The organism is Chachezhania antarctica (assembly GCF_003646465.1).
Classification (GTDB): Bacteria; Pseudomonadota; Alphaproteobacteria; order Rhodobacterales; family Rhodobacteraceae; genus Chachezhania; species Chachezhania antarctica.
Window position 1 is genome coordinate 1 of the sequence record NZ_QZEX01000014.1, and the last position, 57,671, is coordinate 57,671.

At 63.7% G+C, this 57,671-nt stretch carries 43 protein-coding genes and 5 pseudogenes (1 of these 48 running past the window's edge); 22 read left to right on the forward strand and 26 right to left on the reverse strand.

Annotation, left to right across the window (positions count from 1 at the left end):
• Positions 1–128: 128 nt before the first annotated feature.
• Positions 129–620: a GNAT family N-acetyltransferase gene (locus tag D4754_RS20415; RefSeq protein ID WP_121067397.1), complete on the reverse strand. Its 492-nt coding sequence runs from the start codon at positions 618–620 to the stop codon at positions 129–131.
• Between the two features lie 325 nt (positions 621–945).
• On the opposite strand from D4754_RS20415, the gene D4754_RS20420 reads away from it, so the two are divergent.
• Complete coding sequence (locus tag D4754_RS20420; protein WP_205589681.1) at positions 946–1,302, forward strand: Rid family hydrolase; 357 nt, start codon at positions 946–948, stop codon at positions 1,300–1,302.
• Between the two features lie 420 nt (positions 1,303–1,722).
• On the opposite strand, the gene D4754_RS20425 is transcribed toward D4754_RS20420, so the two are convergent.
• Together D4754_RS20425 and D4754_RS20430 are read right to left on the reverse strand one after the other, a co-directional pair.
• The gene (locus tag D4754_RS20425; RefSeq protein ID WP_121067403.1) at positions 1,723–2,373 is read right to left on the reverse strand and encodes a LysE family translocator; all 651 of its coding nucleotides are present in this window, start codon (positions 2,371–2,373) and stop codon (positions 1,723–1,725) included.
• Positions 2,374–2,489: 116 nt separating this feature from the next.
• Positions 2,490–3,584, reverse strand: a complete 1,095-nt coding sequence (locus D4754_RS20430; RefSeq protein WP_121067406.1) for an aldo/keto reductase — start codon at positions 3,582–3,584, stop codon at positions 2,490–2,492.
• 101 nt (positions 3,585–3,685) lie between these two features.
• On the opposite strand from D4754_RS20430, the gene D4754_RS20435 reads away from it, so the two are divergent.
• The 3 genes from D4754_RS20435 (at position 3,686) to D4754_RS20445 (ending at position 6,724) form a co-directional block, all read left to right on the forward strand.
• On the forward strand, positions 3,686–4,564 hold the full coding sequence (locus D4754_RS20435; protein ID WP_205589682.1) for a LysR family transcriptional regulator: 879 nt from the start codon (positions 3,686–3,688) through the stop codon (positions 4,562–4,564).
• 202 nt (positions 4,565–4,766) lie between these two features.
• Entirely contained in the window at positions 4,767–6,038 is a 1,272-nt protein-coding gene (locus tag D4754_RS20440) for a serine hydrolase domain-containing protein (protein WP_121067412.1), read from the forward strand.
• Positions 6,039–6,310: 272 nt separating this feature from the next.
• On the forward strand, positions 6,311–6,724 hold the full coding sequence (locus tag D4754_RS20445) for a hypothetical protein (protein WP_121067415.1): 414 nt from the start codon (positions 6,311–6,313) through the stop codon (positions 6,722–6,724).
• 236 nt (positions 6,725–6,960) lie between these two features.
• Here the strand turns inward: D4754_RS20445 and D4754_RS20450 are convergent, their stop codons facing one another.
• The 3 genes and pseudogenes from D4754_RS20450 to D4754_RS20460 all read right to left on the reverse strand — a co-directional run bounded on the left by D4754_RS20450 (position 6,961) and on the right by D4754_RS20460 (position 8,598).
• On the reverse strand, positions 6,961–7,284 hold the full coding sequence (locus D4754_RS20450; RefSeq protein WP_121067418.1) for an H-NS histone family protein: 324 nt from the start codon (positions 7,282–7,284) through the stop codon (positions 6,961–6,963).
• Between the two features lie 242 nt (positions 7,285–7,526).
• Positions 7,527–7,871 (reverse strand): zincin-like metallopeptidase domain-containing protein, encoded by a 345-nt coding sequence (locus D4754_RS20455; protein WP_121067421.1) that lies wholly within the window; start codon positions 7,869–7,871, stop codon positions 7,527–7,529.
• Positions 7,849–8,598 (reverse strand): annotated as a pseudogene (locus D4754_RS20460) (IS6 family transposase). The gene D4754_RS20455 and the pseudogene D4754_RS20460 overlap by 23 nt, the downstream one beginning before the upstream one ends.
• A 331-nt stretch (positions 8,599–8,929) precedes the next feature.
• On the opposite strand from D4754_RS20460, the gene D4754_RS20465 reads away from it, so the two are divergent.
• The gene (locus D4754_RS20465; RefSeq protein WP_121067424.1) at positions 8,930–9,292 is read left to right on the forward strand and encodes an iron chelate uptake ABC transporter family permease subunit; all 363 of its coding nucleotides are present in this window, start codon (positions 8,930–8,932) and stop codon (positions 9,290–9,292) included.
• Positions 9,285–10,091: an ABC transporter ATP-binding protein gene (locus D4754_RS20470; RefSeq protein ID WP_121067427.1), complete on the forward strand. Its 807-nt coding sequence runs from the start codon at positions 9,285–9,287 to the stop codon at positions 10,089–10,091. The genes D4754_RS20465 and D4754_RS20470 overlap by 8 nt, the downstream gene beginning before the upstream one ends.
• A gap of 11 nt (positions 10,092–10,102) precedes the next feature.
• Here D4754_RS20470 and D4754_RS24125 read toward each other — a convergent pair whose 3' ends face one another.
• The 8 genes and pseudogenes from D4754_RS24125 to D4754_RS24135 all read right to left on the reverse strand — a co-directional run bounded on the left by D4754_RS24125 (position 10,103) and on the right by D4754_RS24135 (position 21,779).
• Entirely contained in the window at positions 10,103–10,594 is a 492-nt protein-coding gene (locus D4754_RS24125) for a TonB-dependent receptor domain-containing protein (protein ID WP_163026002.1), read from the reverse strand.
• A 154-nt stretch (positions 10,595–10,748) separates the two neighbouring features.
• The gene (locus D4754_RS24130; protein ID WP_163026003.1) at positions 10,749–11,042 is read right to left on the reverse strand and encodes a hypothetical protein; all 294 of its coding nucleotides are present in this window, start codon (positions 11,040–11,042) and stop codon (positions 10,749–10,751) included.
• Positions 11,042–12,745, reverse strand: a complete 1,704-nt coding sequence (locus tag D4754_RS20480; protein WP_121067625.1) for a SulP family inorganic anion transporter — start codon at positions 12,743–12,745, stop codon at positions 11,042–11,044. The genes D4754_RS24130 and D4754_RS20480 overlap by 1 nt, the downstream gene beginning before the upstream one ends.
• Positions 12,746–12,816: 71 nt before the next feature.
• Positions 12,817–13,059, reverse strand: coding sequence for a helix-turn-helix domain-containing protein (locus D4754_RS20485; protein WP_240453956.1), 243 nt, complete (start codon positions 13,057–13,059; stop codon positions 12,817–12,819).
• 297 nt (positions 13,060–13,356) lie between these two features.
• Positions 13,357–13,665 carry a non-heme iron oxygenase ferredoxin subunit gene (locus D4754_RS20490; RefSeq protein ID WP_121067436.1) on the reverse strand — a complete coding sequence of 103 codons (309 nt, stop codon included), beginning with the start codon at positions 13,663–13,665 and terminating at the stop codon, positions 13,357–13,359.
• 1 nt (position 13,666) lies between these two features.
• Positions 13,667–13,930: pseudogene (locus tag D4754_RS20495) on the reverse strand (gamma-glutamyltransferase); the annotation flags it as partial.
• Positions 13,931–13,971: 41 nt separating this feature from the next.
• Positions 13,972–14,296 (reverse strand): annotated as a pseudogene (locus tag D4754_RS20500) (transposase); the annotation flags it as partial.
• A gap of 394 nt (positions 14,297–14,690) precedes the next feature.
• Positions 14,691–21,779, reverse strand: coding sequence for an autotransporter outer membrane beta-barrel domain-containing protein (locus tag D4754_RS24135; protein ID WP_163026004.1), 7,089 nt, complete (start codon positions 21,777–21,779; stop codon positions 14,691–14,693).
• A 607-nt stretch (positions 21,780–22,386) separates the two neighbouring features.
• Between D4754_RS24135 and D4754_RS20510 the strand changes: the two genes are divergently transcribed.
• The 4 genes from D4754_RS20510 to D4754_RS20525 are packed head-to-tail and all read left to right on the forward strand — an operon-like array spanning position 22,387 to position 27,248.
• Positions 22,387–23,640, forward strand: coding sequence for a sarcosine oxidase subunit beta family protein (locus tag D4754_RS20510; RefSeq protein WP_121067442.1), 1,254 nt, complete (start codon positions 22,387–22,389; stop codon positions 23,638–23,640).
• Positions 23,641–23,651: 11 nt separating this feature from the next.
• A complete protein-coding gene (locus D4754_RS20515; RefSeq protein ID WP_121067445.1) occupies positions 23,652–23,918 on the forward strand; it encodes a sarcosine oxidase subunit delta in 267 nt (88 codons plus the stop codon).
• A complete protein-coding gene (locus D4754_RS20520) occupies positions 23,915–26,710 on the forward strand; it encodes a 2Fe-2S iron-sulfur cluster-binding protein (RefSeq protein WP_121067449.1) in 2,796 nt (931 codons plus the stop codon). The genes D4754_RS20515 and D4754_RS20520 overlap by 4 nt, the downstream gene beginning before the upstream one ends.
• Positions 26,703–27,248 (forward strand): hypothetical protein, encoded by a 546-nt coding sequence (locus tag D4754_RS20525; protein ID WP_163026005.1) that lies wholly within the window; start codon positions 26,703–26,705, stop codon positions 27,246–27,248. Before D4754_RS20520 ends, D4754_RS20525 begins: the two co-directional genes overlap by 8 nt.
• Positions 27,249–27,553: 305 nt before the next feature.
• On the opposite strand, the gene D4754_RS20530 is transcribed toward D4754_RS20525, so the two are convergent.
• The 7 genes and pseudogenes from D4754_RS20530 to D4754_RS20560 form a co-directional block, all read right to left on the reverse strand.
• A complete protein-coding gene (locus D4754_RS20530; RefSeq protein WP_121067455.1) occupies positions 27,554–27,940 on the reverse strand; it encodes a Na+/H+ antiporter subunit G in 387 nt (128 codons plus the stop codon).
• A gap of 9 nt (positions 27,941–27,949) precedes the next feature.
• Positions 27,950–28,219: a K+/H+ antiporter subunit F gene (locus D4754_RS20535; protein ID WP_121067458.1), complete on the reverse strand. Its 270-nt coding sequence runs from the start codon at positions 28,217–28,219 to the stop codon at positions 27,950–27,952.
• Positions 28,216–28,707 (reverse strand): Na+/H+ antiporter subunit E, encoded by a 492-nt coding sequence (locus D4754_RS20540; protein ID WP_121067461.1) that lies wholly within the window; start codon positions 28,705–28,707, stop codon positions 28,216–28,218. The genes D4754_RS20535 and D4754_RS20540 overlap by 4 nt, the downstream gene beginning before the upstream one ends.
• 1 nt (position 28,708) lies before the next feature.
• The gene (locus D4754_RS20545) at positions 28,709–30,241 is read right to left on the reverse strand and encodes a monovalent cation/H+ antiporter subunit D (protein WP_121067464.1); all 1,533 of its coding nucleotides are present in this window, start codon (positions 30,239–30,241) and stop codon (positions 28,709–28,711) included.
• On the reverse strand, positions 30,238–30,597 hold the full coding sequence (locus D4754_RS20550) for a Na+/H+ antiporter subunit C (RefSeq protein ID WP_121067467.1): 360 nt from the start codon (positions 30,595–30,597) through the stop codon (positions 30,238–30,240). Before D4754_RS20550 ends, D4754_RS20545 begins: the two co-directional genes overlap by 4 nt.
• Before the next feature lies 1 nt (position 30,598).
• Entirely contained in the window at positions 30,599–33,460 is a 2,862-nt protein-coding gene (locus tag D4754_RS20555) for a monovalent cation/H+ antiporter subunit A (RefSeq protein ID WP_121067470.1), read from the reverse strand.
• 284 nt (positions 33,461–33,744) lie between these two features.
• Positions 33,745–33,906: pseudogene (locus D4754_RS20560) on the reverse strand (IS6 family transposase); the annotation flags it as partial.
• A gap of 157 nt (positions 33,907–34,063) precedes the next feature.
• Here D4754_RS20560 and D4754_RS20565 point away from each other — a divergent pair.
• The gene (locus tag D4754_RS20565; RefSeq protein WP_163026006.1) at positions 34,064–39,358 is read left to right on the forward strand and encodes a calcium-binding protein; all 5,295 of its coding nucleotides are present in this window, start codon (positions 34,064–34,066) and stop codon (positions 39,356–39,358) included.
• 341 nt (positions 39,359–39,699) lie between these two features.
• Here D4754_RS20565 and D4754_RS20570 read toward each other — a convergent pair whose 3' ends face one another.
• Positions 39,700–41,838: a calcium-binding protein gene (locus D4754_RS20570; protein WP_121067476.1), complete on the reverse strand. Its 2,139-nt coding sequence runs from the start codon at positions 41,836–41,838 to the stop codon at positions 39,700–39,702.
• A gap of 458 nt (positions 41,839–42,296) precedes the next feature.
• Between D4754_RS20570 and D4754_RS20575 the strand changes: the two genes are divergently transcribed.
• From D4754_RS20575 to D4754_RS20615, 9 genes are all read left to right on the forward strand, one after another.
• Positions 42,297–43,427, forward strand: coding sequence for a calcium:cation antiporter (locus D4754_RS20575; RefSeq protein ID WP_121067479.1), 1,131 nt, complete (start codon positions 42,297–42,299; stop codon positions 43,425–43,427).
• 103 nt (positions 43,428–43,530) lie between these two features.
• Entirely contained in the window at positions 43,531–44,601 is a 1,071-nt protein-coding gene (locus tag D4754_RS20580) for a transporter substrate-binding domain-containing protein (protein WP_121067481.1), read from the forward strand.
• A 23-nt stretch (positions 44,602–44,624) separates the two neighbouring features.
• Positions 44,625–45,644, forward strand: a complete 1,020-nt coding sequence (locus D4754_RS20585; protein ID WP_121067484.1) for a magnesium transporter — start codon at positions 44,625–44,627, stop codon at positions 45,642–45,644.
• 17 nt (positions 45,645–45,661) lie between these two features.
• Positions 45,662–45,898, forward strand: a complete 237-nt coding sequence (locus D4754_RS20590; RefSeq protein WP_121067487.1) for a YtcA family lipoprotein — start codon at positions 45,662–45,664, stop codon at positions 45,896–45,898.
• Between the two features lie 12 nt (positions 45,899–45,910).
• On the forward strand, positions 45,911–46,954 hold the full coding sequence (gene mdtN, locus D4754_RS20595) for a multidrug transporter subunit MdtN (protein ID WP_121067632.1): 1,044 nt from the start codon (positions 45,911–45,913) through the stop codon (positions 46,952–46,954).
• The gene (locus tag D4754_RS20600) at positions 46,944–48,719 is read left to right on the forward strand and encodes an FUSC family protein (protein WP_121067490.1); all 1,776 of its coding nucleotides are present in this window, start codon (positions 46,944–46,946) and stop codon (positions 48,717–48,719) included. The genes mdtN and D4754_RS20600 overlap by 11 nt, the downstream gene beginning before the upstream one ends.
• Before the next feature lie 145 nt (positions 48,720–48,864).
• A complete protein-coding gene (locus D4754_RS20605) occupies positions 48,865–49,980 on the forward strand; it encodes a linear amide C-N hydrolase (RefSeq protein WP_121067493.1) in 1,116 nt (371 codons plus the stop codon).
• Between the two features lie 77 nt (positions 49,981–50,057).
• The gene (gad, locus tag D4754_RS20610) at positions 50,058–51,437 is read left to right on the forward strand and encodes a glutamate decarboxylase (RefSeq protein WP_121067496.1); all 1,380 of its coding nucleotides are present in this window, start codon (positions 50,058–50,060) and stop codon (positions 51,435–51,437) included.
• A gap of 34 nt (positions 51,438–51,471) precedes the next feature.
• Positions 51,472–52,323, forward strand: a complete 852-nt coding sequence (locus D4754_RS20615) for a hypothetical protein (protein WP_121067499.1) — start codon at positions 51,472–51,474, stop codon at positions 52,321–52,323.
• A 52-nt stretch (positions 52,324–52,375) separates the two neighbouring features.
• On the opposite strand, the gene D4754_RS20620 is transcribed toward D4754_RS20615, so the two are convergent.
• The 3 genes and pseudogenes from D4754_RS20620 to D4754_RS24465 form a co-directional block, all read right to left on the reverse strand.
• Entirely contained in the window at positions 52,376–53,833 is a 1,458-nt protein-coding gene (locus D4754_RS20620; protein ID WP_121067502.1) for a metal-dependent hydrolase family protein, read from the reverse strand.
• Between the two features lie 66 nt (positions 53,834–53,899).
• Positions 53,900–55,312 carry a TolC family protein gene (locus tag D4754_RS20625; RefSeq protein WP_163026007.1) on the reverse strand — a complete coding sequence of 471 codons (1,413 nt, stop codon included), beginning with the start codon at positions 55,310–55,312 and terminating at the stop codon, positions 53,900–53,902.
• A gap of 240 nt (positions 55,313–55,552) precedes the next feature.
• Positions 55,553–55,681: pseudogene (locus D4754_RS24465) on the reverse strand (transposase); the annotation flags it as partial.
• A gap of 254 nt (positions 55,682–55,935) precedes the next feature.
• Between D4754_RS24465 and D4754_RS20630 the strand changes: the two are divergent.
• Positions 55,936–56,313, forward strand: coding sequence for a LysR family transcriptional regulator (locus tag D4754_RS20630; RefSeq protein WP_163026008.1), 378 nt, complete (start codon positions 55,936–55,938; stop codon positions 56,311–56,313).
• Between the two features lie 11 nt (positions 56,314–56,324).
• Positions 56,325–56,699: a LysR substrate-binding domain-containing protein gene (locus D4754_RS20635; RefSeq protein WP_205589684.1), complete on the forward strand. Its 375-nt coding sequence runs from the start codon at positions 56,325–56,327 to the stop codon at positions 56,697–56,699.
• Between the two features lie 210 nt (positions 56,700–56,909).
• On the opposite strand, the gene D4754_RS20640 is transcribed toward D4754_RS20635, so the two are convergent.
• Positions 56,910–57,671, reverse strand: the 3' portion of a protein-coding gene (locus D4754_RS20640; protein WP_240453957.1) for a mechanosensitive ion channel family protein. Its footprint extends 729 nt past the window's final position; 762 of the gene's 1,491 nt are visible here — the last part of the coding sequence; its start codon lies off the right edge, out of view; it ends in the stop codon at positions 56,910–56,912.

Here is a 57,671-nt window from a genome sequence, read left to right on the forward strand (position 1 = left end):
ACATGCGTGCAGCGATGCCCCACGTGGTATCAACCAGACTGCGAAGAGAAGCGTGACCCGGATGAGTGACAGAGATCCCAAACAACAAGGAAAACGAGCTTGACCAAAACGCCCAATTAGAGAAGCGGTCACTGAAGGTTTTTGAAATATCGTGCAACGGGCCAGCGTTGGTAACCGGATGCCTCATAAGCGGCACGTGCTGGCGCGTGTCCTGAGTCACCTACAGTCTCGACCATCACCATCGACATCCCCGCATCGCTAGCCTGCGCTTCGGCAAACTGCATCAAATGCCTGCCCAGACCCTGACCCTGCCGGTCCGGTGTAATCGCTATGATATTGATTGCGCCCATTTGATCTTCTGGGTGCAGCTGGAACCCCAAGAACCCAAGCAGATCCTGACCGTCCACCAGAAGCCAAAAGCTGACTTCGCTTTGATCCAGCAGAGCACCAACGTCTTCGATCTGACGTGCTTGCCATCCGTTGGGATAGAAGGCGTCGTACACAAAGCTAGGCACCTCTTGACGAGTCTTTGCAAAGATCGGCGACCAAGCTGCGATAGTTAGGCCAAGAACGGCGCTTCGATGTTCGGGGGTGTAGGGGATGATCTGAATGTTGCTCATAGTGGCGCAGGTAGCATAGCGGAGCCACAGCTGTCAGCTTGGTCTGCACAGATGACCTCGGACCGTCGCGGGGGTTTTGCAGCCGCGGCGTACGGCAGCTTCGACGGGCCGCGCCGCAAAATCCTGATCCGAGGCTGAAGGTCCGGACCGCGCCGTGAGGGACTTTCTACGGCTTTTCTGGGGCCACCGCCTCGTGCAATGCTAGGAACGGTATGGTGGAGCCTTAGTGATGTGCTTCCCGGATGCAGCTGGCGTCTGCACTACACGCGACCTTCTCCTTTGAAAGGGCTCATAATTGGTAAAGAAAGCGATCATCCCCAAAGCGATGACTGGACTCTATCAAAGCTGGAAAATGGCCCCCGGTTCTGAAGCCGATGGATTCGTTTTTCTGACAGGGTTTAACGGAGCGGGACTGGACGGTGTCACCTCACCGGACGCAGCAACACAAATCATCACTGCCTTTGATCAAGTTTTCAGTGTCTTAAAAGAAGGTGCGATGGATGGTAGTCACGTTGTAGAGGTGACGAGTTATCATGTTGGACTGAAAGACCATCTGGAAACATTCAAGACGATTTGGGCGGAGCGGATGTCCGAACCCTATCCAGCGTGGACCGCAATAGAGGTCGCGGGCTTTGCTTCAGAGGATGTTGTCGTCGAATTGCGGGTGGTAGCTCATAGATAAGCAGTCGTTGGTACAGAATACGCGGTTCAAACGTTGTCCCGCACTGCGGACCTCGGGGCTCTGGATGATGCTGCGCGGTGCCGTGAAGGTCCGGTATGGGAAAGCCGCGCTGCGGCAAAGGTGATCCTGGCCAACGTCGGGTTTGGGCCGCGAGCGATAGTCAGCCCGAGCGCCCAGGGCCTGCCGCGAGAGGGGCGACTAGGCGCTTGGCCCTTCGGCGCAGGGAAGGGCCGGAAGGAGCCCCCTTCCGACCGATGCTGCGTCAAATTTGAACGGCAGCTTCACCGGGTCATACCGTGGTCGCAGGGCGGACTTCGATATGGCTCCGAAGTCGAAACTCGACGGTCGGAAGGACCACTTATGGAACGGCCGGATGCTCCCCTCGATCCTTCGACAAACCCCAATGCGTCGCAGCACGCTTCAGTTCACCGACTGTCCCCGTGCGAAGGCCGAACGGATGAGCGCGAGCCAAGCGACGGAGAACAACAGCGCCACCGCCCCGTCGACCCACCGCCGCAGGCCGGCGTAGCCCCGCATCACGGCCGCAATCGAGAACGCCGCGGCGTAGCCCGCATAGATCGCGAACCCGATCACCACACAGCAACCCGTGGCAATCGCAACGCCCATCCAATCGCTCTCGGCTCCCAAGCCAACCGACAGCGCGGCCATCCACGCGACCACGGCCTTCGGGTTCGACAAGTTCAGGACGAGCCCGCGCAGGAACCATTGCCCTTCGCTGACGGGCGCGTTATCGGAAGCACTGTTGTGTGCCTCGCTCTTTCTCATGGCCGAACGGGCCGAACCGAAGGCTAGCCAGAGCAGGTAGAGCCCGCCAAAGACCTTCAGCGCGACCAAAAGAGGCGTGGTCATTTGCAGTATGGCACCAAGGCCGGTGGCGGCGACCAGACCCCAGAAACCAAGGCCCGCGCCGAGCCCGCATCCGAAGAGCATTGCGCTGCGCCGTCCCGATGCAGCCGACGCCGTGCTTACGGCGAGCGTGGCGGGTCCAGGGGAAACGGCGACGATAAAGAAGGCGGCGACGATCGCAGTCAGTCCCGTCCAATCGAGCATAGGAACATCGTAGTAAGGAAAGGGTCTGCGATCTGTTTAGCACGCGTTCCAGCGCTCGTCGCCAGAGATCTTACTACGAGGGGGCGGTCCCGCCCCCAAGTCATGTCGGCCACGGGTCACGCGGAGCGGGCCACCTCCATGCCGCCGTAGAGCATCTCGCTCGGCAGGTTGAAGATGAAGTACGGATTGAGCGACGGCAGCGCGCTGACGGCGTCGAGACGCGCACGCTGGTCGTCCGTCAATTCGAGCGTCAGGGCCGCAAGGTTGCCCTTCAACTGCTCCGGTCGGCTGGCCCCGAGAAGAAGCGAGATCATCCCGGGCTGGCCCAGTACCCATGCCAGCGCGACCTGCACCATCGGCACGTCGAGTTCGGCGGCGACATCGCGGACGGTCTCCACGATGTCGAAGTTCCGCTCGGTGAACAGCATCCCGCCATAAGGGTTGGCCCCATTCAGACGTTCGCGCGGCTGGTCCTGGGCCTCGTCCGCGGCATTGGGCACCGAGGAGGGTTCGGACGCGGCGGCGAGTTTGTCGCGGCCGTACTTCCCGGTCAGCAGGCCACCGCCCAGAGGGCTCCACGGCATCATGCCAAGCCCGAATTCACGCGCCATCGGCATCAGGTCCAGTTCCACCCCACGCTCGACCAGCGACCAGGCGTATTGCAGGCCGATTGGCCCCGGCAGACCGTGCGCTGCGGCCAGCGTGGCGATCCTTGCCACGTACCAGGACGGGGTGTTCGAGAAGCCGTAATACAGGATCTCGCCCCGCGCGACGGCATCGGAAAGGGTGCGCAGCACCTCCTCGGCCGGGGTCAGCTGGTCCCAGACATGGACCCAGAAAAGATCGATCCGGTCCACGCCCAACCGCTTCAGCGACGCCTCGATGCCCAGACGGATGTTGTAGGCGCCATTGCCCGCGTGCATCGGCGTGCCCTGGGATCGCGGGAAGCCTGCCTTGGTCGAGATCACCAGCCGGTCGCGCATCCCGCTGTCCTTCAGGAAGCCGCCCAGCATCCTTTCGCTTTCCCCGCCGCTGTAGACATCGGCGGTGTCGATCAGGTTGCCGCCTGCCTCGACATAGGTGTCAAGAATCGCACGGGCGGTGGGTTCGTCCGTGCCCCAGCGGCCGGCGCCGAAGGTCATGGTGCCAAGCGCCAGCGGGCTGACGATCAGGCCGGAACGGCCGAAGGGGCGATAGTCTGTCATCTGCATGGATGGTCTCCTTTGTCCCCACGAACATAGGAGGCTGCGCCGCCGGGGATTAGCTGCTACCTGTGCCATGAGCCTGTGAGGAAATTTCAGCAATGGCGCGGATGCCGCTCAATGATCTGGCCGCCTTCGCCGCGGTGGCCCGCACGCGCAGTTTCACGGCCGCGGCGGCAGAGCTGGGCGTTTCACCGTCCGCGCTCAGCCATGCGATGCGGAGCCTGGAGGAGCGGGTTGGCGTGCGTCTTCTGGCGCGCTCGACACGGTCCGTCGCCCCGACCGAGGCGGGCGTAGCCCTTCTGGACCGGCTGGGGCCAGCCCTGACCGAGATCGACGCCGGGCTGGCAGGCCTTGCCGCTTACCGCGACGACCCCGAGGGCATCGTTCGGATCACCACGTTCCACTGGATCGCGCAGACCCTTCTGGCCCGGGGGCTGCCGGCTTTCCTGGCGGCACATCCCGGCATCACCGTGCAGGTTACGGTCGACGACAAGCTGCATGACATCGTCGCAGACGGCTTCGACGCGGGGTTGCGCTTTGGGGAGCATGTCGAGAAGGACATGATCGCCGTCCGCGTCGGCCCGCCGCTGCGGCATCTCGTGGTGGCAACGCCGGAATACTGGGACCGTCATGGCCGGCCCACCCGCCCGCGCGACCTGCGCGATCATCCCTGTGTGGCCTACCACCGGCTGAGCAGCGGTCGCATTGCGCCCTGGGAGTTCGAGAAGGACGGGCGAGAGCTGCGCCAACCGGTCGAGGGGCCGCTGATCTGCAACTCGGCCGATCTTGCGCTGGCGTTGGTGCGGCAAGGCGGCTGCGTCAGTCTCCACATGGAGGAGGATGTGTCCGCCGACCTCGCTGCTGGCCGCCTCGAAGCCGTGTTGGAGGACTGGACGCCGCCCTTCGATGGCATTCATCTTTACCACCCAAGCCGCAGGCAGACGCCGCCCGCTCTGCGCGCGCTGGTCGACTTTCTGAAAGGGTAGCGACAGGCAATCACGGCCCCGATGGTGGCAACTTCAGCGACGGCACCGGCCGCACTGGCGCGGACCGTTTGGGAGTGGGCAGAGACGGGGAACTATACCGAGCCCGGAATGTCGTGGCGTAATTTCCACGTGAGATTGCAGAAACTCTATCGTGACCCTGCGGCTCGTCCGGGCCGCCACACCTTGGGGAGGAGGGGATACAATGACCATTCTAAGAACCTGTCTGGTCGCAGGTGCATTGGCGATTGCCACCGCGACAATATCCATTGCTCAGGAGCTGCCACGCGGTGACCCCGAGGCTTTGGGTTTTGATCGCGAACGGCTGGCCCGTATGGACGCGACATTTGGTGCGCTGGTCGAAAAGGGCATGGCACCGGGCGCGATCATCATGCTGGTCCGCGACGGACAGATTGCGCATGTGTCGACGATGGGCGCACGCACACCCGACGGCGAACCGATGACCGAAGACACGATCTTCCGCATCTATTCGATGACCAAGCCCATCACCACTGCCGCCGCAATGATGCTGGTGGAAGAAGGCCGCCTGCTTCTGGAAGCGCCGGTGGCCACCTATCTGCCCGCGTTCAAGGATCTGGTGGTCGTCACCGGAGAGACCGACGCAGACGGCAACGCTGTCACCCGCCCCGCCAAGGGCACCATGACCGTCCGCGACCTGATGCGACACACGTCGGGGCTGACATACGGGTTCTTCGGCGCGGGTCCTGCACGCGACGCGTATAATGCGGCAGAGGTCTTTTCGCCCGAGAACACCGCCATCGAACAGGCCAACTTGCTGGCCAGCCTGCCGCTGGAACATGATCCGGGCACCACTTGGGAATACTCCCGCTCTACCGATGTGCTGGGCGCGGTGATCGAAATCGTGTCGGGGCAAAGCCTTGAGGACTTCATGACCGCGCGCATTTTCGAGCCGCTGGGCATGACCGACACCGCCTTTTATGTGGATGACGAAGCCGACTTTCCCCGCATTGCCGAGGCCTTCCCCGAGCAGGCCCAGCTGGGCGCAGGCGACATCTTCGATCCCCGCGTGCGCAAGCCCAACCAGTCGGGCGGCGGCGGTCTGATGTCCACGGCGCACGACTATTCCAAGTTCGCGCAGATGATGCTGAACGGCGGCGAATTGAACGGCACCCGCCTGTTGTCGCCGAAAACCGTGCAGCTGATGACATCCAACCACATGGAGGGCATCATGCCGGGCAAATACTATCTGCCGGGTCCGGGCTATGGCTTTGGCCTGGGGTATGGTGTGCGTCTGGAAGACGGCAACGCACCATCGTTCGGCAGTGCTGGTGAATTCAACTGGGGCGGTGCGGCGGGCACGGCCTATCACACCGACCCCCAAGAAGAATTGATCGCGCTGCTGATGATCCAGTCGCCTGCCAACCGTGGCCCGTTGCGCCTGATCTTCAAGAACCTCGTCTACCAGAGCATTGCGGAAAGCCGTGCGGACGATTGATCCGAAGACTGCATATCCAAGAGAAAGGCCCCGATAACATCCTTCCACTGCAGAAGACCGAGGAGATCAGCGCGGCCTTGATCAAGGGCGCGCGGAGCGGTGCCCTGACCCATAAGCGCTCCGTCAACGTCCGCCCCAAGCCTCGCCCTCAGGATCATCTCTACCGCACTGTCTGAGGCTGGGGCGGGCTGGGTCTGCCGGACGCGGCCTACTGGCCCTTCGCCAACAAGTCCCAAATCGTCGACGGAGAGATCCAGCCCTCCAGCGCCACCTTGACGCCGCCGGAAATCCAGGAAGACCGCGGCGGCTTCTGGTTCGTCACGATCTACGACGCGGACGGCTGGCTGACCAGGGATGTCTCCGCCATCTCCGACACCCGAACCGAACCGAAGGAGGATCACGCAGGAAGCGCGACACCGCAGGAGATGAACGTCTATCAGTTGCTCAGTAAACTTGGATCCACATCGCAGAAGGATGGTGTTGGTGGTTTCATGCGGCACATCATCCGAACAGAGTTGGCATCGGATACCCCTGCCTTCTGCCCGCTAAACGGGCGCGGCCGCGTGGACGCAATAGCGCTTAGGGATTACGCTCTCGCCAAAGCGTCAACAACGAGCGATCAGAGAACCACGACAGCCCGCTCCGTGATCATCGGCTATCTGGTGAGAGAATATCCTTGCCGGTAAGATGGCATCGAAGCGTTGAGAGTAAGCCGCCAGCCAGCAATCGGCGCTCACGCTACCTCCAAGCGCTGCCAAGTGCGAAAAAGCCGACATGTCTGAGCACAACTCAAGCGTCGGTTTGTCCCGCAATGCGGACCTTCGGCATTCGTAAATGCGGATCGCTGGCCCGGGGGCAAGCACGTTCTCAGTCTGGCCGCCAATTTCAATCCTGGTGCCCAGACCAAGCATCCTGTGCCATCCTAAGACGCGGAGATCAGCATGTCCTCGGGCGACTTACCGGATTTCAGGGCTTCGTTGAACCACGCCGGTTTCCGGCCACGGCCGGACCAGGTCAATTCCGGGTTCTCTGGATGGCAATACTTGGGAGCGACCGGGGTCTTCGCTTTTGTCCCGCCACCCGTAAGTTCGGCAAGGCTGAACCCTTTATCACGCGCGGCGGCCTCTGCTGCTGCGAGGGCTTCCTTCTTCCGCCGGATTTCAAAGGACTTGATGGCCTTTGCCACATCCTTTTCCAGCTGCTTCAGGTCATCCAGGGACATTTCATCAAGATTGATAGCGGTCATTTCGTTCTCACAACTTCAAGACTTTCCGAGAGCATATCGGATCCACAAGATATCCGGAAGGGCAATGACAAATTACCGGATGCTGTACATCCAATAGGTGTCATTATGTTAAATAAATGATATTGGACCAGTCGGCAGTCGGTCCAAGGCGGTCCCATCCATTATTCAAGAACGCTCATGACGGAAAATCGCGGTTCCGTTTCTCGCACGCCGCCGCAAAATTTTGCGGTGCGACTGGCCAGCTAAGCGGCCCTCTCTTTCTGTCTTGCCCGGTCGATGATGAAATCCATCGCCTTCTGAGCTTCTGCCGCGGCGCGAAAGATCATCGTCTTGTCGTTCTTCAGGGCTCGCAGCCAGGTTTCGATATAGGCTGCGTTCTGGTCGAATTGCGGTGTGACGCCCAGATACACGCCCAGCATCGCCGCGCCGATCTCTGCGACCAACTCGTTGAACGCGTATTCTTTCCGGCTTTCGTGCGCCTTCTGGATTGCCAGACGCTTCTCTGCGCAGGCCCAGTGCGTCGTCTCGTGGGCCAGTGTCCCGTAGTACGAAGCCGCGCTCCGTTCAGGCAGCCATTTCAGCCGCATAGTTGTTCCACAGGCTGAACACTTCAGCCCGGGATTGGCGGTAGGGTGCTGCGAAAAGGCGATTGCGCTTTGGACGGAAGATGGTCGCGGCCTGATCGTGGACGGATAGAAACGCTGCGCCTGGCAGGGGGATTTGAAGCGACCCATGATCTTTTCTCTTCGTCGTGTGTGTCGATGCGACGCCTCTGATCGGTTGCGCAAACCCTTGTGCGAGCGATGATCGACACTTGGGCAAAGGTCACGGATGGCCACGCCATAGCCGCGCAACTTGTCCACTGCCCGGCAGTGCATTGCGAAGCAATGTCACGAGAGGGGGGCACCAGGACACGTGGCACACCCCATCGCTTCATCAACTTCATCAGGAAACGCTTCGCGGCATGGGCATTTCTGCGGCTTTGCAGCAGTATCTACAGCATGTCTCCGTTTGCGTCGATCGCTCGCTAATACCAATATTTTCGCCATTGAATTGAAATCAAGACTTCGTCCAGGTGCCATTTGTCGGCAGGAAGCGGGCGATCGCGACAGATCTTGGCCGCTATCTGCGTTCCGAACCGCTGGCACCACACCCGGATGCTTTCATACGAGACGATTACGCCCCGTTCGGCCAACAGATCCTCGACATCGCGCAGGCTCAGGCAAACCGATGGTACGCCCAGACGGCATAGGAGATGACGGACCATGGGAAACGGAAGCCCTTCAGGCGAGGCTGCGAAACTTGGCTGATCATGTGAAATGGCTATGCGTGCAGCCAGAGCGGGTCAATAACATGACAAAGCCGTCCCGGTGCCTGTTTCAATGCTCGGTCGGGTTAGGCAGAAACCCGTTCCGCTAGTGGGTGCGCCTCGCGTTCTGTCTGGCAAAAAGCCCCCGTCCCTTTCGGCTGGGCAGAGCGGGAGGGCGCAGCCCGACCTGTGGCCGGACGCGGCCCGCGGACAGGGGGCGGAGCGAGAAAACCGGAGGCTACGCCGCGGCGCGGTGGAAGCCGGATTTGTCGTGGAGACTGCCAACCCCTGTCGCGGGACGGGACCGGATGGCACGCGGATCAGGAGAAGCTGGAAATGTCAGGCGCGCTACTGATCGCCTTCGGCGATGACGTGGCGCAGGGGCTGGGCCAACGGGTCAACCGCGTCCGGGGCCTGATGATCCTGGCCACTGCGGCAATTTCAGCGGCCGCCATGGCGGCCGCCGGGCTGATCGCCTTCGTGGGCCTTGCCGCGCCCCTCATCGCGCGCAGGTTGACCGGCCGCCGGCACGAGGTGACGATTCCTGCCGCCGCCCTTTGTGGTGCCGTGATGGTGCTGGCCGCCGATACCGTGGCCCGCACGATCATCGCCCCCGCCCAATTGCCCGCCGGCCTGATGACCGGCCTTCTGGGCGCGCCCTTCTTCGGCTGGCTTTTGTGGAAGAAACGCAATGACTGACCTGTCCCCTGCGATGGAACTCCGCTCTCTGACAGCGGGCTACGGCGACAGGCCCGTGCTGCGCAGGCTGGATCTGGCCGTGCCAAGGAGCCGCTTCACCGCGCTTCTGGGCCCGAATGGCTGCGGCAAGTCCACGCTTCTGCGCTGCCTGGCCGGGCTCCACCGCGTGCAGGGCGGGGACGTGCTACTGGATGGCACCCCAACCCGTCAGTTGCAATCACGGGCGCTGGCGCGCCATATCTCGATCCTGGCGCAAAGCGCGCAGGCCCCCGAAGGGCTGACGGTGACAGAACTGGTGCGGCAAGGACGATATCCGCACCGAACGCTGCTGGGCAGTTGGACCGCCGCCGATACCGCCGCCGTGGACGAGGCGTTAAGCCTGACGCATCTGGACCATCTCTCCGACCGGCCGCTCGACAACCTGTCAGGCGGACAGCGGCAGCGGGCGTGGATCGCGATGACGCTGGCGCAGCAGGGCAGTGTCCTGCTTCCGGATGAACCCACGTCCTATCTGGATCTGGCCCACCAGATCGAGGTGCTGGATCTGGTGCGCGACCTGATCGACAGCCGGCAGGTGACCGTCGTCGCGGTGCTGCACGATCTGAACCAGGCCGCGCGTTATGCAGATCACATGGTGCTGCTGAAGGACGGTATCGTGGCCGGACTGGGATCGCCAGAAGACGTACTGACCCCCGAACGGGTGGCCGATGTCTTCGGCGTCGGGGTTCGCGTGATCGCAGATCCCGAAACCGGCACGCCGATGTGCATTCCCAGGCGGCGGCAGGCTGCCGCCACCTGACGCAGATGGGCTCAGAACGACTTCGTCAGCCGGACCCCAAATTCACGCGGGTCGCCCACTGCCGCTGCCGCCTCCGGGCCAGAGAGATAGGTGAAGTAGGTTTCATCGAACAGGTTCGTCGCGTAGCCGGTGATCGCGAACGAGTCCCAAGCATAGCCCAGTTGCGCGTCGATGGTGACATAGCTGTCCATCTCGGCCCTCTCGCCACCGGTTTCGATCCGCGACAGGGCACTGCCCAAGTACTGGACATTGCCGCCCACGAACCAACCGGTTTCCCGGCCCCAGAGTGCGCCTAGAACCGCCGTGGTTTCCGGTGCGTTCGAGAACGCCTGACCCGACAGGTTCAGATCGCCCACGTTGAAGCTCTTGAATTCGGTCTGCAGCAGCCCCAGCGAACCATAGACGTTCAGCGTATCCGACGCCTGGTAGTTCAGCTCAAGCTCCCCACCATAGGATTCCGACTGGCCGGCATTGGTAATGTGGCATTGCCCAAGAGGGGACATGATCCTTCTTATGCGCGGATGGTGGTCATCGTGAAGCCCCGGATATGCAAGACGCTGGTCATGCCCAACGTGGCAGATATGCGTTCGGGTCGGCCGCGATCTTCGTCCGTGGGTCGTCACCCGCATTCGCTGATTCCAACTGGGCGGCAGACCTTTACTTGACCGCGGGGCCCTTCCCATCCCGGGATACTTTTTCCCACACCATTGTCCTGCCGATCCTTTCCACCGGTCGTGCGTATCCATCGCGTTCGAGACGTCGCAACAGATGAAGCACGCCACTATTGCTCATTTCCAGGATATCCCGCAACTCGGCCTGCGTGCGGGGCTTTCCCAATGCATGAAGCGCAAGGCAGCGGCGGGCTTCGATGCCCGTGCGTCCCGGATCGCGGACCTGGCGGCGCAGGTCAGACGGACAGTCGTTCTTGCGGGTTCCGGCGGACAGGGGCATCAGGACTCCCCTCTTTCGGTGAAGGATGGCGCCTGTATGCCGGGCAAGGCCGCGTCGATCGTCGGGGCAAAATGGACCCGCGGTGCGACCAGCCCATGGGTTTCCAGAACGCGGCGGATGTCCGGGCTGGCCCCTGTCAGCCAGAGAGCCACGCCTTGCTTTTCCGCCGTGCGCGACAGGTTTCCGATCATGTTCGCCCCGGCGGAATCGAGGAACGGCACCTTTTCGAAGTCGACGATCAAGGCCCGGTGGTGATCTTGGATTCGGTCCAGAATGGCCCCGATGGACGCACTGGCCCCGAAGAAGAGCACCCCGGTGATCCGAAAGATCACGACGTCGGACCGCACCATCGCCTGTTCATCGTAGACGGTACGCGGGTGAAGGCTGTCGGCCACGTCATCGCCGGCGAAGGGCCGGTGGGTTTGGACAGACGTGACAAGGCTCATCCGGTGAATGAACAGCACGGCACCAAGCGCCACGCCCACGACGATGGCTTCGATCAGGTCCCGGAAGATCGTCAGGAAGAATGTCGTGCCCAGCACCGCGGCCTCGCCCCAGCCGGACCGCACAAGGCTGGTAACGGCGCCCCATTCGATCATGTTCCACGCGACGACGGCCAGAACCCCCGCCAGCGCAGCAAGCGGTATGAACGACGCCAGGGGGGCCGCCACGAGGATGAAGAGCAGCAGGAAGACGGCGTGCAGCATGCCCGCCACCGGCCCGTGGGCGCCGGACCGGACGTTCGTCGCGGTGCGGGCGATGGTGCCCGTGACGCAGAACCCGCCGAAGAGCGCCGACCCCATGTTCGCCACCCCCTGGGCCACCAGTTCGCAATTCGACCGGTGGCGGCGCCCTGTCATGCCATCGGCCACCACGGCGGACAGAAGGGATTCGATCGCCCCCAGCAGGGTGAACGACACAGCCGCCGGCAAGACGGCGACCACCTTGTCCGGATCGAACGAAGGCAGTTGCGGCGACGGAAACGAAGACGGGATGCCACCGAACATGCTGCCGATGGTTTCGACGGGAAGATCGAACAGGGCCACGGCACCGGCGGCGACGGCCACCGCGATCAGAAGTCTGGGCCACGACGGGCGCAGGCGTTTCAGCCACAGGATCGCGGCGATGGTCGCGCCCGACAGGGCGGCGGCGGCGGGGGTAATGGTATCCAGGGATTGCCACAGCGCCGGAAGCTTGCCCAGAAGATCGCGCAGTTCGTTCGGGATCGTCAGGCCCAGAAGATCCTTCACTTGGCTGGCAAAGATGATAATCGCGATTCCCGCGGTGACAGGGAACGGAATGAACTTGATGAAGCTCCCCAGACGCAGGAAGCCGGCCACCGCAAGCATCAGGCCTGACAGGAACGTGGCCAGAACCAGCCCCCCGATCCCGTGTTGTGCGACGGTTGCGGCGACCAGAACGATGAACGCCCCCGCCGGACCGCCGATCTGGAAGCGCGAACCGCCCAGAAGCGACACCAGGAACCCGCCGACCACGGCCGTGTAGAGCCCCTGCGCGGGCGTGGCACCCGACGCAATCGCGATCGCCATCGACAGCGGCAGTGCCACGATTGCCACCGTCAGGCCGGCTACCGCATCCGCACGCAGCTGCGGCAGGCCATATCCCTCGCACAGCACCGTCACCAGTTTCGGTGTGTAAAGCTGGGCGAATGTCGGCGCATTCAACCCGGCTGTCTGTTCCATCATCTTGGCCGCTCCTTGCGCAGGCAAGCGGCGGGATCGTCGGCAGGTCGTCGGCGGTCGCCGTCGCGGGATCAGGGTTTGTAAGCCGGGGATTTCAGACGGACACCACGCCCGCCCCCCGTGCTTTGCGCACCCTCACCAATCAATTCGATTCCGCTCCGCTCGAATGCCTCGACGACCTTGGTCAGGCTGTCGACAACCCCACGGACGGTGCCGGTGCCCGACTCCATCCGCTGTATGGTCGGCACCGAAAGCCCCGAAAGTTCGGCCAGCGTTTTCTGGTCGATTCCAAGAAGGGCACGCGCGGCGCGCATCTGAGCTGAAGTTATCATTACAGATGTTTGACATATCTATTTTACGAAATAAACAGCTATAATGATAACTCAGGCATCAATTGACCGAATACGCCAATTGATGCCGCTCGACGAATTTCCTGAGTAGTTTGGGCAGGTAGAGCCTGATCCTGCGCAGTGAGCCGGCTTCCTCTGGAGCGGAGCCGCTGGTTTTGCCTCGTCAACCAATCGAACGGCCGGACAGATCATTCCGCTGAAGCTTGCGACGGAACCTCCGGTTCTCCGGGGCCAGAGCACCACGGCCGCTTGTCGCGCCTGTCAGACCTCGACCGTTGTCGGGACTTCCACAAGGAGCCGATCGTTTTCCACCTTTACCGCGAAGGTCTTCAGCAGTCGCTTGGCGATACGCGACCGCGCTTCGCCCGTGGGCACGTGGAACAGGGCCTGGTGGAGAGGGCATTCGATACAGTCGTCTTCCAGGTAGCCGTCCGACAGCAGGGCGAAGGCGTGGGTACAGACATTGGACGTCGCATAGAACGTATCCTCGATCCGATAGAGCGCGATCAACTCCTCGCCGATCGTCACGCCCAGGACCTCGCCCTCGCCCACCGCTGCCGTTTCGGTCACGTCATGCCATNCCGAAGCCCACGAAATTCGATTGCAGGAAAGACACCATCCGCCCGTCGCGGTCGGCCGCGGTGACCGCCACCGTCCCGCCCCGCCCGGGCAGGCCGGGCGTCGGCAGTGCCGTCCGGCGTTCTATCTTCGCGGCCCGCTTCGCCGCATGAAGGGGATCGCGCAAGGCATCGCGCAACAGGGACTGTCCGTCGGGGTCACCAAGTGCGGCGGCAATATCGGCCGAGGCGCACTTGAAGGCCTCGATCTGAAGATGCCGGCCTTCGACGCCGTCGGGATCCTTCTAGGGCGCTTCGAAATGGAGAACTGCCCGCGATGTTCGGCCAACGACGCGCACTTTACTTTACTGTGCGTCCCTGGCGAAGTACGCGCTCGTCATTGTCCGCGGACCAATGGCGGACAACGGCTCGTCCTTTTTCAGGATGTCACGCCCCTCCGAAACCCGCGCCAACTCCTTCTTCAGGCGCAGGATCTCGGTGTCCTTTTCCGCCTCTCCAGATGATCCCTTCGCGAAAGTCTTCTTCCAAGCGTAGAGCGAATTCGGGCTGACCCCGAGACCGCCCGACACTTACGTGACCCCGTAGCCCCGCTCGGAAATCTGCGCGACCGCGTCCCGCTTCAACTTATTGCCGGGCCTTTCATCCGGATGCCGAGGACGGACTGGCCGATCTTGAAAGTGCCGTGCCTATGTCCACCGCGCCCGAACACCTGTCCGGGGGCACCGAGCCGGCCCAGGACGATCCGGACAAAGACACCGAGGAAGAGACCATACGCAGGACATGATGGGACACCGGCGGACTGGCGCCGCAGCGCCGGACCTGCAGGCAAACGCCCGGCATCGCGGCTTGCGCGCCGATTCCGCTTGTCTTGACGCTGGCATGACGCATCGACAACGGATCCGCGTTTCCACCGAAAGACGCTCCCGGGGTCCGGCGCGCCGGACCCGGGTGCGTCACAAGCGGATCGCCGCAGCATGGCCCTGATGCGGCCATCCCTGTCGTGCGACTGATGTCGCGTCAGAAGCGGAATTCGATCCGCGCAGAGCCGCCATAATCGTAGCTGTTTTCAGACAGCGCGGCCTGACCCAGGAGCGAGATGGACAGATTGTCCCGCAGCTCGACTTCGATCCCGGCGGCGAAATCGCCCTGGTAGCGGTCGCTGGTCAGCGCGCCGTTGAACGCACCCGGCGCATCCGCACCGACAAGCGTGCTGGACATGGTCAGGGTCGGATCGGTCAGCGCCACAGTGACCCCGGCCCGAAAAAAGGCCAGGGCCGAGCGGTTGCTGGCCTGGAAGGCGCGGCCCACTTCCACCGCCGGGGTAAAGGCCAGCCAGTCTTCGCTGACCGAATTCACGTTCCAGTTCAGCCCGCCATCGCCGGATTCGGTGAACCCGTCCTGCCAGACCTGCGTATAGGCCAGCGCGGCCGAGGGCTTGGCATAGAACCCGCCCTGCCCCAGGAACACCGCCGAGGCGCGCAGTTCCGCGCCCAGGAATCGGCCGTCGACATCCGCGTTCGCGGTCCGTGCAACGCCACCGCTTGTATATCCGCGCTCGTAATCCAGCGAGTACAGGCCGCCTGTCACGGCGCCCGACAAGGTATATCGCCCGATTTCCTTTTTCAGCGCGACGCCACCCGAATAGCGGTCGCCATCCTGCGAGAAGTTCTCGCCCCCGATGGAGAGCGTTTCAAGCTGGCCGGCGAGTTCAACGAACAGGTCGGCCCCCACTTCGCGCTGCGTTCCAAGCGCCAGACCCCAGGCCGATTCAGTGAATTCCGGGCTTTCGCTGGTGCGGTCCTGATGGCGGCGCGACCCGATCCCCATGCCCCAGCTGCAATTGTTCTGGTGCAGGAAATCAAGCCCGGCATCGGGATCGATGTCCGGGCAACTTTGCAGCAGCTGGTTAAGCGCATGGGACGAGGAAATCGCACTGGATGCGCCGGTCAGGTGTTCTTCGGGCGCATAGTGACGATAGGCCGTTCTCAGCTCTTCGCCTGTCATGGTGTTCAGGAATTCCGTGGCAAGCAACGACAGCTCGTCCTTGAGTGTCTCCGATTGCCCGTTCTGGATCGATGTCATGGTGTCGCTGAAGTAGCTCGCGTAGTTGAGCGCGTTGCCGCTCAGCTCCACGCCCGAGGCAGCGCCGGAATAATCCACCGTGAAGTCCACGTAGACGCCGGCGCCATCACCGCTGGAATCGTCCTTCGTGTAGACGGTGTAGGTGGCGACGGAGGTATTGGTCACGGTCGAGTCGCTGAGTGTCAGGCGTTTGGACTCGTCCACCTCGGCGACCTGCAGCGTGCCCTTGTCGCCGCTGGCATAGGTCGTCGACCCGCTCCAGACAGGTTTGAAGTTGGCATCGCTGAAACTCACGGTGGCCGCGTCCTCAAGCCCGGTGAAGGACAGCAGGTCGTTGGTCACGGTCGCGCCGTCCGAACTTTCGGCATCGATCAGAACCGTTCCGGACTCGGCGAAATCGCCGCCCAGACTGATCTGGCTGGTCCCGATCGTTCCGACACCATAGGCCGACAGCGTGGCGCCGGTTTCGCCGGTATAATTGCCCATCTCGCCCAGGTAGACCGTGCTGCCCGCGGCAAAGGTCGCGCCCTTCTTGTTCTCGAACTCGGTCCGATTGCTGTCCGACAGCTGCAAGGAGCCCGACAGGAGTCCGCCGTCGTTGTTGTGGATCCGCAGACCACCGGTGTCGTCATTGGCGATCACCACCGAATCCAGGTCGGCACTGCGGAGCGTGCCGGAGTTGTCGATCAGGTTCGAATAGTGGATCGTCCCGTCGGTGTTCATCTTCATGCGCCCGCCCGACACGGCGATGGTCTCGTAGGCGTTCTTGTTGGTGGTCTCGACCACCGCTCCCGCCTGCACATAGAGATGCGAGGTGCCGCGGCATTGGTCGTCGGCCTGATCGCATGAACCCGAGGTCGTCCAGTCGCCCTTTGGATCGTCACTGCCGGTTTCCGAGGATTGCACCAGGATCGCGCGGGCATCCTTGCCCTCGGCCTTGATGGAGCCGCCAACATAAAGCTTGACGCCGCCGGAATAGCTGTCGCCGCCCGACGCGCTTTGCAGGAACACCCCGTGCGCACCTTCGCCCGTCACGTGGATATCGCCCTGGAGGTCGGCGTTGACATAGCCGCCGTCACCGTCGCCCCCGGCGCTGCCGACGCCCGTCGTGTAGGTAGTGGCAACCGCCTGGGTGTCGAGCGACCCGGCGGCGCCGCCGCCGCCGCCCACGGAATGGGCCCAGACGCCGTGGGCGTTCTTGCCCGAGGTGGTGATCGAGCTGTCGGCATCCATGGCTATCGCCACGTCACCGCCACTGCCGGCCCCGCCGCCATCGTCCCCGCCGAAGGCCTGCGCACCCATGGTCTCGGCAAAGTTCGAGATGGCCGTGACGATGTTGCCCTCGATGTCGCCACCGTTGCCGCCACTGCCGCCGAGCGACTGGGCATGGATCCCCATCGCGCCATCGCCTTCGGTGATGATGGATCCGCTGTCTTTGAGAGAAACCGACACGTCGCCGCCATCGCCGCCGCCCGCACCGGAATGCGTGATGGTGATCGAGGTGATCAGCCCTTGGCTGCCATCGCCGGCATTGCCGCCGCCGCCGCCGACGGACTGCGCATAGATCGCCGTGGCGCTGTCGCCCGTGGTGTGCAGCTTGCCGGAACTGGTGACCGACACATCGCTGCCATGACCCGAGGATCCGGCCTTGCCACCGACGTCGATGCTCCAGCTCAGGAGGCTGCCGGGCATGCCCTTTACCGACTTGTAGGTGTCGTAGATGTCATCTAGCCATTCGCCGGCATTCGCGACCGTTTCGATCCAGCCCGTCTTCCCGGGTGTCCCGTTGCCCGAGTTGCCACCGCCGCCGCCGACCGACTGCGCGAAGATCGCATAGGACGCGGCACCTTCGGTCGTGATGGTGCCATCGGAATGGGTGACCTTGACATCTCCGCCATCGCCCGAGGCCCCGTTGTCGCCGCCCTGGGTGTAGGTCAGCGAAACGGCCTTGTTGCTCTTCTTCGGATCGCTGCCCTTCGGCGCCTTCTCCTTTTTCGTGTAGCCGAACGTATGCGACCCGGCCTGGCCGCCGTCCCCGCCGCCACCGCCGACAGACTGGGCGTAGATCCCGTAGGACGTGTCGGTCTTGGTGGAAATGTCGCCGGTGTTGGTGACGGTGACGGTGTCGCCGTGGGCCGCCGTGCCGCCGGATCCGCCGATCGCGGCGTCCAGGTCGACGGTTGTGCTCTCGCCCTTGGGCTTCCAGTAGCCGTCCAGTGCAAGCGCATAGCCCGCCCCCGCGACGCCGCCATTGCCGCCGACCGATTGCGCATAGATACCGTGGGCATTGCCGCCGGTCGTGGTCACCGAGGCGTCATTCTCGACCGTCACCTTGTTGGCGACGGCCCCGTCCCCACCGGACCCGCCGACAGTCACCGTGACCTCGCCCGAGGATTCACCGCTGCCCTGGGTGTTCAGGGCATAGCTGCCGCCGCCGACGCCGCCGTTGCCGCCGACCGACTGGGCAAAGATGCCCGTCGAATAATGCCCGCTGGTGGTCAGGTCGCCGCCCTTCTGGTTGGTGATCCCGACGGTCCCGCCCTTGCCGGAATCCCCGCCGTCGCCACCGACGGCGACATTGACCGAACCGCCGAATTCCGCGGAGACGTTGACCGTTCCGGAGATCACCGCGCCGCCGTCGCCGCCGCTCCCGCCGACCGACTGGGCGTAGAGCCCCCGCGCGGTGTAGCCGGAGGTCGTGACCGCGCCGGAATTGGTCAGATCCACGTTGCCGCCGACACCGCCCTTGCCACCCGTGCCGCCCACGGCGACATTGACCGACCCCGAGATCGGACCGCCGGTCCCCGAGCCCGTCACCAGCAGCCCGCCCTTGCCGCCACCGCCGCCCAGGGCCTGGGCGGAAACGGCATCAGACGTGTCGCCGGTTGTTGCGACCTTGCCCGTGTTGGTCAGCGACACTTCGCCGGACGTGCCACCGTCGCCGCCATCCGCGCCATGCGCGATGTTGACCGCGGCGATGCTGAGCGCGCCCGACACCGTCACGCCGCCTGCGCCGCCGCCGCCGCCGATGCTTTGCGCCTGCACGCCAAGGGCCTGGCCCCCGGCGGTGGTCACGTCGGCCGCGTTGCTCAGCGTGACCTTGCCCGCGCTGCCCCCCGATCCGCCGTCGCCGCCATGGGTATAGCTCAGGTCGATCGAGATATCCCCCGAGACCGTCGTGCCCGACTGGCCGCCGCCGCCGGCGATGCTCTGCGCGAGAATGCCGGTGGACAGGTGGCCCTTGGTCCCGATGGAGCCGGACGTGGTCACATCGACATCGTCGGCATCGCCACCGGCGCCGCCGGAAGAGCCCAACTTGACCGATCCCGCGTCGATCCCGATATCGCAATCGATTGTGTGGCCGCCCTTGCCGCCGCCGCCGCCCTGCGATTGCACCAGCACGCCCAGGGCATTGTCGCCGCCGGTCTGGATCGTGCCGTCCGACACAAGCGTCACGGCGGCGCCGGTGCCGCCGGTCCCCCCGTTGGAGCCCTGGTTGCCGACGTAGCTGCTCATGTTCAGGCCGACGTTGGAATCGGTCACGTTGCTCGCATGGCCGCCGCCGCCGCCCAGCGACTGTGCGAAGACCGCGTCGGAATGGTCGCCCGACGTGGTGACATCGGTCTTGGTATTCGCCGTGACCACGCCGCCGTCGCCGCCGGCCCCGCCATCGGTCCCCATGTCATGGCCGAATTCGATCGACGCAGCGCCCGCCTGCGTGTTGGTGCCGGCAGAGCCGCCCCCGCCGCCCACCGACTGGATCAGGACGCCCACCGAGCTGTGGCCTCCGGTCGTCACCTTCCCCGTCAGGCCGACCGTATCCGTGTCGCCGATATCGACCGTTCCGCCATGATGGCCGCTGGAGCTTTTCTGGGACCCGGTCTGCGAATTGAAGGTCAGGCCGATGCTGGCATTGACCACCGATCCGCCGGCGCCGCCACCGCCGCCGACGCTCTGCGCCATGAAGCCGGCCGACTTGAACCCCTTGGTTTCGATATCGACCGAAGCACCGTCCGCTGCCGTGATGGAGATGTCACCGCCGCTGCCGCCGTCACCGCCGGAGGTGCCGATCGCCGGTTTGATCAGGTCGAGCCCGACGACCGTGCTGCCACCGTGACCGCCGCCGCCGCCGATCGAGGAGATCAGAACGCCGTCGGCCACGTCGCCTTCAGTCGTGACCTTGAACGTGCCGCTCTTGAAGTCCACGGACACATCGCTGCCGCTGCCGCCGCCGCCGCCATTCGCACCAAGCGCCCAAGCTCCCTTGGGCGACGTCGACTTGCCGCCGCCGTTGCCGATGCTGCTGATCATGGCCCCGACCGAATACTTGCCAGAGGTGTTGATCGTCGTGTCACCGTCGTTGGTCACGGTGACGTCGCCGGCATTGCCGCCCTCCCCACCCTGACCGCCAAGCGCGACAACGCCATCGTTGCCGCCGCTGACGCCGCCGCCGCCGCCCGCGCTCATCGCCAGTATGCCCGGGGCATCCTCGCCCTTGGTGGTGATGGAGTTGGTCCCGGTCAGCGTGACCTCGACCTTGCCACCTGCGCCACCAGCCCCGCCCGTGGCGCCGATCGCATCGAACCCCTCGTCTTTCGATCCGGTGCCGCCGCCGCCTCCGATCGACGCCGCGATCAGGCCGACCGCATAATCTCCGGCGGTATCAATGCTGTAATCCTCAAGCGTGGCTGACACAGTACCGCCATCACCACCGCTTTCGCCATTCGCCCCGTAGGCGACAAATCCGTCGGACTCACCGGAGCTTCCCGCAAAACCGCCGACGCTCTCGATCAGTATTCCGACCGCCTGCTCTCCGCTCGTGGTTATGGTGCCACTTTTCAGGTCGACGCTCGCATCGCCGCCGGGACCCGGTTCATTGGCATGCCCGCCATTACCGTCGAACCAGCTCTTGCCAGGGCCGCCTTCGCCGCCTGCACCGCCGAGACTCTGGATCAGGACACCCACCGCGGTGTCCCCGGTCGTGGTGATATCGCCCTCATAGGTGATCGACACATTGCCGCCGGTCCCGCCGTGGCCGCCATTGCCGCCAATGCCATCGTCCGGGCCGTGGCCTTCGCCGCCTTCGCCGCCGTTCCCCGCTTCGCTGATCGCGAGGATGCCGTGCACGCTTGTCCCCGTCGTCGAGATCGACTTCTTGCCGCCCTGGGCCAACAGCGTGACATCACCGCCATCCCCGCCCGCTCCACCGCGCCCGCCGGTGGCCGTGTTGTCCGACAGCCCCTCTCCGGCTTCCGCGCCATCGCCGCCGCTGCTGAGCAGAGTAAGCCCTGCGCTGTCGCTCGACTTGATTTCGAACGGATCGCCGTCCGTCAGCGTCACTGTGACGTCGCCGCCCTTGCCGCCCTCACCGCCTTCGCCACCATCGCCCTGGTGAAATCCGCTCTGGTTGGTGCCCTTGCCGCCCTTGCCGCCATCGCCACCCTCGCTGACGGCCTTGACGCCCGGGCCGTCGGTGGTCTTGAAGACGTATCCTGCGTCGCTGCTGTCGCCGGCATCCACAAGAACGGTCAACGTGCCGCCGTTGCCGCCTGTGCCGCCGACACCGCCATGGGCCGTTCCGAATGCGCTGTCTTCGTTCGCCTCGCCGCCCACGCCACCTTCGCTCACCAGCCGGATGCCGCTCGCGTCGCTGTCCATTCCAGAACCGCCGTCGTCGAAATGCATGGTCGAGGACAGATCGCCACCGTCGCCGCCGTCACCCCCATCCTGACCGTCTTCGTGATCATCCTTGGTGGCGTCGTGTCCCTCATCCCCGTTATCTTCGAGGTTGAGCGCATAGGAATGGTTGGCCGAAAGATCGGCACTGATGCTTTTGGTGACATCCTTGTAGGTGATATCGGTGACCGAGCCGTCGGGCTTGTAGACATAGGGGATATCATCGCCCGTACAGGTCATCGTCGTGCCGTCGGTGGTACATGCAGCCCCCGCGGGCAGCGCGAGGACCGACAGGACGGTTACCAGCGCCCCGGTCAGGGCCGTGGTCGATCTGACGGATCTGTACACAGGGCCACGGCCTGCGGCGGGGCGAACCTCTGCAAAGGAATGTGTGGGGGTGATATGCATTTGAGTGACCGATTCCTTACAGAGCAATAGGACTAACTGTTTATAAGCTAAGCTTAACTTTGTTAATCGATATTCCCCAAGAGGCTTTCCCTTTGACTAAAAGGTCCCTGACGGGGTCAGCATATCAAGCGTTTTCGCTCCGAGCGGTGCGTGCATTTGGGGACAGACGCCGGACCGGTCGTCTCCCGCCGAGGCTCCTTGCTGTTCGGGAGCGGCGGTCCTGTTGTGCATCGCAGCGGATTTGCCTCTCCAACCGCTTACGTTTGGTTCGGGTCTGGGTCGCAGTTATGCATGACGGCGGCGCCCGGAGGTGTTGGATCGCGACGAGGATAGCGCGCACCATCGGGCCGGTTATGGCGACGCTTCGATCAGGGCCTTGGTGTTTGAGTTTGCCGATTGATCCGAAAGCGCATCCAGCAACTCGGTCCGGTTCTTGAAGTGCCAATGGAAACTGGACCGTGCGCATATTGTACAGCAATGAATGCACCTGTAGCGATAGCATCGGAGGCCAAGCCCGAAGCCGCGGCGGCGGAAGCGAGGGGACAGGATGACAACGAAATACTCTGCCATTTCGCTTCTTCGTGAAGGCCTGCGGGGTCAGTCGGGCTGGTCCAAGGCGTGGCGGTCCCCCAAGCCCGGGGCGGCCTATGACGTCGTGATCATCGGTGCCGGAGGGCATGGGCTGGCGACCGCCTATTACCTTGCCCGAAACCACGGCATCACGAACGTTGCCGTCATCGAAAAGGGGTGGCTGGGCGGCGGGAATACCGGGCGGAACACCACCGTCATTCGCTCCAACTATTACTACCCGGAAAGTTCCGCGCTCTATGGCCTGTCCGTGAAGCTCTATGAAGGCCTGTCGAAGGAGCTCAACTACAACGTCATGTTCTCGCAGCGCGGCATGCTGGTCCTTGCCCATTCCGAACCGGAAATGGAAATGGCGGCGCGTAACGTGAATGCGATGCAGCTGAACGGGGCGGACGCGATCCTGATGGACGCGGCGGATGTGCGCAAGAAGGCCCCGTTGCTGAACTATTCGAAGGATGCGCGCTTCCCGATCCACGGCGCCGTCTGGCAAGGCAGCGCGGGAACCGGGCGCCATGATGCCGTTGCGTGGGGCTATGCCCGCGCGGCCAGCGCCCTGGGCGTGGATATCATCCAGAACTGCGAAGTGACGGAATTCATTAGGGAAGCAGGCAGGATCACCGGCGTCGAGACGACGCTTGGCCCGATCCGCGCCGGGGCGGTCGGCGCGGCCGTTGCCGGACACAGCTCGGTCCTGGCCAGGCTCGCTGGCTTCAAGCTGCCGATCACGTCATACTCACTTCAGGCCTTCGTCACCGAAGCGATGAAGCCGGTGATCGATACCGTCGCTTTTTCGCCCGCCTACGGCACCTATTTCAGCCAGTCGGACAAGGGCGGGCTTGTCATCGGTGGCGGGCTGGATCGCGTGCCGTCCTATGGCCAGAAAGGCAACCTTCCGGTGCAGGAGGCGGTTCTGGCGGGCCTGGTGGAAATGGCGCCCGTGCTGGCCAAGGTAAAACTGCTGCGCCACTGGGCCGGCATCGTGGATGTAACGCCCGACAGTTCACCCGTCATCGGACCGTCCGGTATCGAAGGGCTGTACGTGAATTGCGGCTGGGGCACTGGTGGCTTCAAGGCCATTCCAGCCGGCGGCTACCTGTTTGCCCATCTGTTGGCGAACGGCACCCATCACGAGATCAGCCGCCCCTTCGACATCGATCGTTTCGTAACCGGCCGGCTGATCGACGAAGGCGCGGCCTCTGGCATCGCGCATTGAAGGAGACGGATATGCAAGTGTTACCCTGTCCATTCTGCGGCCCCAGATCCGAAGGCGAGTTTCACTTCGCGGCAGAGACCGGGAAGACCCGGCCGGACACAACCCGGGATGTGAGCGCCGAAAAATGGGCCGCCTATCTGTTCGACCAGACCAATGAAAAGGGGGTCACGCGGGAAATCTGGATCCACCTTCCCTGCGCCGAGGTCTTCGTCATGTCGCGCGACAGTGTCACGATGGACGTGCTGGGAACCGAGACCCTGAGGAAGCTTCCGACATGAGCGGGACACGGCTGAGCTCGGGCGGTCTGATTGATCGTGCGCGCCGCATCGACTTCAACTTCGACGGTCGTTCCATGCACGGATTTGGGGGCGACACCTTGGCCTCGGCACTGCTGGCCAATGGCACGGGCATTGTCGGGCGCAGCTTCAAGTATCACCGCCCCCGTGGTGTTTGGGGCGGGTGGTTCGACGAACCCAACGCGATCTTTTCCGTCAGAACGCCAAAAGGCAGCCTGCCCAACGTTCTGGGCACCACGACAGCGCTTGCCCCGGGGATGGACATCAGAAGCGTCAACGCCTGGCCCAATGCAGGTTTCGACGTCAAGGGCGGCCTGGACCTGTTCAGCCCGTGGTTGAAGGCCGGGTTCTACTACAAGACCTTCATGAAACCCGATTGGCACCTGTTCGAGCCGATGATCCGCAGGATGGCCGGGCTGGGCACGCTGGAACCGGACATGGTGGAGGGCTACACCGCGGATCAGGTCCATGCGCAGTGCGATCTGCTGGTGGTCGGCGGCGGGGCGGCCGGACTGGCGGCGGCCGAAGCGGCGGCGCGGCAAGGCAAGACCGTCTGGCTGGTCGAAGATCATGACACGCTTGGCGGCGGGCTGTACCGCATGGGCGACAGGATCGAAGGGCTTCAGCCAACGGATTGGGTCGCCGCCCGCAAGGCTGCCATCGAAGACGCGGGCGGGCGCATCCTCACTCATACGACCGCGTTCGGGGTGTTCGACCATCGCCTTTACGGGCTTGCCCGACAATCCGCCGTGGATGTCGCCCCGACGCTTTATCGTCTGCGTGCAAAGGAGTGCCTGTTGGCCAGCGGGGCGATCGATCGTCCGGTGACCTTTGGCAACAACGACCTCCCCGGCATCATGAGCCTCGAGGCGGGCCTGGAATACCTTGGCCGCTACGGAGTGCGGGTCGGGAACGCCATTGCCATCGCCGCGAACCACGCGCAGGCGGCATCGGCCGCGGCACGTCTGAGCGAGGCAGGCGCAAAGGTCAGCCTGTTCGACCCTGCAAAGGGCGATCTGGCCGCCTCCGGCCGTCGCGGTGTGAAGGCGCTGCGTCAGGGCAAACGCGCCGAGGCCGTCGATTGCGTATTGGCATCGGCAGGCTGGACCCCGGTCCTGCATCTGTGGCGCCACGCCGGCGGCAAGCTTCGCTGGGACGAGGCATTGGCCACATTCCTTCCCGCAGAGGCCCCTGCGGGCATGCGCGCCATCGGGGCCGCCAACGGGACGTTCGATCTGGACCAGGCCCTTGCCGAAGCCCGGGCCTTTGCCATGGGCGAACCCTACAGCCAAGCCACAACTCGATTCACGCTGACCCCGACGCTGCCCAAGCCCGGCGCAAAAGGGCGCCAGTGGATCGACTTCCAGCATGATGTCACCCTCAAGGACATCGAACTGGCCGAACGTGAAAACTATGTCTCCGTCGAGCATCTCAAGCGGTACACCACCTTGAGCATGGCCTCGGACCAGGGGAAGACATCCAACATTCCCGGGCTTGCAGCGATGGCGGCCCTGACGGGCAAGACAATCCCCGAGGTCGGCACGACCACGTTCCGCCCGCCCTTCGTCCCCGTCCCGCTGGCTTTGTATCATGGCCACCACGGTGGCCAGAATTTTCGCCCGCTCAAACGCCTTGCGCTGGAAAACGTCCACCGGTCCTCTGGCGCGGCGCTTGGGGAATATGGCGGCTGGCTGCGCCCGGCGTGGTATGGCGACCGACCCGGCCCCGAGGCTGCACAATCCGAAGCGCGCATGGTGCGCGACGCGGGAGGCATTCTGGATGCCTCGCCTCTCGGGAAAATCGAGGTGATGGGGCCGGACGCCGAAGCCTTCGTGAACTTCGTCTACTACAACACCATGAAGACTCTGAAGCCGGGTTTCCTGCGCTACGGGTTCCTGCTGACGGAGAGGGGCGTGATCTTTGACGATGGCGTGGTGTTTCGCATGGGCCCGAACCGGTTCGTGATCTCCAGCTCGTCAAGCCATGCGGAAGGCGTGACAGGCATGCTTGAAAGCTGGCGGCAGGACGGCAACGATCCCGATCGCATCTTCGTGCATGATACCACCAACCACTGGTCCACCGTGACCGTGACGGGGCCGAAAGCGCGCGACGTGACCCGCAGCCTTGGGCTGGACGTCGATCTTTCCGCGGACGCGTTCCCTCATATGACGTTCCGCGAAACCGTCTGGCGCGACGTGGCCCTGCGGATTGCGCGGGTCAGTTTCACCGGAGAGGTCAGTTTCGAGATATCGGTCCCCGCATCCAGCGCCAAGGCACTCTGGACAGCGCTTGCAGATGCAGGCCGACCGCTTGGCGTCCGGCCGATGGGGATCGAAGCGCTTTCGATCCTGCGGGCCGAGAAGGGCTTTATCATCATCGGCAAGGACACCGACGGCGAAACCATGCCTCACGATCTGGGTTTCACCCTGCCCCGAACGAAGAAACCCACCACCTTCGTGGGCGACAGGGGCCTGCACACGGACGCGGCAAACGATCCCGACCGGCGGCAGCTTGTCGGATTGTCCGCCATCGGCGACACACCTTTGCCGACCGGCGCGCACCTGATCGACGGGACGGATCGCCGGTCCTTCGGGATCGTCACATCGAGCTACATGAGCCCGAACGTGAACCGGCCCATCGCATTGGGGCTTGTCGAGCGCGGAACCCAGCGGATGGGCGAAACGGTCACCCTGTTCCACCTTGGACAAACCTACCAGGCGACATTGACGTCGCCCGTGGCCTTCGACCGGGAGGGAGCCAGGATTCATGCGTGACGATACACATAAATGGGATGCCCCCTTCCCTGCATCCAGCGTTCTTACGGGCGAGGTCGACGGCAAGGCGTGTCGCGTATCTTCTGCCAACATGCATCGGCTGACCCTGATCAGTGGCAGCGGCGTACAGACGTCCTCGGAACTGCCCCTGATTGGCTGGCCAGAGATCGCCCCCGATGGCCCCTTTGCCCTCAGCCTGCGGCGCGACCGGATCCTGGAAGTCAACGGCCCGGCCCGGACAGACGGGTGGGACGAGCTGAAGTCACTTGCCATTTCCGACATGACGGACGGCTATCACGCCTTTTCGGTCGACGGCCCCGGTGCGCTTGGCCTGCTCCACCGCGGTGCCGACGTGTTCGCGGAAACACCGTCTGCGTCCGTTGCGCGATTGATCTTCGGCTTGCCGGCATTGGTCTACCGCACAGGTGAAACCGCTTTCAGCCTGGTCTTCACAAGAGCCCAGGCTGTCGCGGCGTACTCCGCCCTCTCGACCGCATTGCGACACTGCGCGCCTGTTCGCTTCAAAGAACGTCCATGACGGGTTCCGTGACAAAGCCACGTCCGGCAACGACGGCTCAGACCCTTGAATCTGCGTGATGAACCGACGCCCTCGAGCACGGCATTCCGGTCTCACAACGACGCCGCATACGTCACAACCAATCAGTTCAGCGCGGGATGGTCGGCATCATGCCGCGCGCGGCGATGATCTCTCGCCGAGCAGGATGGGACACACCATACCTGACGTAGAAGAACACGGAGTGCAGGATGACATGCTGGGGGAAATGCGATACCCGGAACGACACCATCAAGGCAAAACGTGCGACAGAACCGAGGGCGGTTGTCTCAGCCTCGGCTCTCCCCGTTGTTGGCAAGGTTGGGCGGATCGTTATGGATCGCCCAGCCGGCATCGCAGCCCGACGGCGGCAGCGCGATCTTGTCGGCCTTTTCGATCAGCAGCGTCTTGGCGATGAAATTTGCCGCCACCGGGGCCGTCAACAGCAGGAAGATCGTGATCAGCAGCTCGTGGAAACTCAGGGTGTCTTCGAAGGCGAAGAAGTAGATCATCGACGCGATGAGCACCCCGCCGACGCCAAGCGTCGTGGCCTTGGTCGGCGCGTGCAGCCGCTGCATCGTGTCGCGCAGCTTGATCAAACCGAATGAGCCGACCAACCCGAAGATTCCGGAGATGACGAGGAAAAAGGTGACTAGGATTTCCATGATCTGGTCCATTTTCCGCTCCTATTCGATAATGTCGCCGCGCAGGATGAAGCGGCAATATGCGACGGTGGAAACGAAGCCGACCATGGCGACCAGCATCGCCGCTTCGTAGTACATCGCCGTGCCGTTCCGGATCCCGTACAGCACCAGAAGCGCGATCAGGTTGATCACCATCGTATCCAGCGCCAGGACCCGATCCGCCAGGTTCGGCCCCTGCACGAGCCGCCACAGGTTCATCAGCAGGCCCAGGCTGAAACAGCCAATGGCGAAAGCAACGGCAATGCCAATCATTGGAAGATCTCCTTCAGCCGGCGTTCGTAGCGGTTCTTGATATCGTCCCGCGTGCCCTCGGGATCATCCGTGTGCAGGCAGTGGACCAATATCTCGCTCGCGTCCGCCGTCAGCATGGCCGAAACCGTGCCCGGCGTCATCGTGATTGTCCCCGCGAGCACCGTGATCGCCTCGGGAGAGGTCAGTTCCATCGGCACCACGATCCACTGGGATTTGAGGTTCGCGTTGCGCTTGAACAGGATGAGCAGCGCCACCTGGACGTTGGCCACGACGATATCCCAGAGCACGACAAGGATGTACTCGATGATCTTCAGCGGTCGACCGACACTCGGCTTGTTGGGCCAGTACGGGCCGGTCAGCGCCGGCACCAGGATGCCCAGTACGGCCCCCAGCAGCAGGTTGCCGAGAGAGAAATGGTTGACCAGCATCAGCCAGACCACAACCAGTCCGACGCTCAGAAACGGGTGCGGGATCAGACGTTTGAACATGTCAGCCTTCCTCTCCGGTTCCCAGGACCGCACCGATGTACTCGGACCGGTCGAACATCTGCATCGAGGTTCCTTCCATGTAGGTCACCACCGGCCCGGCGAGGACGGAAAGCAACCCGAGAAGCACAAGGGCGGTGATCGCCGGTGCGATCTCCATCGGGCGCGCGGTGGGCATGGGCTCTGGCGTACCTTCTTCTGGCAGGTCCTCGGCTGCGACCGCCGTGGATTTCCAGAACAGCATGCTGCCCGCCCGGGCAAAGCCCACGATCGTCAGAAGCGACCCGGCAAGCACGGCGGTCCAGGCCCACCCGATAAGTTCGGGCTGGCGCAGGCTGTCCAGCACCAGAAGCTTGCCCAGGAAACCGCTGAGCGGCGGCATCCCGGCCACGGCGATGGCCGCGCCGAAGAAAAGGGCCGCGAAAAGCCCGTTCTGTACGGTGACGGGCATGGCCAGCAGGTTATCGCTTCCACGGCGCGTGATCACGAGATCGGCCACCAGGAAAAGGGCTGCAGCAGCGAAGGTCGAATGGACCAGATAGTATAGTGCCGCCGTCGTCGCCTGCGGCGTGAAGACGGCCACGGCGACCATCAACGTACCCATGGACCCAATGACAGAGAAGCCGGCAAGCGGCATCAGCCGGCGCGCGCCCAGCACGCCGATGGCCCCGATGGCGATGGTGACGATCGCGGCCGGGAACAGCCATTCTCCGATCATGCCCTCGGTCGCGGCTGTGTCAGACCCGAAGATCACAGTGCCGAACCGGATGATCGCGTAAGCCCCGACCTTGGTCATGATGGCGAAGAGCGCGGCCACCGGCGCGGGCGCATTGGCGTAGCTCGCCGGCAGCCAGAATTGCAGCGGGAAGATCGCGGCCTTGATGGCAAAGACGATCAGCAGCAGCATGCCGGCCACGCGTACCAGCCCGGCTTCCTCTGGCGGGATCTCGGCAATGCGCATAGCCAGGTCAGCAATGTTGAGCGTACCGACAGACGCATAGAGCGTGCCGAGCGCGAAGAGGAACAGGGTGGAGCCGGCAAGGTTCATCACCACGTATTGCAGCCCGGCCTGCAGCCGTTCCTTGCCGCCCGAATGGATCATCAACCCGTAGGACGCGATCAGCAGGACTTCGAAGAAGACAAACAGGTTGAAGGCATCCCCGGTCAGGAATGCACCGCAGATTCCCATGAGCTGGAACTGGAACAGCGCATGGAAATGCCGCCCGCGATTGTCCCAGCCTGTCGCGACCGCGTGGATCACGACGATGACGGCGAGTATGGACGTGATGAAGACCATTAGCGCCGAGAGCCGGTCCAGAACCAGTACGATCCCGAAGGGCGCGGCCCAGTCGCCAAGGTAGTAGACCTCAGTCTCTCCGCCGCTGGCAGAAATCAGAAGCCCGGTTGCGATGGCCGCCAGCAGCAAGGTGCCGGCGACAGAGGCGATGCGTGCAAGGGTGATATCGTGCCGCATGACGTAGCCGATCATCGGCGCCAGCAAGGCAGGCAGCAGGACGGGAGCGATGATCCAGTTCATTCTGCGTCACCCTCCCCGATCAGGGCTTCGCCTTCGTCGATGTCGATCTTGTCGTTCCCGCGTTCCAGGTACGCCCCAAGGGACACCATGACCAGCACAGCCGTCATCCCGAAGGAAATCACGATGGCGGTCAGCACCAGCGCTTGCGGCAGCGGATCGGTGTAACCCTTCGAACCGTAGGGATCGAGGATCGGCGGTTGGTCGATTGTCAGCCCGCCGGACGAGAAGATGAACAGGTTCACCGCATAGGACAGCAGCGCCAGGCCCAGGATCACGGGGAAGGCCCGCAGGCGCAGGATCAGGTAGATCCCCCCTGCGGTCAGCGTGGCGATGGAGCTTGCAATGACGATCTCCATGTCAGCCCTCCTCCCTGTTCTTGCGGACCCGGAGCGATGGGTCGTAATCCATTGGTTCGGTGTTCACGGTCTCTCCGGCGTGACGGGCGATCCGCGACAGGCTGTAGAGCATCAGCATGACGGCCCCCAGCACGGTCAGGAACACGCCAAGATCGAACGCCATGGCCGAGGCAAGCTCGAATTCCTCGATCGGCTCCCAGTGGACATAGCCGAACGTGCTGGTCAGGAAGGGCAAGCCCCAGAAGAAGGCGGCACAGCCTGTAATCCCGGCGATCACCACGCCGAACCCGATCATCGCGTGATATTCGTAACGTTGACGGGCCTGTGTCCATGCAAAGCCGGAGGCCATGTATTGCATCAGCAATGCGATGGCGATGACCAGCCCGGCGACAAACCCGCCGCCCGGCTGATTATGACCGCGCAGGAAGATATAGACGCCGACCATCGTGACGATGGGAAGCATGATCCGTGTGCTGACCACCATCATCAGCGGGTGACGGTCCCGGGAGAGGTTTCTGGAAAGGTCCATGTTGCGCAGGCGTCGGCCCGCAGGCCCGGACAGAAGCGCCTCCATCAGCGCAAAGATGATCAGGCCGGCAACACCCAGCACGATGATCTCGCCGTAGGTATCGTAGCCACGGAAGTCCACGAGGATCACGTTGACCACGTTGGTCCCGCCGCCGCCCTTGTAGGAATTGGCCAGAAAGTACTCCGAAATCGTGCTGATATCGCGGCGCATGAACGCATAGGACAGAAGGCCCACGCCCGTCCCCGCGGCGACGGCGATCACCGCATCGCGGCTGCGCCTGAACACGCTGCTTTCAACGGGCGAATCCTTTGGCATGTAGTGCAGGGCCAGCAGAAGAAGCATGATCGTCACGGTCTCGACCGAGATCTGAGTCAGCGCCAGATCAGGGGCCGAGAGGTAGATGAAGGCCGCAGAGACCATCAAACCCACGACCCCGATGACGACCAGCGCCCGGAACCTCTGGCGATGCAGCAGGACGACCGAAAGCGTTCCCCCAACCAGGAGTGCCCAGGCGACGTAGGCGACCGGCGGGATCGGCAGGATCGGGCGGTTGACCTGGCTCAGCCCGCCCCCCTGCCAGGCCGCGAAGCCAAGCAGGACGGTGGCAATGACAAAGATCGCAAGATAGCGGCTCATTGCGCCGTTGTGCAGGCCCTCGGTAATGCGCCGGGACAGGGCCGCGACCCCTTCGACCAAACCGTCGAAGATGACCTTGGCCTCGGGGCGCGGCAGTGCGGTCCAGATCCGGTTCAGCGGGGCATAGAGCGCCAGCAGGATCAGACCCCCGACCACGGCTGTTGCGGACATGTAGAGCGCCGGCGTGATACCGTGCCAGATCTTCAGGTGGGCATGGATGCTTGTACCGGTCACGGCGCTTGCGGCGACGTCGACGATGGGTTCCGCGATGAAGGGAAACAGCCCGATCAGCATGACCAGCACCACCAGAAACGCGGGCGAGGCCCACATGCCGAAGCCGGGGTCGTGCGGTTTGTGCGGATAGTCGTCGCGCACGGGACCGAAGAAGACATGGCCGATGAAGCGGAACGAATAGGCCGCCGAAAGAAGGGCCCCCAGCGTCGCCACGATCGGAACGATGTAGTGATTACCAGCCCAGATGGTATGGGCGGCTTCTTCCAGCATCAGTTCCTTGGTCAGGTAGCCGTTCGTCAGCGGGATGCCGGCCATTGACAGGGCGGCCAAGGCGCTGATCACGAAGGTGATGGGCATCAGCTTGCGCAACCCCCCAAGGCGACGGATGTCGCGGGTATGCGCCTCGTGATCGATGATCCCCGCGCTCATGAAAAGCGCGGCTTTGAAGGTCAGGTGGTTGATGATGTGGAACACGGCCGTGGTGGCGGCGATATCCGTGCCAAGACCCAGCAGGAAGGTGATGAAGCCCAGGTGACTGACGGTCGAAAAGGCCAGGAGGGCCTTCAGGTCATTCCGGAAGATGGCAATGCACGCCCCCATCACCATGGTGATCAGACCCACGGTCGCGACGATGTAGAACCACGCCTCGGTCCCGGACAGGACGGGCCACATCCGGGCCATCAGGAAGATACCTGCCTTCACCATCGTGGCAGAGTGCAGGTAGGCCGAAACCGGCGTCGGTGCAGCCATGGCGTGGGGAAGCCAGAAGTGGAACGGGAACTGCGCAGACTTGGTGAATGCTCCCAGAAGGATCAGGATCAGCGCGGGCAGATACCAGTCCGAAGACCGGATCAGATCCCCATGCTGAAGGATGTCGGTCAGGTTGTAGCTGCCGACGATATTGCCAAGGATCAGCATCCCCCCGATCATCGCCAGGCCGCCTGCACCGGTCACCGCCAGCGCCATGCGCGCGCCCTGACGGCCTTCGGGCAGGTGCTTCCAGTATCCGATCAGGAGAAAGGACGACAGCGAGGTGAGCTCCCAGAAGATCAGCAAAAGCAGGATGTTGTCGGAAAGAACGATCCCCAGCATCGCGCCCTGGAAGAGCAGCAGATAGGTATAGAACTGCCCCATCGGATCATCGCCCGACAGGTAGAACCGCGCATAGAGGATGATCAGCAGCCCGACACCCAGGATCATGCAGGCAAACAGGAAGCCAAGCCCGTCCAGGAAGAAGCTGGCCGACAGGCCCAGTTGCGGAAGCCATTCGACCTGGGTCTGTATCACCCCGCCCGACATGACGGTCGGCGCATGGACAAGCAGCATCGCCAGCGCCAGCGCGGTCGGCACGGCCGCGAAACTCGCGCAGGCATTCCGCCCCGCCCGGATCATCACGCCTGGAACCAGTGCGCCGAGAAACGGCAGCAGCGCGATGATCAGAAGTAGGTTTCCCCCGTCGGTCATTGCCTCGCCTTTTTTGAAATCGGTCTTTGGCTGTTGTAAATAACAAGACCCCTGAGTGGGGCAAGAGAAACAGCCTGCGTCCTTTGCACCCAAGGCACTTGGTATACCAGTTTAAGAGTCAGTTCACGCATTTGTGAACTCTCCCGCCAGGGGTCGTGGCATCGAAACAACAGAAATCGGAAGGTGATCAATCTCCGGACGAACGGACACCCACCCAAGGGGCGGTTGCAACCGCCAAGGAAATCGCGCCATGAACGTGATTAACGACACGGGACGACCCGGTTCCGGATGGTTTCATACGAAACCGTCACGCCGCGCTCCGCCAAGCGATCTCCCACATCCCGCAGGCTCGGTGCGAAACGATGGCAGGCCCATACAGCGTAGCCAGTCACCCCCCGCGGGAAACGGAAGCCCTTGATCCGGGGCCTGTCGTCGATATCGAACATCGCGCTGAGCTTCTCCGCTGCGAAGATAGTGACAACCTGACAAAGCCCCGGGACCGTCCCAAAAAAAATTTTGAACCATTCTCGGACTCGTCCCGACGAAGCGATGTGACTGCCCGATGGGGGCAGAGATTCAGTGACCTTCAGCGGGATGGAACCAATGACGAATGACCTCAAAGAACAGTCGGCGGAACTTGGCAACGGGATTGGCGCCCTGATCGGACCGGACAATGCGGCAAGCGCCGACAGCGGCAGCCTGAACGCCTTTCTGCGCGACGTGCAGGACACCAAGGCGCTGCTGATCGCGACCAAAAGCGTGCTGGGTGCCATGGGACCGGCGCAGGAAGGCGCGGAACTGGCGGCCGAGGTCGTCGATAGCACCCGCGATGCGCTGAAGCTGCTGGGCAAGCTGGGCGGCGGACTGGGCACCATCGTCAAATCCTTCGGCAACACGCTGGACCCGCTTGAAAGCGCGCTGGAAAAGTTCGGTGAACTGGCCGGGAGCGTGGCCGACAACACCGATGTGCTGCTGGAAATGGTGGACATCCTGATCGACAAGATCACCACCGATTTCGAAGAGCCCCTGATCGCCTCGATCCAGAATGCCGAGCGGGTGCAGGACAGCGTCGGGCTCGTCACCGATGTCTCGGACAGCCTGACAACGGCCGTCGATGCGACCGAAGCCGAAACCGGCGGCGCACCGCGCCTGCTGGCCGCGGCGGAACAGCTGGAACGCTTCACCCAATCGCGCATGGAATCCCTGGAATCGGCCGAGTACCTGGTGCAGCAAAGCGCCGTCTTCGAGGGCATGACCGACGTCTTCCGCCCGGTCTTCGACACGATCGGCGCCGTGAATTCCAGCTTCGACCGGATCGACCAGATCCAGGACAAGCTGTCGTTCCTTGAAGGGCCGCTGGATATTGTCAACGTGGCGCTGGATCCGATTTCGGGCGTGCTGGATGCGGTGGGCTTCGTCTTCGACATGGTCGTGGCCCCGATCCTGAACCCGATCCTGCGGGCCACGGGCATCAAGGGCCTGCTGGACGATATCGGCGCGAAACTGGAAGAGCTGGGCCCCGATTTCGGCGCGTTCCTTGGCTACATGGAAGGGCTGATCGGCGACAAGGCGGTCGAGGCGATTCAGAACGGCGTCACGTTCCAGTCGGACGAGACCGGCGCGGACAACGACGACGAAAGCTTCATCGACGCATCGGCCGAGGCCAAGGAATTCGCCAAGTTCGTGATGGCGCAACTGGCCGGGCATGTCTCGCTCAGCGACGATTTCACCACGGCGCTGGACGGCATGGTCAACGGCCTGCGCGACGACGCGGCCGTGTCGGACGATGAAGGCGCCTTCACCGGCAACGTGAAGATGGTCGAAAGCTTCGACGCGGACACCGGGACATACGGCGCGATCGACATCACCATGGGCGACGGCGACGACATCGTGATCGACGATGCGGGCAATGCCACCATCGACGGCGGCGCCGGGTCGGACGTGTTCATCATGGGCGCGGGCGACGATTTCGTGACCGGCGGCGCGGGAGAGGACTTTGCCGTCTTCCACGGGCTGGTCGGCGCCTACACCTTCGGCGCGACCGAGGACGGCAAGCTGCAGGTCTGGAACACGCGACCCGTCGACGGCAAGGCCTACGAGGGCACGAACACCTTCGTCCAGGTCGAGAATTTCCGCTTCGGCGACAGCCAGCTGACCGAGCAGCAGGCCTTCAACGTCCGGCAACTGGCGGCACATGAAGAAGACGCCGTCGGCACCGAAGGCAACGACGTGATCATCGGCAACGCGCGTGGCAACACGATCGAAGGGCTAGGCGGCGACGACGTCCTGAACGGCGGCGGCGCGGGCGCCGACCGGATCCTCGGGGGCGAGGGCAACGACCTGATCCAGGTGCAGGAGGGCTTTACCTTCGCCGATGGGGGCGCAGGCGTCGACACGCTGTCGTTTGCCGGTTCCAACCAGGGCTGGGACGTCGACCTGACGGAAAACGCGCCCGCGAACATCCAGGAAGCAAGCTCTCACCGCCAGATGGCCGGCGTGATCGCCGATGCCGTCCGTCAGCGGCTGGTGGATGCGGGGGAGACCTTCCAGGTCAGCCGGCTCGACACCGCGCTGGCCGAGGCCGTGACGACACCGCTGGCGCAATGGTACGCCACGCACGGGACGTTCCTGGAAGACCTCGTCATCCGGTTCCAGGTCGTGGTGCACCCTGACGACCAGCCCGGCGTGTTCCCGTTCGCGGATCAGGTCAAGGCGCTCTTCCCGTCGGCCGAGGATTTCGACGTCGCGGTCCGCGATTTCGAAAACGTGCTGGGCGGCAATGGCGACGACAATCTGCGCGGCACGGCGGGCGACAACGCGATCATCGGCAACAATGGCGATGACACGCTGCTGGGCCGCGCCGGTGACGACGTGCTGAACGGCGGCGAAGGCAACGACATTCTCGACGGTGGCCGGGGGCGCGACGTGCTGATCGGGCTGGGCGGTGACGACACGTTCATCGGATCGCTGAACCGCGACGCCGGCGGCGCATTCGATTTCGACAAGATCGATGGCGGCGACGGTTTCGACACGGTGTCCTTCACACACCTGACCGAAGATCTGGACGTCGACATGACCGACGGATCGTTCAACGGGATCGACGAATACGAGATGGTGGATGTCGAACAGATCGACACCGGCGCGGGCAATGACACGATCCGCATGGCAAATGTGCTGGGCGGTGTGTCGACCGGCGCGGGCGACGATACGGTGATCACCGGCGAAGGCGTCGCGGGCCGCGCTATCTCGACCGCAGCGGGGGATGACATCATCGACGCGAAACTCGGCAACCAGTTCCAGTACTTCCTTGGGGACGACGACGACCGGCTGACGATTTCAGGCGCGGTCGGCGCGGTGGAAGATGCGCAGCACTTCACCTTCGGCGGTGCAGGGCACGATGTGCTCGACCTGAGCCAGATCGCGGGCGGTGTGAAGCTGGGCCGGGACACCGGCCCGGGCGTCGATTTCGGCGGCACTATCGCCGATGGTCAGGACGCGACGGCCACGCTTTCGATCACCGGGTTCGAGGAGCTGTACCTGACCGAACAGGCCGACACGCTGCGCGGCAGCTTCGCCGACGGCTTTACCTATATCGCAACCGGCGGCGGCGCAGACATCGTGGATCTTGCAACGCAAAACGGCAGCGTGATCGACGACAAGCCCACCATCGATACCGGCGCGGGCGATGACCGGGTGACCGTGAATTCAGGCTTCTCGGCCATGATCGAGACCGGCGAAGGCGACGATGTGGTCGACGCGTCGGCCGGTCCGCACACCGCGGGCGTCGTGCAGGATTATCGCACCGGCAAGGGCGACGACTTCGCCCAAGTCGGCAATGCGTTCGCCAATGTCCACATGGGCGACGGCATCGACACCGCCGACTACTCGGCGCGCGAGAACGTTCTCATCCTGCACATGGGCGGGAACAACAAGGACGTGAACGTCAACGGCATCCGCAACGATCCCGACAGCTTCTTGGGCATCGGCTTCGAAACCAACTCCGGGATCGAGAACCTGATCGCGACGCAGGGCGATGACGTCGTCAACGGGAACGACTGGGACAACATCATCGAAGGCCGGAGCGGGAACGACGATCTCGACGGCAACGGCGCCGACGATACCCTGCTGGGCGGCAAAGGCGACGATGTTCTTGACGGGGGTACCGGCGCGGACGCCCTGCTGGGCGGCGCCGGAAACGACGCGCTGAACGGGGAAGACGGCAACGACACCCTGATCGGCGGAACCGGGAACGACATCCTGAACGGTGGCGACGGGGACGATTACCTTGATGGTGGCGCCGGAAACGACACGCTGTCTGGCGGCGCCGGGGACGACCTGCTCAAGGTGGAATTCAACTTTGGCTTCGATGAAACCTACGACGGCGGCGAAGGGTCGGACACCGTTGTCCTTGCGGGGCTGACAACCGATCTGGCGAGCGGGCGGAATTCCTTCCGGGAATACGACGTCTTTCTTCAGGACGAAGAAATTGAAGTGCATTACGTGTACAATCCGAAGTTCGGCAAGAACCAGCACAAGCACATCAAGTTCGCCGATCTGATCAGCATCGAGAACACCACTGGTTCGGATTTCCGCGACAGGATCTTCGGCACCGACGGCGAGAACGTGATCTACGGCGGCGGCGGCGATGACCTGATCCAGGGGTTCGACGGCGACGATACGCTGTCGGGCGGCGATGGCGACGACGAAATCTTCGGCGGTGACGGTAACGACATCCTGTCGGGTGGCGCAGGCAACGACATTGTTTCGGGCGGGGCGGGCGCTGACACGTTCGAGATCCGCCGCAGCGAAGACAGCGGCATCGACACCTATACCGGCGGCAACGGCAACGACACGTTCCGCTTCACCTCCACCGCGTCGGGTCAGGGTGGGGCGCCTGTTGCCACCGCAGCAACACAATCCGCGACCATCTCGGGCGGGGCCGGGCAGGACAAGGCCGTCTTCGACGTGGCACTGGAGGATCTGACCGTCACCCAAGGCAACGGTGCCCTCCACATCCAGACCAGCGACGGGGCCCAGTTCACCATCGGCAACGACGTGGAGCAGTTCGAGTTCGCGGGTCAGACGCTGAGCTTTGACGAGACGGTGGATGCCATCAAGCAGGTGGTCGGCGAACATGGCAGCTTCACGGCCACCGACAGCTACCAGACCGTCACGCTTGAGCACGACTACGAGAACCCGGCCGTGATCGCCTACATCGCCAGCGAGAACGGCGGGACATTCGTCGAGACCCGGATACGCAATGTCGACGGCGACAGCTTCGAGATCGCGCTCCAGGAGCAGGAGGGCGCCGACGGCCACCATTCACCGGAAACGGTGAACTTCATGGTCGTCGAAGCGGGACGTCACGAACTGACCAACGGCGCCGTGATCGAGGCCGGGACCATCGATACCGACGAAGTCTACATGACGCGGTTCCAGGGCGGCTTTGCGGATGTCGATTTCGAAGGCGCGCTGTCGGGCCGTGACACGGCGGTCTTCGCCTCGACCAACACGGTCAACGGCAGCCACATGGTCACCACCCGGGTCGATGATGTGAACGCGGACGGTTTCGAGGTCGCGATGGCGGAATCCGAAAGCCGGACCGACGGCCACATGGTCGAGACCATCGGCTGGGTCGCAATCGAGAACGGCGATTTCTTCGACTTCAGGACCGGGCAATTCGATCTGAACGATGACGCGATCACGCTGGAAGAGGCTGTCGACTTTGCCCAGATCACCGAGATCGGCGGCAAGAACACCGCCATCGTCCGCCAGGATCTGGACAACACGACAATCCGCATCCAGGAGGACACGTCACATGACAGCGAGACCTATCACCCCACCGACGAGGTTTCGTTCCTGACCTTCGCAGAGGATCAGGGCTTCCTCTTCGCCTGACATCGAGGGCAGGCAATACCTGACGGGCCGGGGTCGTTCCCTGGCCCGTCTTGCGTTTCGGTCGCCCCGCCGCGGCTTTGCGCCAAGGGCACTGTCTTGCAAGGATGGTGTCTGCGGGCCGTGCCGTCTGCGAGCGGCCCGACACGCATGGTCGAACGTTCCGACACCATCTGGCCCGGGATCTGGTCCGGGGCAACATCGCGACTGACCTGACGTGGGCGGCGCGGCTCCAAGGCATGCCGTCCGTATTGATGCCGCAGCCGCAGCGCGCTTTTTCCGAACCGTCGCGACCGAAGATCCATTGGAGCTTGCGGCGCGCGTGACGCGCTACCAACGCCCGCCTACCCGACCATGTCGAGCGGATCGTAACCGTTCTGGATGATGGCAGAGCCCAGCCCGAACTTGTAGCCGTCGATGAAGGATCGCACGAGTGCACCGGGGGCGTCGTTCAGATCTGTTACACCAACATGGTTCGCCCGGATCGCCGAATCCCTGAGTCCCACCTCGACCGTGCCCAGGAGAACGGCGGGATCGTCCTCGGGATTTTCGGGGAGCGCGTCCCACGCCGAAATGATGATGGCATCGCGGTCCTGGTTGTAGACCATCGAATGATCGCGGCCGGGCAGAAGGATCCGGTCGTATGTGGTCGCCTCGACGCGCACCGGGCCATCGGTGCCATCGACTACCGTGCGGTCGTACGCCATCTCCAGTTCCATCCTGAACGTTTCGATACGGTCGTGGCCGAAGCCGTCGCCGGGCTTCACCGGTTCGGTCTCGCTCAGGCGGGAAAAATCGAAATGATCCCGCGTCACATGGTAATCGCCGATCAACGTGTCGTTCCCGCGCCCCCCGATCAGCTGAACCGGGTCGTCGACCTCGCGACCGTTGCTTACCTTCAGCACGTCGTCGCCGTTGCCACCCTCGAGGATCGCCGTCTTGATTTTCGGGGCCTTGGCGGGTCTGGCCGCATCGAAGGTCAGCTGGTCGTCGCCGCGTCCGCCGGTCGCCCGGCCTTCGTCCACCAATTCGATCTTGTCGGCGCCACCGCCACCGTCGAGCGTGCCGGCCCCGCGCAGCTCGTCGCGGCCGCGGCCGCCCTTCAGCAGGCCCGGTCCGTCGGCGATATAGAGTTCATCCGCCCCGCGGCCGCCGAAAAGCCGCGCGCCGGCTTTCGCGGCGAACAGGTCGTCGGCGCCCGCACCGCCTTTCAGCACGGCGCTGCGCCCTTCGGCACCGAGGGAATCGTCGCCGGCGCCACCTTTCAGCAGAGCGCGGGGCCCGTCGGCACCAAGGGTATCGTCGTCGGCACCGCCACGCAGGATCGCGCCACGCCCCTCTGCGTTCAGCTTGTCATCCCCTTTTCCGCCGACCAGCCGGTCGCGCACACCGTTGCCCGCCTCGAGCCGGTCGTCGCCGCGTCCACCGAAAAGCCGGTCGCGGCCCGCCCCGCCCTCAAGCACGTCGTTGCCGCCTTGCCCGTCAAGTCGGTCGCGACCCTTCCTGCCTGTCAGGGTATCGCCACCCCGACCGCCCTTCAGGAGGTCATTGCCGAACGACCCGCTCAAATCGTCGGCGTGGCCGCCGCCGAACATCTTGTCGTCGTGAGCCCCGCCATACAGCATGTCGGGACCGCCACCCCCGTGCAGCCGGTCGTTCCCCTTCCCGCCGGAGAGTTCGTCCGGACCGCCGCCGCCGCGCAGGACGTCGGCGCCCTTCCCGCCCGAGAGGACGTCGGCGCCGCGCTGGCCGTTCAGGGAATCGCGCCCCGCCCCGCCGGTCAGGTCATCATTGCCCTTGCCGCCCTTCAGCTCGTCCCGGCCACGGGCGCCGTCGATCTCGTCATCGCCCTTCGAGCCGTGGAGCGTGTCCGCGCCGCCCCTGCCCCAAAGCGTCGCGCCATCCGGACCGTTGCGGCCGCCGGCGGCGCTCACGAAGTCGCTGCCGCGCCCCGCATCCACCATGACCCAGTCCTGCGCGTCGTAGGGGCCTGACTTGAAGACGATCCGATCGGCCCCGTCCTGGGCGAATATCCTGGCGCCGCTTCGGGCGACGACATGATCCGCATGATCGGTGCCGCTGAAGTCGAAGCCGGCCTCGACATTGTTCGGGATCCGGTATTTCACCTTCTGGCCGGCGATGAAGTCGGGAAAGGCGGTCATGTCGCCATCCCCGTAGGCCCCCGCCACCGCGCTGAGCGCAGCGACGCTCCAGCCGACCTGCCATTCCTGGTAGGCCGCGCCGCCGTGGCTGAGAGTCATGCCCGCGATCCGCCCCGACACATCCTCGCCCCGGAACGTGAACTGCCCCGACAGGGTAACCGTGACGCCCGACCAAGCGCTGAAAACCTCGATCTTCTGTGCGTTCTCCGTCACGGCCTGCCCGCGCAGCAGCGCCTCCATGGCGTCGCCCCAGGTCGAGGGGATCAGGTTCTGGCCAAGAAGCCCGGGCCCGGGCGTACGGATGGTTGCGATCGTCGGCATGAAGGGCTCCCGATGGCTGTCGTGACAGTAAATCTTGCCGACCCTAGGGAACCATGCGCCGGATCTCAAGTTCTGTGGGTTTCACGGGGCACCGAGATCCTGGATCAGGCCAATGACGCGAACAGCTTCGCCTTCGGCGTCGCCTGCACGTTCAGAAGCCCTGGCAGCGGGCGGACCGGCCGGTCCGCCGTTGTGAACGCCGGGGCGGGATCACGCCATTGATCGCACCTGCCTTCGGCCAGCTAGAGTTTCTTTCCGAATTGCTTGAACTAAGGAGAGAAATCACGTTAAGCACCTCTACATAAGCGCGAATGGTGGGTTCTACGGGGAGCCCCGAGTGCCAAGGTTCTTAGTGTGCCGATCCTTTCGCGATCATGTCTGGCACCGGCTGCAGCCAATTCGGTACCGCGAACGCCGGCGGAGTCTCTTGGGGGCAGCATCGTGAAAAGGGTTCAGGCATGACCGGTTCCGAGAGCAGTGCCACCGCTTTGGTCCCGTCCGACAGCAAGACCTTCCGGCACGCCTTGTTGACACTGATCGCGCCTTTGGCCGGCCTTCTGATCTTCGGCCTGATCGAAACCGTTTTTCATGACCGAACGCCTGCGGTGCTATACTTGGTTGCCGTGCCGCTTCTGTTCCTGTCGGTCTTCGTCGCCGTGCATCATGCCGAAGCGATTGCCCACAGGATCGGGCAGCCTTACGGCTCGCTCCTTCTCGCCCTGTCCGTCACCCTGATCGAAGTATCGCTGATCGTTTCGATGTTGCTGGCCGACGCCGAGGGCGACAGCGCCGTCGCCCGCGACACGGTGTTCGCGGCGCTCATGATCGTGCTGAACGGCATCGTCGGGCTGTGCCTTCTGATCGGCGGCCTGAAATTCCATTCGCAGGAGTTTCACGCCCGCAGCGCCACGGCTGCGCTGGGGGTGCTGGGCACGTTGTCCGTTCTGGGGCTTGTCCTTCCCAACTTCACGCAGGCCATTCCCGGCCCGATCTATGCCCCGGCACAACTGATCTTCGTCGCGGTCGTGTCGCTCCTGCTCTATGCGCTGTTTCTCTTCGTCCAGATGTTCTCCCACAGGGCGGAATTCGTGGACATGATCGACGATGACGCGACGCACCACGCGCCGGTTTCAGGCCGGACGCTGCTGGTGTCGGTCATGGCCCTTCCCCTTTCGCTGATCTCGGTCGTGTTGCTGGCCGAAATGCTGGCAGATCCGGTGCGGGACCAGATCGAGCTGGCAGGTCTGCCCCCAGCCTTCGTCGGCGTGGTGATCGCGCTGATCGTCCTGATGCCCGAAGGCATAGCCTCGATCCGGGCAGCGATGGGCAACCGGCTCCAGACCAGTCTGAACCTGGCGCTCGGGTCCGCCCTGGCCAGCCTGTGCCTGACGATCCCGGTGGTTGCTCTGATCTCGGTCGCGATGGGGCGGCACCTGGTCCTGGGGCTGGAAGCCGAACATATCGTGCTGCTGGTTCTCACCCTTCTGATAAGCACCCTGTCGCTGGCGATGGGCCGCACGACAATCATGCAGGGCGGGATTCACCTGGTCATCTTCGGCGCCTTCATAACCATTTCCGCCTTTCCCTGACCCCGGATCGAAGCCGGGGTTCCGGACCCGATTACAATTGGACTGATTTCAGACAATGATTTTCTCACCTGTTTCCTGCCTCCGTGCATTCCGCTTGACCGAAATGTTCGCCGCTCTCCTGATCGCTGTCGCGGGCCTTGCCTCCCCCGTCGCGGCGCAGGAGGCCGAGCAGACCGAGCCGCTTCGGATCGCGGTTCACGACAGCCCGCCTTTCGTCATGATCGAAAATGGCCAAAACAGCGGTCTTGCGATCGACCTGTGGGAAAAGGTGGCACGAGAACTGGGGTATCAGTTCGAATACCAGGAATTCGAGACCATTCGCAGCATGATCGACGCAACGGCGGCGGCCGAAGTCGACGTGGCCGTCACCAATCTGACCGTGACGGAAGCACGGGCAGAACGGATCGACTTCAGCCAGCCATGGTACGATTCCGGGCTTCGGATCATGGTCAGTGACGACCGTGGCTCGACCTTGCAGAAACTGTTTGTCGGGCTCCGGGATTCCGGTTTCCTGCGGGCCTATGCCTGGCTGGCCTTCGCGCTTCTCGTGGCCTCGCTTGCATTCACTTTCTTCGACCGCAAGTACGACAAGGACTTCCCCGAGAAGTTTCAGGACGGGTTCGCCGAAAGCTTCTACACGGTCATGACCGTCGCCACCTCGGGCAAGCCGCCCAAGCGCAAGAACCTGTTCGGCTGGCTTGGGCGAATGTGGCAGGGGCTTTGGCTGGTCTGCGGCGTGATGGTGGTGGCCTTCGTCACCTCGACGGTGACATCGGTCATGACGACGCTGTCGATCAAGAATGACATTCGCAGCGTCATGGACCTGCCGGGTCTGTATGTCGGTGTCTCGGAAGGCAGCAGCGCCGAAGAGTTTGCCGAAGCGAACGGGATCACCACCATCTCCTTTTCCGGAATCCGGGCGTCGACCCAGGCGCTGTTGAACGGTGAAATCCAGGCCATCATCGGCGACAAGCCGGTGCTGGAATACTATACGAAGCGCAATTCCGACCAGCCGCTTACGGTTGTCGGCGCGGTATTCAACCCCGAGAAATACGCGTTTGCCCTGCCTCAGGGAAGCGACCTGCGAAAGCCGATCACGGTCGAGATCGTCGGCGCCCGGCAGGACGGTGAAGTGCAGGACATGGCGACCAGGTACTTCGGCCTGAACCCCTGACCCTGACGGGCGGAGACACAAAAATGCCTAACACTGCGTTCACGACGGACACGGGCAGTGCGCTCGATATTGCCGTTCGCGCCCCTGTCCGCGTTCACCGTGACATGACATGCGACGCCGCGGCCGATATTATCTCGGATGCCGGAGGCGAGGCCGCCATATGTGTCGTGGATGACGAGGACAGGCTTGCCGGTGTCATCAGCCTGCGGGCCTGTCTGGCCGCACCGTCCGGGGCGATGGTGGACGCGGTCATGCAACACGACATGCCGTACGCACGGGCCGAGTGGACGGCCGAACAAACCGCAAATGCCGTGCTGAGCCGGGATCTCTCGATCCTGCCGGTTCTGGACAATACCGGACACCTTGTTGGTGTCGTCGAGGCGCGGCGTGCCCACCGGCATCTGCTGGGCAAGGCCGAGGTCGACGTGCAGGACATGGCCGGACTGGTCGGCACGCACGAAGACGATTACGGCGCCATGTCGATCTGGGCCGACTTCCGTCGCCGGGCGCCGTGGGTTCTGTTGCTGGCGGTGGCGGGCCTTGTGGCGGGCTATGTCGTGCATGTCTACGAAGATGCGCTCGATGCACTGGTGATCCTTGCGCTCTACATGCCGATGGTCGCCGATACCGGCGGCAACGTGGGCACCCAGTCGGCCAGCCTGGTCACCCGCGCAATCAGTTGCGGGACCAGCACGATAAGGGATTCCGGGATGGTGCTGTGGCGCGAAACCCGGGTGTCGCTGATGATGGCGGCGTGCCTGTTCCTCTTCGCCTATCTCAAGGTGATCCTGATCTCGAACCCGGCGGATGTGCCATTGGGCCTGTCGCTGAACCAGATCGCGCTGGCCATCGGCATCGCGCTGGCGGTGCAGGTCGTCAGCGCCACGCTGATCGGCGCGGTCCTGCCCCTGGGCGCGGTGAGCTTGCGGCTGGACCCTGCCGTGGTGTCCGGGCCGGCGCTGACCACGATCGTCGATCTGACCGGTCTTATCCTTTACTTCGGCATCACAACGTCGATGCTGGGACTCACCACCGCAATGTAGCCAGGACGGGCCAGACAATGTTCGATCTTCTTCCGCACTTGGGGTCCACCGTCGCCCCGTCCATCGCGATGTTCGGCAGCTACTTCCCCTTCTGGCTGATCAGCTTGTTCGCGGCCATCATCCTGACCGTCGTGGTGCGGACCGTCTTCGTGGTGATCGGCATCGACGACATCCTGCGGTGGCGTGTGCCGGTCTACTTCGCCATGGCCCTGTCGCTGACCTGCCTGATCTCGTTTTTCTTCTTTGGACGCTGAGTTTTGACCGACATGAAAATCACCCGGACGACCGCTCTCATCGGTGCCCTTGTCAGCGTTGCCATCGTCGCGTCGGCGGTGGTGCTGACACAGCAAAGCCTGCGACAGGCGCGGCTCAACCCCTTGTCGGACGACGCCGCGGTAGGCGCTGAAGTCATCCAGATGGCGACCAGCGTGCCGGGCCGCATCACGGCGTTGCATGTGCAGGAAAACGGCGTCGTGAAGAAGGGCGACATCCTTGTCGAGATCGAAGATGCCCCCTACCGGCTGGCCGTCGAACAGACGCGGGCGGATCTTGAAATCGCCAGGGCCGCCGCGAATGACCAGTCGCGCAGTATCCAGGCCGAAACGGCAAATGCCGCGATCGCCGCCGATCAGGTCGAACGTGCAGAAGCGAACCTCGCGCTGGCTACGAACTCTCTGGAGCGCCTGCTGCCGATGGAAGACCGCGGCTTCGTGTCCAAGCAACAGGTCGATGACGCGCGCACCCTGAAACTGGGGGCAGAGGTCAGCCTGCGCGAAGCAGAACGCCAGCTCGAGGCGGCCGATGCGCTGGTCGGTGACGAGGTCGGCGCCGAAGCACTGATCCGCGCCCGACAGGCCGCATTGTCCATCGCGGAATACGAACTGGAGCAAACCGTCCTGCGGGCGCCCCATGACGGCCGGATCGTCGGGCTGACGGTGTCCGAAGGCAACGTCACCCTGGCAGCCACGCCGATGTTTTCGCTGATCCGTACCGATCACTGGCACGTCGATGCGAACTACACCGAAACCGTGCTGTCGAACATTTCGGCGGGCGACTGTGCATCGGTCTTCGTTCTGTCGGACAGCAAGCAGAAGATCACCGGCGTGGTCGACAGCGTCGGATGGGGCGTCAGCTCGAAGGACCTGATCGATCTGCCCTTTGCGCTGCCCATCGTCCCCAAATCGCTGGACTGGGTGCGGGTCCAGCAGCGGTTCCCGGTCCGGGTGCACCTGATCGACCCGCCGGCCGATCTCATGCGGGTCGGCGCATCGGCTGTCGTCACCGTGCATCAGGGCAACAATGACTGCTGACTCGCCGCTGTCCCGACTGATCGGTCAGGCGTGGATCGATCTGCAGCCTTTCGAAGGCCGGTTCGGGCAGACATGGCGGGTTGCGCTTCTGTGCGCGCTCGTCACCGGCACGGCGATGACATTCAGGATCCCGGAAGCCGCGATCAGCTGCTATCTCGTGATCTTCCTGATGAAACCCGACGCGCTGATGAATTGCCTGATGGGCATCGGCCTGATCGGCCTGGCAACCTTCGTGCTGTTCGTGATGATCCCGATCATCAATGCCAGCATCGACAGCCCGGTGCTGCGACTGGCGATCATGTTCGGGGCCTCCTACGTCTTCCTGTTTCTCAGCTCGACCACACCCCTTGGCGAACAGGCGGCCATTGTCGGGCTGATCGTGGCCTTCATCATGACGTTGGTCACCGATGTCCCGATCGGGGAAATCGCGGACAAGGGCCTCATGGCCGCGTGGAAGATGGCATGCATGCCGATGGCGCTGATGGTGCTGTTCAACCTGTTGTTCGGCATTCCGCCGCAGACCCATGCGCGCAACCTTGTCGTCTCGCGCCTGACCGCCGCGGCCGACGCGCTGGAAGACCGGGGCAGCGATCAGGTGCTGCAGGAGCTTCTGGCCGAAGGCAACGATCCATCGCTTCAGTCGATGCTTTTGGTACGGCTGCTGCATCTTGTGCCCAAGGCGCAGTCGACCTGGCTGAACGGGGCCATCGATACCAGCTACCGGCTGCTGCTGGCCGCGCAGGCACCCGCCGAGGCCATTTCGCGGGGCGAACGGGCCGAACTTGCCGCCAGTATCCGCGCCGCCGCGGACCGGATCCGGCGCAAGGACCTGCCCGAGGTGTCGGAAACAGCGTCCTCAGGCGATGCCGCAGGCGAGATCCGGAGCGCGCTGGCCGGCCTGTCCCGGCCCGACGGTGGCGGCACTCCCAGCCCGGCGTCTACCCCCCTGCTGGCCGCAGATGCCTTTACCAACCCCACGCACCAGCGATACGCCCTGAAGACGTCGCTTGCGGCGATGATATGCTACCTGATCTATACCGGCATCCAGTGGGACGGCATCCACACCGCCCTGATCACCTGCTACGTGGCGGCACTGGGCACCACCGGGGAAACGGTGCGCAAGCTGACGCTGCGCATTGTCGGCTGCCTTGTCGGCGCCGCCCTGGGATGCGCGGCACTGCTGTTCGTCATGCCCGTGATCACCTCTGTCGGGGCGCTCATGGTCCTCGTGTTCTGCGCCGTCATGATCGGGGCCTGGGTCTCGACAGGCCCCGAACGGATTTCCTATTGCGGTGTCCAGATCGCGCTGGCCTTCCTTCTGACCACGCTGAACGGGTTCGGGCCCAGCTTCGAATTCTCGCAGGCCGGTGACCGGATCATGGGCATCCTGCTGGGCATCGTCGTGATCTACGTCATCTTCACCCAGTTCTGGCCCGCCAGCATCGTGGGAGAGATCCGCGAAACGCTGGGCGACGCGGTCGCGCGTCTGCAAAGACTGTCTGGGAAACCGGCCGACGAACGCCTTGCCGAAACCGAAGAGTCCGCTGCCGTTCTCAGGATCGTTCAAGACATGAAGGAGAAGCTTTCGATGGCCAGCTTCGAACCCCGGCGCGAACGGGCAAGCGCCGAAACCCTGGCCAGGTACGACGCGATTCGCCAGGAAGTTGAGACCCTCTGGCGCGAGATCCGGTTCAGCAGGGACGTGCCCCGGTCAACGACGCTCAGGCTGGCGGAGATCGACCGCGACCTGGGGGCCACCGCATGACCAGAACAGGTTGACCTAGAGTAACCCCCGAAATCCGGGGTAATGGTGGCAGAGATGGCTTCTTTTGCCAGCCATGTCCCCGTAGGATCTTAAACAGCTGTAATATTGACATAATACATTTGCCTGAAGACAAGAAGGAAGCCGTATGTGTACCTCGCTCGTTTACCTCGATGCCGCCAACAGGGCCTATTTCGGCCGGACGCTGGAACTGACCTCGGACCTGCCGTACCAGCTTGTCTTCTTTCCGGCCGGTCTTCCGTTTTCGTCGCATCTCGAAGGACACGCCCCGCTTGAGTACACGTCCGTCTACGGCGTTCTGGCGGTGACGATGCCCGGCCGCATGCCGACCGCCGAGGCGCCGCTGGGCTATCCCGATCTCAAGGTGCTGGAAGGCATGAACGATCAGGGCCTGACCTTCAGCCTTCTGTCCTACCCGACCGCCGGCGGCGCGACGTCCAAGGTGGACGCGACACAGGCGGTTCTCTCGGCCTCGGACTTGGGGTCGTGGGCGCTGGGGCAGTTCGCCACCGTGGCCGAGGTTAAGGACGCGCTCGCCAGCCAGCCCGTGCTGCTCGAGGCGCTGACCCTGCTGGGCGGCGTGGAATCGCCGTTCCACTATGTTGTGCACGACGCGTCCGGCGCATCCTTTGTCATCGAATTCAACAAGGGCGTGATGACCACCTACGACAACCCCGTGGGTGTCATGACCAACGGTCCCGAATTTTCGTGGCACCTGACGAACCTCGACAATTACACGTTCCTGACGAATGTCGACAAATCCAGCGGCACCTTCGGCAGCTACCAGGCCTCGCAGCCGGATTCCGGGATCGCGACGGCAGGCCTTCCGGCATCGAACACCTCGGTCGGCCGGTTCGTGCGCGCGGCCTACTATGCGCACTACACCGAAAAGGCCGACAGCCCCGATCTTGCGGTGATGACGCTGGCCCATGTGATGAACAACTTCGACCGCCCTCGCGGCGTGACGATCGACTATCCCACGGAAGGTGGCGGGCACCTGGAAGTGGCCGGCCTCTCGCAATCGGAAGATGAGACCTACGCGACCGAATACACCTGCTGGACGAACCTGTCGGACCTGGACCGCAAGCGGTTCTACCTGCGGACCTATCGCAGCCTGAACTACGCCAGCTTCGATCTGCCCGCCCTGGCCCAGGCCGGGGGCGTCTGCGTCATGCCGGTGACCCATCTCGACGGCCTGTCGGGCGATGCGACCGAAACGCTGAAGACGGCCAAGGCCGCCTGACGCGCGAAATGACGTGACCAGTTCCGGCCGCCGCCACATGGCGGCCGGAGGATTGTGCAAAACGCTTGAGAGGCAACATGACTGACTGCATCGACAACGAGAACGACGAGATCTACGGCTCGCACACGCTGGCGCAGGCTCTTCCGAAATCCATCTTTCCCGCGACCGAGAACAACCCGCGGCGCGTCTTTTCGGCCGTGCGGGACGAACTGATGCTGGACGGCAATGCGCGCCAGAACCTGGCCACCTTCTGCCAGACCTGGGAAGAGCCGGAAATCCACGAGCTGATGGATGCCTGCATCGACAAGAACATGATCGACAAGGACGAATATCCCCAGACCGCCGAGATCGAGGCGCGCTGCGTGCGGATGCTGGCCGATCTGTGGAACGCGCCCGACGGCCCCGCCACCGGCTGTTCGACCACCGGGTCGAGCGAGGCCGCGATGCTGGGCGGGCTGGCCATGAAACGCCGCTGGGAAACGAAGCGCAAGGCCGACGGCAAGCCCATCGACAAGCCGAACATCGTCACCGGCCCGGTGCAGGTGTGCTGGCACAAGTTCACCCGCTACTGGGATGTCGAACATCGCGAGATCCCGATGGAAGACGGCCGCCTGCTGATGACGCCGGAAGAGGCGCTGAAATACTGCGACGAGAACACCATCGGCGTCGTACCCACGCTGGGCGTGACGTTCACCGGCGAATACGAACCCGTGAAGGCCATCAGCGAGGCGCTGGACCAGTTCGAAAAGGACACCGGGCTGGACATCCCGATCCACGTCGATGGCGCCTCGGGCGGGTTCCTTGCGCCGTTCTGCGCGCCGGATCTGGAATGGGATTTCCGCCTTCCGCGCGTGCGGTCGATCAACGCATCGGGCCACAAGTTCGGGCTGGCGCCGCTGGGCGTGGGCTGGGTCATGTGGCGCGAGGAAGCGGATCTGCCGGAAAGCATGATCTTCTGGGTCAACTACCTGGGCGGCAACATGAAGGACATCGCGCTCAACTTCTCGCGCCCCGGCGGGCAGATCGTGTGCCAGTACTACAACTTCCTGCGCCTTGGCCGCGAAGGGTACGAAAAGGTCCACGGCGCCTGCTACGACACCTCGGCCTTCCTGGCGGAAGAGATCGCCAAGCTGGGCCCGTTCGAGATCGTCTTCGACGGCGACCGGGCGCGCGGGATCCCGGCCGTGTCCTGGCAGATCAAGGAAGGCACCGATCCGGGCTTTACCCTGTTCGACCTGGCCGACCGGCTGCGCGTGCGGGGCTGGCAGGTCCCGGCCTATACGCTGCCGGCCAATTGCGAAGACCGCGCGATCCAGCGGATCCTTGTGCGCAACGGGGTCAGCCGCGACCTGTGTGCCCTGCTGATCGACGACATGAAAAGCGCGCTGGAGCATGTCGAGGCCCATCCCCGGAAGACGTCGCTGTCGGAAGACGACGCGTCGGGCTTCCACCACTGATGCATGCGCTGCATGAAAAGATCGGGGGCCGGCCATGAACCGGCCCTTCGAAGGACATGACGCGCAGGGGCTGACGGAACGGGGCGTTGGCCCCTTCGTCACCTTCCGCAGCTACCTGCATCAAGGCCGTCTGGTGCACTGGCGCGCGCGCCAGCACCGCAAGGGCCTGTTGCAGCACCCGGATCAGGTCGCCGCGTTCTGGCAGAAGCCGGCCTATAACTGGTGGACGGGGCTCAGCTTTTCCATTGGCTCGCTGCTGTTCATGCTGGGGGCGACGCTGTCGCTGACCCCGAACCCGCTGAGCGCTGTGCAGATCGCCATCATCTTCTTCATGGGGTCGATCCCTTTCACGATTGCCGGGTTCCTGCAGAACTTCCAGGCGGCGAACGCGGGGGACTTCTCGTCCTCCTCGCCGGCGCGGCCTGATCGGATATCCATTGTCGGCTGGGAAACGAACAGCCTGGGCTGGATCAGCACGTTCGCGCAGTTCCTGGGCACCATCGCCTTCAACTTCAATACGTTCGACGCGATCGATCCGGTCTCGGGCTGGTACCAGCAGGACCTGACGATCTGGCTTCCGGGCTTCATCGGCTCGGTCCTGTTCCTTGTCTCGGGCTACCTGGCGTTCATGGAGACAAGCCACGGCTACTGGTCGTGGAAACCTGGGGATCTCGACTGGAAGATCGTGTTCATCAACCTGCTGGGTTGCATCTTCTTCATGATTGCCGGGATCGTTTCCTTCATCCCGAAGGGCACGGACCCGGAGTGGCTGATCAACCTCGCCAATGTTCATCTGTGGCTGGGCGCGTTCTGCTTCCTGACGGGCGCGCTTCTGATGATGCGCGAAAGCCGGCAGACCGAGACGGTGGGCGACCAGAAACTCTGACAACGCCGGTCGGCCCGGATCCGGGGCCGTTCCTGCGCGCGTCAGGCGGTTGTTACAGGTTATCCCTGACCACCATCCCGTCCTTCATGATCAGCGCCAGCGACTCCTCGGGCTGGCCCAGCCAGTCGAGCCCGGTTTCCGGATCTTCATCGACGACAAGCAGATCTGCCAGTGCGCCCGGCGCGATCACGCCCAGCGGGCCCGCATAGGGCGCGCGTTCCCCCGACAAGGCCAACAAATCGCCCGCATCTCCCGTCGCCATGCGCAACGCCTCCAGCGGGGACATGAAGCGGGCCAGTTTCGACAATTGGCGGCCCTGCGTGGCCGTGCCCTTCGGGTTCATCAGGATATCGGTGCCGAACGCCATGCGCACGCCGTGCTGGCGGCCCATCTCGAAGGCCGATACCGTGCCGTCCTGAACCCGGATCTGCTTGGCCCGCGCGGACGGATCGGTCTTGGGGTTCGCGTCCTCGTCGTTCAGGAAGGGCTGGATGCTCCACCATGCGCCGGCATCGGCCATCATGCGCGCCGTTTCCTCGTCGGCCAGCTGCCCGTGTTCGATGGATTTCACGCCGGCGCGCAGACACCGCTGAATGCCTTCCGAGGTATAGACATGGGCGCAGACATAGGTCCCCCAGTCCGCGGCGGCCCTGACGGCGGTGCGCATCTCCTCCTCGAAGAACTGCACGCTATCCAGCGGATCGTAAAGCGATGTCACCCCGCCCCCGGCCATGATCTTGACCTGGCTTGCGCCCTTCATCAGCTGTTCGCGCGTGCGGCGCAGAACCATGTCGTTCCCATCCGCCAGGACGGCCACGCCTTCCTTCTCGGCCCGGTCGGCCGGTGTCGACGGCATTCGCGGCAATGCGCTGAGAAGCCGGAAATCGCCGTGCCCGCCGGTCTGGGAGATCATCGCGCCCGACGGGAAGATCCGCGGCCCCCGGATCACGCCCCGGTCGATTGCCTGTTTCAGACCGAAGCTGGGCCCTCCGACATCGCGCACGGTGGTGAAGCCGCGCAGCAGTGTCGCCCCGGCCTGCTGGCCCGCGACAAGCTGCACGAAGTTGATGTCGCCCATCATCGCGACCTGCTCGGTCACGCCGCACAGCGTCGCGTGCCAATGGGCATCGATCAGCCCGGGGATCACGGTCCGGCCGCCGCAATCGATCACCCGCGCGCCCTCGGGCACGGTGCCGGCGGGGACCAGCGCCTCGATCCGGCCATCCCGGACGACGATGTCCCGACCGGCCAGGATCTCCAGCGTATGTCCGTCGAAATACCGCAGGTTGGCCAGGACCGTCGGTGGCTGGGCCGTCTGGGCGCGGACTTCGCCCGGGGTCAGCCCGAAGCCCGCAAACATCCCCATCACGGCGCCAAGACCGCCCAGCATCTGGCGACGGTTCAGATCCGCCTCGATCCGCCGAAAGCCGGCCTGAGTCTGCGGCGCGCCGCACAGGCAGACATCGTGTCCCGCATCGGGCGCCGGGGCGCTGCAACAAACCTGGCACATCCTGTGCTCCTTTCCCATCGCCCGGGTCCGCCGGTCCATCCCGGCTGCAACTTGCGCGTTTCGCTGTCAGTTCGTTGCCTTGGCGGGGGCCGTCCGGGACGTCATGTTTCCCAGCGCAAATGCAAGTGTCGAGGCGGCCACCAGCGATGCGGCATGCGCATCCACCTGTGCCAGCTCGGAATCGAGCAGACCCGCCTTTGCCGTCGAGACATCCGTCAACGTGCCCAGACCGTTCCGGAACGCCTCGAACGCGGCCTCGTAGGTCGTATCGGCAGCGATGTTCAGTTCCCGCGCCGCTTCATACGAGCTCAGCGCCGATTGAAGCGTATTAGCGGCGACAACGATTTCGCTGCGGGCGGTATTGATCGTCAGTTCGTGCGTCGCGGCCGCGGCCGCCTTCGCGGCCTCCGCCTGATTGCGGCGCCTTTCGCGAATCCTGCCGTCATAAATCGGAATTGACATGCCGACGACCACACCGGACGTCGTGTTCTGGAAATCCGCGCCCGGCAAAGTGCCCGTCTGGATCCGGCCATTGTTCGCTGCGGCCACCGCACCAAGATAGACCTTGGGCCGGAACGCTGCGTCGGCCGCCTCCACGTTGGCCTCGCTTGCCTGAAGCGCCGCATAACTCGCCAGCACGTCAGGGCGCCGGGCCAGCGCTTGCTCGATCACCTTTTCCGTCGGCAGGGACCGCGCCCGTGGCAACCGGCGGCCCGCGCTCGACGCGATCCTCAGCTTGGACCGCGGGGAGACCCCGATGGACCCCATCAGATCCTGATACGCGCTGCTCAGTCCGTCTTCGGCGGCCACCAGCCGGAACTTCGACTGGGCGACAAGCTGCTTTGCCTGCGCCGTTTCGATCGTGGTTCCAAGGCCGCTTGCATAACGGCCATCGGCCGCTTCCTGCAGTTCAAGGCTGTTCTGCAGCGCGCGCCGGGCGATGGCCAGATCCTGCTGCGCCGCGCCATAATTGAAGTACGAGCGCGAGATGTTGTAGATCAGCGCCTGGTGGGTCCCGTTGAAGTTGACGTTCGCGGCATAGGCCGTCCGCTGTGCCGCATCGCGCCAGGCCTGCCGTTCGCCAAAATCGAACAGCAGCCATTGCAGGGCGATGTTCGGAACGACACCCTGTGAATTCGTCCTGATGTAATCGGTGTCGCCGTTCAGCCCGGTTACCGGCGTGACAAGATCCTGGTAGCCGCCGATGACGTTCGCCGTGATGATCGGCAGATATGTTCCTTCGACCATGCCGACGGCCTCGGCCGCCTGCCGGGCCTGTTGCCAGGCCACGCGCGTTGCCGGGTGATTGCGCTGCCCGATGTCGATCAGTTCTTCCAGTGTCAGAACCTTGCCCGACTGCAGCGCGTTCGTGGGCTCGAACGCCCCGTCTGGTCCCTTGACCGAGAAGTCGCCGGCAGACTGTCCGTCCGCCGCCCAGGGCTTGTCGGGTGCCGGGGAAACGGTCGGCGTACCGGTCATGTCGGAACAGTTCGCTAGGGTCATGCAGATGGCAAGGCCCGCCATTTTTGCGGAAACCCGGTTGCCTTTCCGGCGGACAAACCCAAGACGCGATTTCTTCCGGGGCACCAGTTCACCACGCTCCGTTCGGATAACATTTGTTGTTCCGAAGGATGGCATAGCTGCCATTCGGTCACAACTCCTACCTAGACAAGCTTCTGATTCCATTGGCCCGTCAACCCCCGCGGCATCGTCAGTCCGAACGCTCCTCTTCACGGGAATATTCTCATCCTCGACCGCCTTCAGCCGCCGCATCGCGTCGGGCAGCAGACCGCCATATCGCTTCTTCCAGTCGAAACACGTCGCCTGGCTGATCCTTGCCTTCCGGCAGTAGAGATTCCACCAGTGGTCGGCCTCGGCCGGTCGCGTGACTGGACGCGACCTGCGTCAAGGTCCGCGGCGTCCGGACAAAGACTGCCCCTTCGCGATCTTCGCAAGCCTCGCGGCCTGCCCGGGGCCAGATAGGCCTGACGCTCAAACGACCGGAAAGTCTGCGACGGAACCAGTATGGACGATTGCATTTTGATAACAATACTATGCCAAGTCCAAACTGAACGATAGGAAGACCATTGGAAACGCGCTTGTTGGAGAGCCTGCTGCACGTTGCTCAACACGGTTCGATCGCGGCGGCGGCAAGGAGGCAGGGCCTGACGCCCGCAGCGGTGGGGCAACGCATACAGGCGCTGGAAAATGAACTGGGCTTTCAACTGCTGGAACGTGTCGGGCATACCTCCCGGCCCACGGAAGCCTGTATCCGGCTCTTGCCGCATGCGCGGGAACTGGTCACGCTTGCCAACCACCTGGCCGAAAAAGCCGACATGGACGGCATGAGCGGGTTCATTCGCGTGGGCGTGATCTCGACATTGTTCCAGGACCTCATTCCGCCGGTTCTTCGACGGATCCATGCGGAACTGTCGGGGCTGCCGCTGCATCTCATTCCGGGCACGTCGATGGATCTGTAGCCGCCCTGATCGTGGAGCCCGGATTCGACGTGCCCAAGGCGGCGCTGGTCGAACCGCTGCTGACCGAGCCCCTGGCCCTGATCACGCGCGACCGGACGGACCGCGGGATCGAGGTGGATCCGATGGTCGAGCTGGACAGCCTTGAAACGATTGCCATCCTCGTTGGCGAAGGGCTTGGCGTATCTCTGGTGCCGTGCTGGCGCGGGTTGGAGCGGTTCGCGCCGCGGCTCCATGTTTCCCAGCCGCTGCCGGCGGAATACGACCGCAGGCGGTGCCTGATCTATCCGAACAAGAACCGCAACGATCCGCTGTGGTCGGCGTTCCGGGGGCTTGTCAGCGATTGCGCCGCGATCCTAGGGGCGGACCGGCACCGGGACGTCGGCTGACCCGCCGGCACTGTCCGCGGAGTTCATGCGCTGATCGCGTCCGTTCCGATCATGTGGCAGGCGGCGCGAAGCCGGTTGGCAAGGTCGGTCATGCCGGGCACGCGCTTGCGGCAGATGTCTTCGGCAAGCGGGCAACGGGTGTTGAAATGGCATCCCGGCGGCGGCGACAGCTGGGTTAGTTCAGGTCTGCGCGGGTAACGCGAGTGCCAGCTATTCCCGCGGGGCGTCCCGGGTAAGGAGGTCGTCGCTCTCAAGACGCTCGGCTGCCACTAGAGGTATCAGCGCCTTTTCTTCGGACTGGCGCGAAAGCCCTTCGCTAGGGCCGACTGGCGACGTGGCGGCCGGCGTCATCCGTTTCGGCGTTCGCACAGGGATGTCAGGGATGGCGCCGGTTCCCTCCAGGCGGATACGATAGGTCGTATCGGGGATGGCGACGCCGGCATCTTCGATGGCGGCCTTCACCAGGCGGATGGCATCGCTGCGGGCCGTGGCGAAGCCCGTCTCGTTCTGATCGATCCAGCCGGTCACGCGCAGGATCGCGCCGGACTCGGTGATGTTTTCGATCCAGACCAGTTCCTCGGGGTCGTCCAGCACAAAGGGCTGAGCTTTCAGGGCGGCCTGAGCCAGGATCCGTGTCGCCTCGAGGTCAGCATCGGGATCGATGCCGATGTCGAACATGAACCGCCGGGCCGGGTTCTGGGAAAAGTTCACGATCCGGCCCTTGAAGACCGCCGAGTTCGGGATACGCACATGATTTCCGTCCAGCGACAGCAGGATTGTCGCGCGCGAGGTCAGCCGGATCACACGGCCCACGTCGCCTTCGATCTCGACAAGATCGTTTGGCCGGAAGGGCTGGCGTAGACTGAGCATGATGGAGGCCACGAAGTTCTCGACCGTATCGCGGACCGCAAAACCGATCGCCAGCCCCACGATCCCGGCCGCACCAAGGATGGTCCCCAGAAGCGCGGCTGC

What these genes read in the sequence shown, in the direction of transcription:
- D4754_RS20440 (WP_121067412.1), top strand. Translation starts at nt 4,767, where the DNA reads ATGACCATTCTAAGAACCTGTCTGGTCGCAGGTGCATTGGCGATTGCC.
- D4754_RS20590 (WP_121067487.1), top strand. Translation starts at nt 45,662, where the DNA reads ATGTTCGATCTTCTTCCGCACTTGGGGTCCACCGTCGCCCCGTCCATC.
- D4754_RS20545 (WP_121067464.1), bottom strand. Translation starts at nt 30,241, where the DNA reads ATGAACTGGATCATCGCTCCCGTCCTGCTGCCTGCCTTGCTGGCGCCG.
- D4754_RS20530 (WP_121067455.1), bottom strand. Translation starts at nt 27,940, where the DNA reads ATGGACCAGATCATGGAAATCCTAGTCACCTTTTTCCTCGTCATCTCC.
- D4754_RS20415 (WP_121067397.1), bottom strand. Translation starts at nt 620, where the DNA reads ATGAGCAACATTCAGATCATCCCCTACACCCCCGAACATCGAAGCGCC.
- D4754_RS20605 (WP_121067493.1), top strand. Translation starts at nt 48,865, where the DNA reads ATGTGTACCTCGCTCGTTTACCTCGATGCCGCCAACAGGGCCTATTTC.
- D4754_RS20620 (WP_121067502.1), bottom strand. Translation starts at nt 53,833, where the DNA reads ATGTGCCAGGTTTGTTGCAGCGCCCCGGCGCCCGATGCGGGACACGAT.
- D4754_RS20565 (WP_163026006.1), top strand. Translation starts at nt 34,064, where the DNA reads ATGACGAATGACCTCAAAGAACAGTCGGCGGAACTTGGCAACGGGATT.
- gad (WP_121067496.1), top strand. Translation starts at nt 50,058, where the DNA reads ATGACTGACTGCATCGACAACGAGAACGACGAGATCTACGGCTCGCAC.
- D4754_RS20420 (WP_205589681.1), top strand. Translation starts at nt 946, where the DNA reads ATGACTGGACTCTATCAAAGCTGGAAAATGGCCCCCGGTTCTGAAGCC.
- D4754_RS20510 (WP_121067442.1), top strand. Translation starts at nt 22,387, where the DNA reads ATGACAACGAAATACTCTGCCATTTCGCTTCTTCGTGAAGGCCTGCGG.
- D4754_RS20520 (WP_121067449.1), top strand. Translation starts at nt 23,915, where the DNA reads ATGAGCGGGACACGGCTGAGCTCGGGCGGTCTGATTGATCGTGCGCGC.
- D4754_RS24125 (WP_163026002.1), bottom strand. Translation starts at nt 10,594, where the DNA reads ATGTCCCCTCTTGGGCAATGCCACATTACCAATGCCGGCCAGTCGGAA.
- D4754_RS20615 (WP_121067499.1), top strand. Translation starts at nt 51,472, where the DNA reads ATGAACCGGCCCTTCGAAGGACATGACGCGCAGGGGCTGACGGAACGG.
- D4754_RS20455 (WP_121067421.1), bottom strand. Translation starts at nt 7,871, where the DNA reads ATGCGGCTGAAATGGCTGCCTGAACGGAGCGCGGCTTCGTACTACGGG.
- D4754_RS20425 (WP_121067403.1), bottom strand. Translation starts at nt 2,373, where the DNA reads ATGCTCGATTGGACGGGACTGACTGCGATCGTCGCCGCCTTCTTTATC.
- D4754_RS20540 (WP_121067461.1), bottom strand. Translation starts at nt 28,707, where the DNA reads ATGTTCAAACGTCTGATCCCGCACCCGTTTCTGAGCGTCGGACTGGTT.
- D4754_RS20570 (WP_121067476.1), bottom strand. Translation starts at nt 41,838, where the DNA reads ATGCCGACGATCGCAACCATCCGTACGCCCGGGCCCGGGCTTCTTGGC.
- D4754_RS20555 (WP_121067470.1), bottom strand. Translation starts at nt 33,460, where the DNA reads ATGACCGACGGGGGAAACCTACTTCTGATCATCGCGCTGCTGCCGTTT.
- D4754_RS20515 (WP_121067445.1), top strand. Translation starts at nt 23,652, where the DNA reads ATGCAAGTGTTACCCTGTCCATTCTGCGGCCCCAGATCCGAAGGCGAG.
- mdtN (WP_121067632.1), top strand. Translation starts at nt 45,911, where the DNA reads ATGAAAATCACCCGGACGACCGCTCTCATCGGTGCCCTTGTCAGCGTT.
- D4754_RS20625 (WP_163026007.1), bottom strand. Translation starts at nt 55,312, where the DNA reads ATGACCGGTACGCCGACCGTTTCCCCGGCACCCGACAAGCCCTGGGCG.
- D4754_RS20465 (WP_121067424.1), top strand. Translation starts at nt 8,930, where the DNA reads ATGTCAGGCGCGCTACTGATCGCCTTCGGCGATGACGTGGCGCAGGGG.
- D4754_RS20600 (WP_121067490.1), top strand. Translation starts at nt 46,944, where the DNA reads ATGACTGCTGACTCGCCGCTGTCCCGACTGATCGGTCAGGCGTGGATC.
- D4754_RS24130 (WP_163026003.1), bottom strand. Translation starts at nt 11,042, where the DNA reads ATGCCCCTGTCCGCCGGAACCCGCAAGAACGACTGTCCGTCTGACCTG.
- D4754_RS20470 (WP_121067427.1), top strand. Translation starts at nt 9,285, where the DNA reads ATGACTGACCTGTCCCCTGCGATGGAACTCCGCTCTCTGACAGCGGGC.
- D4754_RS20430 (WP_121067406.1), bottom strand. Translation starts at nt 3,584, where the DNA reads ATGCAGATGACAGACTATCGCCCCTTCGGCCGTTCCGGCCTGATCGTC.
- D4754_RS20575 (WP_121067479.1), top strand. Translation starts at nt 42,297, where the DNA reads ATGACCGGTTCCGAGAGCAGTGCCACCGCTTTGGTCCCGTCCGACAGC.
- D4754_RS20585 (WP_121067484.1), top strand. Translation starts at nt 44,625, where the DNA reads ATGCCTAACACTGCGTTCACGACGGACACGGGCAGTGCGCTCGATATT.
- D4754_RS20535 (WP_121067458.1), bottom strand. Translation starts at nt 28,219, where the DNA reads ATGATTGGCATTGCCGTTGCTTTCGCCATTGGCTGTTTCAGCCTGGGC.
- D4754_RS20525 (WP_163026005.1), top strand. Translation starts at nt 26,703, where the DNA reads ATGCGTGACGATACACATAAATGGGATGCCCCCTTCCCTGCATCCAGC.
- D4754_RS20480 (WP_121067625.1), bottom strand. Translation starts at nt 12,745, where the DNA reads ATGGAACAGACAGCCGGGTTGAATGCGCCGACATTCGCCCAGCTTTAC.
- D4754_RS20485 (WP_240453956.1), bottom strand. Translation starts at nt 13,059, where the DNA reads ATGCGCGCCGCGCGTGCCCTTCTTGGAATCGACCAGAAAACGCTGGCC.
- D4754_RS20580 (WP_121067481.1), top strand. Translation starts at nt 43,531, where the DNA reads ATGTTCGCCGCTCTCCTGATCGCTGTCGCGGGCCTTGCCTCCCCCGTC.
- D4754_RS20435 (WP_205589682.1), top strand. Translation starts at nt 3,686, where the DNA reads ATGCCGCTCAATGATCTGGCCGCCTTCGCCGCGGTGGCCCGCACGCGC.
- D4754_RS20450 (WP_121067418.1), bottom strand. Translation starts at nt 7,284, where the DNA reads ATGACCGCTATCAATCTTGATGAAATGTCCCTGGATGACCTGAAGCAG.
- D4754_RS20550 (WP_121067467.1), bottom strand. Translation starts at nt 30,597, where the DNA reads ATGGAGATCGTCATTGCAAGCTCCATCGCCACGCTGACCGCAGGGGGG.